This window comes from Methylomonas sp. MgM2 (assembly GCF_054172045.1).
The window spans coordinates 1-57,671 of the sequence record NZ_JBSYXO010000001.1 but is presented as its reverse complement, the minus strand read 5'-3'; the positions used below and the strand labels follow the sequence as shown (position 1 = coordinate 57,671).

At 50.6% G+C, this 57,671-nt stretch carries 51 protein-coding genes and 1 pseudogene (1 of these 52 running past the window's edge); 33 read left to right on the top strand and 19 right to left on the bottom strand.

What is annotated here, in order from left to right; all coding sequences use genetic code 11:
* The 3 genes in view from ACW73I_RS00260 to mobH are tightly spaced (at most 11 nt apart) and all read right to left on the bottom strand, a layout consistent with a single transcriptional unit that may run on beyond the window.
* On the bottom strand, positions 1 to 98 hold the 5' portion of the coding sequence (locus ACW73I_RS00260; protein ID WP_458027189.1) for a DUF4400 domain-containing protein. 535 nt of this gene lie to the left of the window's left edge; only the first 98 of its 633 coding nucleotides appear in the window; the start codon lies at positions 96 to 98; its stop codon lies beyond the left edge, outside the window.
* Between the two features lie 11 nt (positions 99 to 109).
* Positions 110 to 1,939, bottom strand: a complete 1,830-nt coding sequence (gene traD, locus ACW73I_RS00255) for a conjugative transfer system coupling protein TraD (protein WP_458027188.1) — start codon at positions 1,937 to 1,939, stop codon at positions 110 to 112.
* Entirely contained in the window at positions 1,936 to 4,293 is a 2,358-nt protein-coding gene (mobH, locus tag ACW73I_RS00250; RefSeq protein ID WP_458027187.1) for a MobH family relaxase, read from the bottom strand. Before mobH ends, traD begins: the two co-directional genes overlap by 4 nt.
* Before the next feature lie 110 nt (positions 4,294 to 4,403).
* On the opposite strand from mobH, the gene ACW73I_RS00245 reads away from it, so the two are divergent.
* Together ACW73I_RS00245 and trfA are read left to right on the top strand one after the other, a co-directional pair.
* Positions 4,404 to 4,889 (top strand): hypothetical protein, encoded by a 486-nt coding sequence (locus ACW73I_RS00245; RefSeq protein ID WP_458027186.1) that lies wholly within the window; start codon positions 4,404 to 4,406, stop codon positions 4,887 to 4,889.
* Between the two features lie 7 nt (positions 4,890 to 4,896).
* A complete protein-coding gene (trfA, locus tag ACW73I_RS00240) occupies positions 4,897 to 5,763 on the top strand; it encodes a plasmid replication initiator TrfA (RefSeq protein ID WP_458027185.1) in 867 nt (288 codons plus the stop codon).
* A 384-nt stretch (positions 5,764 to 6,147) separates the two neighbouring features.
* On the opposite strand, the gene mobI is transcribed toward trfA, so the two are convergent.
* Positions 6,148 to 6,618, bottom strand: a complete 471-nt coding sequence (mobI, locus tag ACW73I_RS00235; protein WP_458027184.1) for a conjugative transfer protein MobI(A/C) — start codon at positions 6,616 to 6,618, stop codon at positions 6,148 to 6,150.
* A gap of 488 nt (positions 6,619 to 7,106) precedes the next feature.
* Between mobI and traF the strand changes: the two genes are divergently transcribed.
* The 3 genes from traF to ACW73I_RS00220 all read left to right on the top strand — a co-directional run bounded on the left by traF (position 7,107) and on the right by ACW73I_RS00220 (position 12,830).
* A complete protein-coding gene (traF, locus tag ACW73I_RS00230; protein WP_458027183.1) occupies positions 7,107 to 8,123 on the top strand; it encodes a conjugal transfer protein TraF in 1,017 nt (338 codons plus the stop codon).
* Positions 8,120 to 9,571 (top strand): conjugal transfer protein TraH, encoded by a 1,452-nt coding sequence (locus ACW73I_RS00225; protein ID WP_458027182.1) that lies wholly within the window; start codon positions 8,120 to 8,122, stop codon positions 9,569 to 9,571. Before traF ends, ACW73I_RS00225 begins: the two co-directional genes overlap by 4 nt.
* Before the next feature lie 61 nt (positions 9,572 to 9,632).
* The gene (locus tag ACW73I_RS00220) at positions 9,633 to 12,830 is read left to right on the top strand and encodes a conjugal transfer protein TraG N-terminal domain-containing protein (RefSeq protein ID WP_458027181.1); all 3,198 of its coding nucleotides are present in this window, start codon (positions 9,633 to 9,635) and stop codon (positions 12,828 to 12,830) included.
* On the opposite strand, the gene ACW73I_RS00215 is transcribed toward ACW73I_RS00220, so the two are convergent.
* The 6 genes from ACW73I_RS00215 to ACW73I_RS00190 all read right to left on the bottom strand — a co-directional run bounded on the left by ACW73I_RS00215 (position 12,827) and on the right by ACW73I_RS00190 (position 15,980).
* On the bottom strand, positions 12,827 to 13,429 hold the full coding sequence (locus ACW73I_RS00215) for a hypothetical protein (protein ID WP_458027180.1): 603 nt from the start codon (positions 13,427 to 13,429) through the stop codon (positions 12,827 to 12,829). The two genes, ACW73I_RS00220 and ACW73I_RS00215, sit on opposite strands and share 4 nt — an antisense overlap.
* Before the next feature lie 305 nt (positions 13,430 to 13,734).
* Positions 13,735 to 14,124, bottom strand: a complete 390-nt coding sequence (locus ACW73I_RS00210) for a PIN domain-containing protein (protein ID WP_458027179.1) — start codon at positions 14,122 to 14,124, stop codon at positions 13,735 to 13,737.
* A gap of 11 nt (positions 14,125 to 14,135) precedes the next feature.
* The gene (locus tag ACW73I_RS00205) at positions 14,136 to 14,408 is read right to left on the bottom strand and encodes an antitoxin (RefSeq protein ID WP_458027178.1); all 273 of its coding nucleotides are present in this window, start codon (positions 14,406 to 14,408) and stop codon (positions 14,136 to 14,138) included.
* A gap of 210 nt (positions 14,409 to 14,618) precedes the next feature.
* Positions 14,619 to 15,131 carry a FlhC family transcriptional regulator gene (locus ACW73I_RS00200; protein ID WP_458027462.1) on the bottom strand — a complete coding sequence of 171 codons (513 nt, stop codon included), beginning with the start codon at positions 15,129 to 15,131 and terminating at the stop codon, positions 14,619 to 14,621.
* A gap of 20 nt (positions 15,132 to 15,151) precedes the next feature.
* A complete protein-coding gene (locus ACW73I_RS00195; protein ID WP_458027177.1) occupies positions 15,152 to 15,457 on the bottom strand; it encodes a flagellar transcriptional regulator FlhD in 306 nt (101 codons plus the stop codon).
* A gap of 13 nt (positions 15,458 to 15,470) precedes the next feature.
* Entirely contained in the window at positions 15,471 to 15,980 is a 510-nt protein-coding gene (locus ACW73I_RS00190; RefSeq protein ID WP_458027176.1) for a transglycosylase SLT domain-containing protein, read from the bottom strand.
* Between the two features lie 356 nt (positions 15,981 to 16,336).
* On the opposite strand from ACW73I_RS00190, the gene ACW73I_RS00185 reads away from it, so the two are divergent.
* Entirely contained in the window at positions 16,337 to 16,960 is a 624-nt protein-coding gene (locus ACW73I_RS00185) for a tyrosine-type recombinase/integrase (RefSeq protein WP_458027175.1), read from the top strand.
* Positions 16,961 to 17,381: 421 nt separating this feature from the next.
* On the opposite strand, the gene ACW73I_RS00180 is transcribed toward ACW73I_RS00185, so the two are convergent.
* The gene (locus ACW73I_RS00180; protein ID WP_255187122.1) at positions 17,382 to 18,095 is read right to left on the bottom strand and encodes an NUDIX hydrolase; all 714 of its coding nucleotides are present in this window, start codon (positions 18,093 to 18,095) and stop codon (positions 17,382 to 17,384) included.
* Positions 18,096 to 18,254: 159 nt separating this feature from the next.
* Between ACW73I_RS00180 and ACW73I_RS00175 the strand changes: the two genes are divergently transcribed.
* A complete protein-coding gene (locus tag ACW73I_RS00175; protein ID WP_255187123.1) occupies positions 18,255 to 19,277 on the top strand; it encodes an SPFH domain-containing protein in 1,023 nt (340 codons plus the stop codon).
* A complete protein-coding gene (locus tag ACW73I_RS00170) occupies positions 19,274 to 20,197 on the top strand; it encodes a diacylglycerol kinase catalytic domain-containing protein (RefSeq protein ID WP_255187124.1) in 924 nt (307 codons plus the stop codon). The genes ACW73I_RS00175 and ACW73I_RS00170 overlap by 4 nt, the downstream gene beginning before the upstream one ends.
* Before the next feature lie 203 nt (positions 20,198 to 20,400).
* Here the strand turns inward: ACW73I_RS00170 and ACW73I_RS00165 are convergent, their stop codons facing one another.
* The gene (locus ACW73I_RS00165; protein WP_458027174.1) at positions 20,401 to 21,789 is read right to left on the bottom strand and encodes an integron integrase; all 1,389 of its coding nucleotides are present in this window, start codon (positions 21,787 to 21,789) and stop codon (positions 20,401 to 20,403) included.
* Positions 21,790 to 21,929: 140 nt separating this feature from the next.
* Between ACW73I_RS00165 and ACW73I_RS00160 the strand changes: the two genes are divergently transcribed.
* The 5 genes and pseudogenes from ACW73I_RS00160 (at position 21,930) to ACW73I_RS00140 (ending at position 24,579) form a co-directional block, all read left to right on the top strand.
* Positions 21,930 to 22,376: a DUF7832 domain-containing protein gene (locus ACW73I_RS00160; protein WP_458027173.1), complete on the top strand. Its 447-nt coding sequence runs from the start codon at positions 21,930 to 21,932 to the stop codon at positions 22,374 to 22,376.
* A 113-nt stretch (positions 22,377 to 22,489) separates the two neighbouring features.
* A pseudogene (locus tag ACW73I_RS00155) lies at positions 22,490 to 22,813 on the top strand (hypothetical protein); the annotation flags it as partial.
* Positions 22,814 to 23,045: 232 nt separating this feature from the next.
* Entirely contained in the window at positions 23,046 to 23,324 is a 279-nt protein-coding gene (locus tag ACW73I_RS00150) for a type II toxin-antitoxin system RelE/ParE family toxin (RefSeq protein WP_458027172.1), read from the top strand.
* Between the two features lie 10 nt (positions 23,325 to 23,334).
* Positions 23,335 to 23,649 (top strand): HigA family addiction module antitoxin, encoded by a 315-nt coding sequence (locus tag ACW73I_RS00145; protein WP_458027171.1) that lies wholly within the window; start codon positions 23,335 to 23,337, stop codon positions 23,647 to 23,649.
* A 600-nt stretch (positions 23,650 to 24,249) separates the two neighbouring features.
* Positions 24,250 to 24,579 carry a hypothetical protein gene (locus tag ACW73I_RS00140; protein WP_445369491.1) on the top strand — a complete coding sequence of 110 codons (330 nt, stop codon included), beginning with the start codon at positions 24,250 to 24,252 and terminating at the stop codon, positions 24,577 to 24,579.
* 73 nt (positions 24,580 to 24,652) lie between these two features.
* On the opposite strand, the gene ACW73I_RS00135 is transcribed toward ACW73I_RS00140, so the two are convergent.
* On the bottom strand, positions 24,653 to 24,853 hold the full coding sequence (locus tag ACW73I_RS00135; protein ID WP_458027170.1) for a hypothetical protein: 201 nt from the start codon (positions 24,851 to 24,853) through the stop codon (positions 24,653 to 24,655).
* A gap of 112 nt (positions 24,854 to 24,965) precedes the next feature.
* On the opposite strand from ACW73I_RS00135, the gene ACW73I_RS00130 reads away from it, so the two are divergent.
* Positions 24,966 to 25,370, top strand: coding sequence for a hypothetical protein (locus tag ACW73I_RS00130; protein WP_458027169.1), 405 nt, complete (start codon positions 24,966 to 24,968; stop codon positions 25,368 to 25,370).
* 433 nt (positions 25,371 to 25,803) lie between these two features.
* On the opposite strand, the gene ACW73I_RS00125 is transcribed toward ACW73I_RS00130, so the two are convergent.
* The 5 genes from ACW73I_RS00125 to ACW73I_RS00105 are packed head-to-tail and all read right to left on the bottom strand — an operon-like array spanning position 25,804 to position 32,438.
* On the bottom strand, positions 25,804 to 26,979 hold the full coding sequence (locus ACW73I_RS00125) for an N-6 DNA methylase (RefSeq protein ID WP_458027168.1): 1,176 nt from the start codon (positions 26,977 to 26,979) through the stop codon (positions 25,804 to 25,806).
* On the bottom strand, positions 26,972 to 27,922 hold the full coding sequence (locus ACW73I_RS00120; RefSeq protein ID WP_458027167.1) for a hypothetical protein: 951 nt from the start codon (positions 27,920 to 27,922) through the stop codon (positions 26,972 to 26,974). The genes ACW73I_RS00125 and ACW73I_RS00120 overlap by 8 nt, the downstream gene beginning before the upstream one ends.
* On the bottom strand, positions 27,900 to 30,764 hold the full coding sequence (locus tag ACW73I_RS00115) for a tyrosine-protein kinase family protein (protein WP_458027166.1): 2,865 nt from the start codon (positions 30,762 to 30,764) through the stop codon (positions 27,900 to 27,902). The genes ACW73I_RS00120 and ACW73I_RS00115 overlap by 23 nt, the downstream gene beginning before the upstream one ends.
* Position 30,765: 1 nt before the next feature.
* Positions 30,766 to 31,623, bottom strand: coding sequence for a hypothetical protein (locus ACW73I_RS00110; RefSeq protein WP_458027165.1), 858 nt, complete (start codon positions 31,621 to 31,623; stop codon positions 30,766 to 30,768).
* A complete protein-coding gene (locus ACW73I_RS00105; protein WP_458027164.1) occupies positions 31,620 to 32,438 on the bottom strand; it encodes a hypothetical protein in 819 nt (272 codons plus the stop codon). Before ACW73I_RS00105 ends, ACW73I_RS00110 begins: the two co-directional genes overlap by 4 nt.
* Positions 32,439 to 33,123: 685 nt before the next feature.
* Here ACW73I_RS00105 and ACW73I_RS00100 point away from each other — a divergent pair.
* The 9 genes from ACW73I_RS00100 (at position 33,124) to ACW73I_RS00060 (ending at position 46,765) form a co-directional block, all read left to right on the top strand.
* Positions 33,124 to 35,292, top strand: coding sequence for a type I restriction-modification system subunit M (locus tag ACW73I_RS00100; RefSeq protein ID WP_458027163.1), 2,169 nt, complete (start codon positions 33,124 to 33,126; stop codon positions 35,290 to 35,292).
* The gene (locus ACW73I_RS00095; RefSeq protein ID WP_458027162.1) at positions 35,289 to 36,380 is read left to right on the top strand and encodes a PDDEXK nuclease domain-containing protein; all 1,092 of its coding nucleotides are present in this window, start codon (positions 35,289 to 35,291) and stop codon (positions 36,378 to 36,380) included. The genes ACW73I_RS00100 and ACW73I_RS00095 overlap by 4 nt, the downstream gene beginning before the upstream one ends.
* Before the next feature lie 259 nt (positions 36,381 to 36,639).
* Positions 36,640 to 38,106 carry a restriction endonuclease subunit S gene (locus ACW73I_RS00090; RefSeq protein WP_458027161.1) on the top strand — a complete coding sequence of 489 codons (1,467 nt, stop codon included), beginning with the start codon at positions 36,640 to 36,642 and terminating at the stop codon, positions 38,104 to 38,106.
* Positions 38,106 to 38,501 (top strand): type VII toxin-antitoxin system MntA family adenylyltransferase antitoxin, encoded by a 396-nt coding sequence (mntA, locus tag ACW73I_RS00085; protein WP_458027160.1) that lies wholly within the window; start codon positions 38,106 to 38,108, stop codon positions 38,499 to 38,501. Before ACW73I_RS00090 ends, mntA begins: the two co-directional genes overlap by 1 nt.
* Positions 38,491 to 38,919, top strand: a complete 429-nt coding sequence (gene hepT / locus ACW73I_RS00080) for a type VII toxin-antitoxin system HepT family RNase toxin (protein ID WP_458027159.1) — start codon at positions 38,491 to 38,493, stop codon at positions 38,917 to 38,919. The genes mntA and hepT overlap by 11 nt, the downstream gene beginning before the upstream one ends.
* Positions 38,920 to 38,921: 2 nt before the next feature.
* Positions 38,922 to 40,805 carry an RNA-binding domain-containing protein gene (locus tag ACW73I_RS00075; protein WP_458027158.1) on the top strand — a complete coding sequence of 628 codons (1,884 nt, stop codon included), beginning with the start codon at positions 38,922 to 38,924 and terminating at the stop codon, positions 40,803 to 40,805.
* Positions 40,806 to 43,916 carry a type I restriction endonuclease subunit R gene (locus ACW73I_RS00070; protein ID WP_458027157.1) on the top strand — a complete coding sequence of 1,037 codons (3,111 nt, stop codon included), beginning with the start codon at positions 40,806 to 40,808 and terminating at the stop codon, positions 43,914 to 43,916.
* Positions 43,917 to 44,079: 163 nt separating this feature from the next.
* The gene (locus ACW73I_RS00065) at positions 44,080 to 45,717 is read left to right on the top strand and encodes an FAD-binding oxidoreductase (protein ID WP_458027156.1); all 1,638 of its coding nucleotides are present in this window, start codon (positions 44,080 to 44,082) and stop codon (positions 45,715 to 45,717) included.
* 22 nt (positions 45,718 to 45,739) lie between these two features.
* Positions 45,740 to 46,765 carry a globin domain-containing protein gene (locus tag ACW73I_RS00060; protein ID WP_458027155.1) on the top strand — a complete coding sequence of 342 codons (1,026 nt, stop codon included), beginning with the start codon at positions 45,740 to 45,742 and terminating at the stop codon, positions 46,763 to 46,765.
* 304 nt (positions 46,766 to 47,069) lie between these two features.
* Here ACW73I_RS00060 and ACW73I_RS00055 read toward each other — a convergent pair whose 3' ends face one another.
* Positions 47,070 to 47,594, bottom strand: coding sequence for a helix-turn-helix transcriptional regulator (locus tag ACW73I_RS00055; RefSeq protein WP_458027154.1), 525 nt, complete (start codon positions 47,592 to 47,594; stop codon positions 47,070 to 47,072).
* Between the two features lie 102 nt (positions 47,595 to 47,696).
* On the opposite strand from ACW73I_RS00055, the gene ACW73I_RS00050 reads away from it, so the two are divergent.
* From ACW73I_RS00050 to ACW73I_RS00005, 10 genes are all read left to right on the top strand, one after another.
* Complete coding sequence (locus ACW73I_RS00050) at positions 47,697 to 48,383, top strand: cytochrome b/b6 domain-containing protein (protein WP_458027153.1); 687 nt, start codon at positions 47,697 to 47,699, stop codon at positions 48,381 to 48,383.
* Positions 48,384 to 48,956: 573 nt separating this feature from the next.
* Positions 48,957 to 50,045, top strand: a complete 1,089-nt coding sequence (gene hisC, locus ACW73I_RS00045; protein ID WP_458027152.1) for a histidinol-phosphate transaminase — start codon at positions 48,957 to 48,959, stop codon at positions 50,043 to 50,045.
* Between the two features lie 134 nt (positions 50,046 to 50,179).
* On the top strand, positions 50,180 to 50,776 hold the full coding sequence (gene petA, locus ACW73I_RS00040) for a ubiquinol-cytochrome c reductase iron-sulfur subunit (RefSeq protein ID WP_458027151.1): 597 nt from the start codon (positions 50,180 to 50,182) through the stop codon (positions 50,774 to 50,776).
* Positions 50,773 to 52,170 carry a cytochrome b gene (locus ACW73I_RS00035; protein WP_458027150.1) on the top strand — a complete coding sequence of 466 codons (1,398 nt, stop codon included), beginning with the start codon at positions 50,773 to 50,775 and terminating at the stop codon, positions 52,168 to 52,170. Before petA ends, ACW73I_RS00035 begins: the two co-directional genes overlap by 4 nt.
* Before the next feature lie 3 nt (positions 52,171 to 52,173).
* Positions 52,174 to 52,896 carry a cytochrome c1 gene (locus ACW73I_RS00030; protein ID WP_458027149.1) on the top strand — a complete coding sequence of 241 codons (723 nt, stop codon included), beginning with the start codon at positions 52,174 to 52,176 and terminating at the stop codon, positions 52,894 to 52,896.
* A gap of 175 nt (positions 52,897 to 53,071) precedes the next feature.
* Positions 53,072 to 53,677, top strand: coding sequence for a glutathione S-transferase N-terminal domain-containing protein (locus ACW73I_RS00025; protein WP_458027461.1), 606 nt, complete (start codon positions 53,072 to 53,074; stop codon positions 53,675 to 53,677).
* Positions 53,674 to 54,054 (top strand): ClpXP protease specificity-enhancing factor, encoded by a 381-nt coding sequence (locus tag ACW73I_RS00020; RefSeq protein WP_458027148.1) that lies wholly within the window; start codon positions 53,674 to 53,676, stop codon positions 54,052 to 54,054. The genes ACW73I_RS00025 and ACW73I_RS00020 overlap by 4 nt, the downstream gene beginning before the upstream one ends.
* A 100-nt stretch (positions 54,055 to 54,154) precedes the next feature.
* Positions 54,155 to 54,532 (top strand): 4a-hydroxytetrahydrobiopterin dehydratase, encoded by a 378-nt coding sequence (locus ACW73I_RS00015; RefSeq protein WP_458027147.1) that lies wholly within the window; start codon positions 54,155 to 54,157, stop codon positions 54,530 to 54,532.
* Between the two features lie 9 nt (positions 54,533 to 54,541).
* The gene (locus ACW73I_RS00010; protein ID WP_458027146.1) at positions 54,542 to 55,801 is read left to right on the top strand and encodes a formylmethanofuran dehydrogenase subunit B; all 1,260 of its coding nucleotides are present in this window, start codon (positions 54,542 to 54,544) and stop codon (positions 55,799 to 55,801) included.
* Between the two features lie 9 nt (positions 55,802 to 55,810).
* Complete coding sequence (locus tag ACW73I_RS00005) at positions 55,811 to 57,475, top strand: formylmethanofuran dehydrogenase subunit A (protein WP_458027145.1); 1,665 nt, start codon at positions 55,811 to 55,813, stop codon at positions 57,473 to 57,475.
* Positions 57,476 to 57,671 lie beyond the last annotated feature (196 nt).

Genomic DNA, 57,671 nt, shown 5'->3' with positions numbered 1-57,671 from the left:
CGCTGAAGTTCCCGCGTCCAGCGATCAGACACGAAACTGGCCACCAGGATCACTTCCAGTAGCCAAAGCATCAGACTGAACAACAGATTACGCGTCATGAGCTGGCACCTTAGCGATCCCTTTGTCGATCCAGTTCCGACCGTAGAATTGGCAAGCGACCTTTGACAATGCGGCCGCCGGATAACTTGGCGATGTAATGCAAGTCCGGCAGTTGTCCGAGTAACTGCGGGGCAAACAAATCGCCTTCTTCTTCCATCAGCCGTTCACCGACATTGCCGGAAAACACCGTGGGATTGGTCGCGCTAGTCGCTACGCCTTGGGTGCGCATGATGTATTTCAATCGCGTCTTTGGCAGATTGTCGGTGATGTACTGCTGGGTTTCGCTGTCCATGATTCGTAGCGCGATCAGGTTATTGACGTTACCTAATACCTGACGGGCTTTGTCTTGGGAACCCGTGCGAGCCGCAAAATCTGCAAAGGTCTGGGTGGCGATGAACAAGCGAATCTTGGCGCCGCGGCCTTTGTTCAACACCTGAATGAAAGGATCGTTAATGACTTCCGCCGCCTCGTCGACGAACACATTCACCGGTCTATCCGAGACACCGTAGTTGTAGCGATCGCCGGCGACGGCCGCCAAATCGGCTAACAGAATCGAGCCAATCGCACTACCCACCATGCCGTCCGATAGCGAGTCCAGGCCAATGTAAGCCACCTGGGCTTTTTCGATGATGTGGCCGGTATTGGTAATCGGCCGCAGATCATCCACGTCATGGGGATTCGGTGACAGCAAAGGTCCCAAGGAACCGGAGGTCAGCATATTCATGATCGGAATCAAGGAGGCCACCATCTTGCTGAAATGCGCCCGGTCGTGTTCGAACAAGGACAACAGGCCTTCCAAATCCAAATTGGGTAACTGGTACTGCACGACCTCCCGGTAAAATCGCACCAATCCTGTTGCCTTGGAATCGATGTCCTTGGCATTCTTCAGGTAAGGCCGCGCCTCTTGCCGCCAATGCCCCAGGTTATTGTCGAAATAGCGTTCCAGGGCTTGAATTACCAATGTCGAAGGACCGCCTTCCAAATAACGGCGCAGCTTGACCAAGGTTGGCCGTTCCTCGATCACCATCAAACCCTGAATCACGTTATCCAGTGATTTTTGGCCAAAGGCTTTAAACGGATCGTTACTGCTTTCGCTGGGCGAAATGGCACTGATACGGCTGGCGATTTCAGAAGGCCGATTGAAATTGTGCAAGGGGTCGAGTCGCACGCTGTCTTCCGGAAACGCCGGGTGGAAATACACGAAGCGATCCGGACGCTTGGCCAAGGCGCAGGCGCGTTTGGCGCAGGCCATCAAATCTTTATCGCCTTTGGGGTCGATGATGATCACCGCTTCGCCGCGTAACACGGCTTGTGTGACCAATACGTCAAAGGCACGCGTTTTACCTGCGCCGGTGGTACCAACCAGCAGTGTATGGCCGGCGGTATGCTGCAAAGGCTGACGAATGTCGCTTTCGGACACTTCCAGGCCGTGTATCCAGGCTGAGCCCATGCGCTGATGATCGCTCGGAATCAGCGTCGAGACATCCCGTTTCAGAATTTCATACGCCAATTGTGCGTGCTTTTGCACCCAATCGAATCCCCAGCCAAACCACAAGGCCTCAGGGTTCCGCTTCACCATGGCTACTAGTTTCTCGGCATCCAGGTATTGGAACCGAAACTGCCGCAATCGGCGTTTGCGGTACCAAAGACTCAAGGCCGGCGACAATCGCCAACACGCCATCACCCCGCACGCGGTCATCAACCAGTCGAAGGGTTCACGCGGCAAGCCTGACCAGCGACTGGTGAAATGCGCCAAACCGGCACCGCTTAGCCAACCCGAGATGGCATACACCTCGAAGATAGGCCGCCAGGGAAATTGGTAGTCGTAATCGGATTTCATGGCTTAACCCGTACTTTGATGCCTTGCCCACGCCCCATCACTTGGCAATCAGGATGCTGACTGATTTCGCGTAGGAATTCGTAGCGTTTCAAGTCGGGATGTGCGTCGAGGTAGACTCCGAGTTCGTCATCAGAAACAGTGATCCAGTCGTCTTGCTGATCGGGATGGGTGCGCAGTGTCGAGATCCACACGCCCACTGCCGGAAAATCTTGCCCAGGTTGCACACTCGGAATGCCGTCGTCAGCGCTCGGTTTGACTGAAACCGTGACCGTAGCCGACGTTACGTCGGGGTCTGCTTGTTGCTTGTGACTGCGTGGTTTGGTTTTGGCGTTTCGCTGCTGGGTGGACTTTTGAAGGGTCGATGGATTGAAGGGATCGATACGATTGTCTGGTTTGACTTCGACATTTTCAGCAGGCAATGCATTTGGTGTGGCATTCGATGATTGAATCGGTAAAGCGCCTATCATGCGCAATAGCCTCTGCGCAGGTTCCTCAGCCAGTTGTACGACGCGTTGCTGCCCTAGGGTTTGCACTTTCCGCATCGGAGACAACACATCGGTCACTAACCAGTTTTGATTGACCAATCCTTGAATGAACACATCGCTTTCGATTTGAAGCTTTTGCGGAACGTCTGGAAACAGGCAGAACCATTTACCGTGTCTTTCGAAGAGCTCGCCGTTCCATGACCACTGACCCTGAGCGATTAGGGTTACGATCTCGAGAAGCCACGCGCCGGCCTGTCCATGATTGCGGAGCCATAAGACTTCTGGGTCTTGGATGGATTGGGATTGGGATTGGGTTTGCTCAGTCACGATGTCCGCTTCAGTGTCGGCTGAAGACTTGGTATCGCCATCCACGCTCGGCGCGCATGCGTCCTCGACAAGTGTGGTGGGTTTGTCGGTATCACCGGTATCCGATTCAACCTGCATGGCTGGGGATAACGAGAGCTGCTCTTGGCTATTGCCACCGGGAATGACAGCCAAGGTTGGCATCTCGTGGTCGGTTGATGGTGTCTGCGAAACCGGCTTGGGTTTGGTCGGTTTGCGAGGTTTGATCTCTACGGTCTTTTCGGGCAATGCCTGGTCGTGGGTTTCTGGTTGGGTTGGTGTATTAGATTCCTCGTCCTCAACTTCAAATCCTTCGATCGCGGCCGGCGGCTCATTGCTGAATATCGACTCCAACGATGCCAAACGCAGCATGTAAAACACGGCGTCCAAGTTATCGGGTCGCATACGCCAATAGCGGTATTGGCGCCCCTCTGCATCGCGTTTGGGAATAGCCAAGCCGCGTTCGATCAAAATATCCGCCAAGGTATCTTCATCGCGCGGAATACCGGGCACTTTGTCTTTGGCCAGCAAACCGACGATGTCTTGCGCGCCAGTTCGCCAAACAATATGCACACCGGATTGAAATCGCCATACTCTGGCGCCTTTGTCGTTGACCAGCCACTGGCCGGATTTAATCAAGCGCCGCATGGCATCGAACAGATACCGCTCGACCGGCATCCCCAACGCCGCATCGACCGAATACGTGTGGGTTTTCAAATCGCGTTCCACGCTTTTGCAGTCAGCGGTAACCACTAACTCGTAGAGCTTGCTGCCGCGATCCAGACCATGCAACGTTTCCAGTAACGCTTGCATGATTTCTGGCCCCGGTTCCAGCAGGTAAGCACGTGACTCACGCGTCAGCACCCGCTCGATAACCAGTGCCGAAAACTGTTGGTGGCGTTTATGACGGTTCTCTCGCCAGCGCAAAAAATAACGATCGATACGGTGTTGTGCCGCCCAATCGGTCAGGTTTTCATCACAAGGATTCCAGGTATGTTCACACAGTCTATCCGTCACGGCGATGTCGGATACAGGTTTACCAATATCGTGCAATAAGCCGGCAAAACACACGGCCAATCGCCAGCGCGGCTCCAAGGTTTTACGGGATTTGGGTGTAGCATCGGTTGCAAACAGAGATCCGTGCGCGGCCAATGTTGCCCAATGTGCGACTTCAAGGCCGTGCCGAAACAAACCACCGGCACCGCGATGGTGATGTGATTCGGAGGCCGGCAACAAATGACTGAATGCGGCATAGCGCGTAATGACCGGCAGTGCAATTGCCTGATATAACGCATCAGGTAGTGCCAATGCCTGCTCAATCGATTGAATCAGCTCACTTTGGGTGGCCAGAATACGCTCTACCGATGCCGCGGGCAGCCCCTTCATGAACGGCGGATAGCGTGGAATCTCCTCGCCAGACGATGCCGGCGGTGCACTGGTCAAAGCCGGTTTGTCGCCCCAAAGACGCTGACTGATACGTTGAATGAAAGATGACGGAGCGTTTTCCATGACGCCGCATCGTGACATAAAATTTTCCGACCCTTCCTGCAATAAAGGTCAAATTCGACCTTTATTGCAGAACGATAAGAAAAAATTGTTATTAATGTACTGCGCTTTCTAATTCGTCTGGAGGCCGCATGAACATTGACAGCATTTTCCCCTATCGTCGCTCTTTTATCCCCGTATTTGCTGCCCTGGTGCTGTGCACGGCTTGCGCAACACCAGCCGCACGGGATGAGCGTGTCGACGAAATCGTGATCGGATCGATGATGCTCGATTCCAAAGGCCCCTGGCGCTTGGACAGTGCTTGGCAGGCCGGCGGAATTGGCGGTTCGGCGTTACGGACGGCGTCGATAGAGCATGTCGTCAGTCAAGTGGATTTGCCCAGGCTGCACACGGATACCGATTCCGCAGTGACTGCAAAAGGCAAAGAAACGAGTCCGAACCAGAGTGCTCCCAGCGTGCCGTTCGGCGACGACCAGTCTCGATTAGAACGCGCTTGGCGCAAGTATTGTCATCATCAACTCGATTTGACCGAAGCGGAACACGACCTGATCGAGAGAAACCCGCCTCCAGTAACTTCGACATTCCGGCACTGCGATCCACGCAGCTTGAAAAAGTGAGGATGGTATGACCCAAAATACCGGAACATCACTGATCAATCTGACCGAACGCTTCCAGTCATTGACTGAGCGAAAAAAAGCCCAACCCCGACGCGTTGAGCCGTTAGCTACGCTTCCCAGCTGGCCAGCCGCTATGCGCGGTACGCCGAATGCCTGTTTGCGCAGTGCCTTGTTTGCTGGCGTGCAGGGTAATGAACGGATTGCGTACAAAAAGCGTACCTTACTGGCAGCGGTCGATGGGATCGAAGTCCGTTATCTGGGCGTTCAGCTCAATCAGTCGGATCTGGACGTCTGGATGCAGATCGTCCATTTGTCCAGAACGCAATTGCCAGGCTTTAGCGTAACCTTCAGTGCGCACGCGCTGCTGACGGCACTGGGCCGTTCGACCGGCAAGAGTCAGCATGAATGGCTGAAGGAGTCCATGGCGCGCTTGGGAGGTGCCTTCGTCGAAATTACCTATAACGGTCGGCAGACCTTTGGTGAAAAAGGTTTCTTGCGCTACCACCGCGACGAAGTCACTCAACGCTATGTGGTGGAACTGACCGAATCGATGCTGCGACTGTTCGAAGAGGGATACACCCATATCGAATTCGAACAGCGGCAGCAATTGCGTAAACATCCACTGGCGCTATGGCTGCATGGCTTCCTGTCGTCGCATGCCGCACCGTATCCGTTGAAACTGCAAACGCTTTACCAACTTAGCGGCAGTAGCACCCAAAACCCCCGCGACTTCAAACTACGGATGCGAAAAGCCTTGCAAGCTTTGGTCATGATCGGTGCTTTGGAGAATTTTGAAATCGATGAGGATGTCGTCAAGGTCAAAAAACAACCGACGCCGACGCAAAAACGGCATCTTGAGCTCAATCAACACTGAACAAAAAGGCACGGCATTCGACTGACGCTATTTTAGCCCGGTCGATGCCACCCCGACACGGCATTCGGCTGACGGGCACACGGCATTCGACTGACAGAGGCACGGCATTCGGCTAACAAGGTAACGGCATTCGACTGACACCCCACGGCATTCGGCTAACGCAAAGCACGGCATTCGGCTGACAAAACACACGGCATTCGACTAACGCTCGGTCAATTTTTTGAAATCGCTGCAAGTCACGATTGACGTGGCCTGCAGCGATTTTCAACGATTCGAAAAAACGGGTGCTAATCTATTTATAATCTTTTTTTAATCTAAATATAGGACCACTGCCCTGTGGATAACTTTGGGCCTTGGCCTTCCAATCAGCAGCGTCATCGACACTCAGCGCAAACCTGTTTCCATGGCTTTTTGAAACTGCAAATAGGCATCGCGCAGTTTGCCTAGCATGGCCATTTGCTTACGGATATCGGCGAATTCGTTTTCCAAGGTTTCTACCAGTTGCTGTTCCCAGTCGGGTTCACCCTTCAGTATCCGCTGCAGGGGATAGCGATAGCCAGGACCTTTTTTCAGGTATTGGCAGATCGGTTTATTTTGAGCATTTTGGCGCAGGGTGGTCATTCGGTACCACTCGATGCTAAACGACAGCCGACTTTCACGACGCCGAATCCTAAGTCCAATACGGCCGCGCTCTTTGGTAGTCACGTGTTGATGTCGCTGATTCAATTGTCGCCAGTAATCATCCACCAACATGCGGGCATGGGCATGCAATTGCTCGGCTTTGTTCTCCAGCCACGACAAGACGGCAGCATCAGTCGGCAATAAGGGTTCTTTCTCGATATCGTCGCTTTTCATGAATTTTCCTAATACTTAACTTCAGGGATTTAGAGTGATCGTCCCTGAGGGATTTTTGGGGGGATTTTCTGGTATGACACAGGGCTAGAGCTAAAAACCTGTACAGACACACCGCCCTTGCGTCCCTGAATGATCAGGGATTCAGGCAGTGAAAAATTGCCAGGTTGGCATCGATGTTCCCTGATAACGGGGTTATCGGCCTATCCCTGTTCAGACACGGCGCCTAGCGAATGGCTGAAAAAGTTTGCCGCATGTCCCTGATAGATCAGGGACATGCCGAACGGAAATCCTGCACAGGTTTATGAACTGAGTCTGATCAAAACCTGTAGCGGATTCTAAGCGTGGGAAAAGCCTGTGGCCTGACAACAAAGGCCAAAATTGCCCTTTATTGCAACCAAGGTAAAAAAATTTGTTTTATCCTGCATCTTAGGTCGAATTTGACCTTTATTGCAGACGAGTAGCCTGTTGACCGGTGTGACAATAGGGCTATGAACCCATATCCCGCCGTATTGCTGATGGTACTGACGTTGTTGCTGCAAGCATTGCCCGCATGGGCTGATGAGGCCGTCGACAGGCAGGCTATGTCGTATTTCGAAGACAAACAACGCGGCTGGTTTTGGTATGAGGTGTTGCCGGTGCCGGTTAAAAAATCCCAACCCGAAACCCATGCCAACGAGGAAAACTCCAAGGCAGACATAAAACCGCCCAGCGACGTTCAGGCTGAAATTGAATCCAAAACTCAAGCCCAGTCTTCTGCAGAACCCCAACCGATTTCCTCCGCATGGCTGAAGCAAAACCTGGAGCATTACCTGAACCAGGCCATCGACGATCCCAGTCCCGAGAATGTGGCCGCGTTTTATTACCTGCAGCGGGTGATGATGGATAAAGCCGAGCGCTTTACCAACGCCGCACGTTACGTGGTGATGTCCGATCCGCAACTCGATGAAACGGTGCGCCGTCCGGTGGCCACCTATGCGGCCAATGAAGCCAATCATCAAGCCAGTGTGGTCGCCGAACAGGCTTTGAAAGCGATTGCCGCCCAAGCTGGCATTTTGTTTTTCTTTCGTTCCGATTGTCCTTATTGCCATGTGCAGGCGCCAATTCTGGCCATGCTGGAAAACGCCTACGGTTTCAAGATTTATCCCGTGTCGCTCGATGGCTTGCCCATGCCGAACGGCTTTTTTAGCCAGTTCAAACGGGATAACGGTCAGGCGGCGATGTTGGGCGTCGGACAAACCCCGGCGCTGTTCCTGATGAAACCGCCCAAGCAAATTGTGCCGTTGGCGCAAGGCGCGTTGTCGTTGGAAGAAGTCACCGGACGGATTCTGCTGGCCGCCAAGGAAGCGGGTTGGATCGATGCTTCGCAATATCAAACCACTCAGGGTATTCGCAATACGCCGATGCTGTTACCAACGGCTGGCAGTATCAGCCCGGCGGTGGCACAAGATCCTTTGTCATTGATCCAGGCATTGCAACGCAGTGCGCAAAGGGGGAGCACGCCATGACTTCGTTTTCGCTTCAGCTACGCTTCCGCCAGGTGCTGGTGTTGATTTTGTTGGTTGAGAGTTCAGTTCCAGCCTATGCCGACTTGCAACAGGAAATGGACAGCATGTTCGGTACCATGACCAACTTCACGGCCCCGACCGCCCATTTGGGGCAGCGTCGAGGTGTGATTACTGGCGGCAGCCTGGTGGCGCGCAATGGCATTACCAACACCAATCTGGTCTCGTTCGTGCCGCCCTCGTTCAGTGCCGGTTGCGGTGGTATCGATTTGTTCGCCGGCAGCTTCAGTTTCATCAACTTCAACCAGTTTGTGCAATTGCTGCGTAACGTAGCCGGCAATGCTGCCGGTTATGCGTTTCAGTTGGCCGTCGGTGCCATGTGTCCCTGGTGTGCGTCGGTGATGACCGACCTGCAAAAGAAAATCCAGGAGATGAACCAGATGTTCAGCAACTCCTGCCGTTTGGCGCAAGGCCTCGTCAACGATACGGTCAAAGCCTTCGACCTGCAAAGCAAAACCAATCTGTCCAATGCCTCGTTTACCCAAGGCATTTCGGATGTGTTTTCCAGCTGGACCAATACCAGTACCCTGGGTGATCCGGTACAGCAAATCAAGCAGAATGATCCGACGGATATGACCAAGATCATCCAAGGTAATCTGGTCTGGCGGGCCTTGGTCAACCAAAACGCCGGTGGTTGGTTTCGGTTTGGCGGCAATAGTTTGCTGGAAGCGGCCATGAGTATTTCCGGTACGGTGATCGTCGATGCGCCACAAGCCGCGCCCGATGGCAAAGGCGAAAACAATGCCATCAGCGCGCCGCCACCGATTTTACGGATCAAGGACTTGATGTACGGCAACGACGCCGGCAACAGCTACCAAACCGTCAGGATATATACCTGTACAGACGGTCACGATGCCGATCAGTGTCTCAAACCCATCGTCCAGAACGTCAATCTGGTGGGCTTGAAGCAGCGGGTGATGGACATCCTGTTGGGTTCGGCCAATACCGGCAACGGCCTTATCTACAAGTTCTCGACCAACAGCGGTCAAATCACCGACAGCGAAAAAGCCTTCATGCAAACCGTGCCGGATGCCATCGGCGGCATGATCCATAACCTGGCACGGGAAGACGCCGGCATTGCCAAACTGTGGGCCGAAGAAGCGGCACCGGTGATTGCCTTGGAATTGGCGCAGCTGATCGTCAACGATTTGCTCAACGCTGTGCAGACTGCGGCACATATGAATGACCACGCCTATGCCAAGTTGTTGATGGACGCCTTGAAGGATGCAAGGGAGCAAATCCAGGACGAATACGTCACCATCGCCGGCCGTTACGGTAATCCACAAACGCTGATGGCGTTTTACCAGCAGTTGATGACCACCGTGAAGCCCAAACACTACGGCACCGTGGCGCAATTGCCAGCTACCGGGACGGCTTGGCCCAGTCCTTAAACGCTCATTCCCTGTTCCCCAAGATGGTTTTCTCCCTCGTTGATTAAAAGGCAGGTTGCCCATGTTTGAAATCTTCTCCGTGGGCGATTCCGCCTATTTGCAAGCTGTCCTCAATGCCATCGCGATGATTTCCGGGACCGGTGATTACCGCACCGCGGCGGCCGTCGGCGGCTTGATCGGCGTCATCATCGTCATGCTCCGAGCTTTGTTGCAATGGGATGGTCGCGGCATTCGTTATCAAGATTTACTGCTGGCCTATGTGTTGTGGTTGATGCTGTATGCACCGTCGGTGCGAGTCTCGATCGAAGATTCCTATACCGGTAGCGTGGTGGTGGTCGACAACGTACCGTTGGGGCCGGCGGTGGTCGGCAGTGTGATGTCGAACATGGGTTATCGCACCACGCGATTGTTCGAACAAGGCTTTGGCACCCCGTCGATGACCGGCAATGGCTTTGCCGACAGCTTGCAGACCTTGACGGCGGTAAGGAAGAATCTATTGTCGCGGGTGAATTTAGGCGCGGCCAATGTGCCGAATGCTGGCAGCGATATGGAGACCTCATTTGCCAATTACGTGCGGGAATGCACGTTGACCGGTGTCGATCTAAACCAGAAATCGGTAGATGCCATCTTGCGCGATGCCGATCCCCTGAATGCCATTCGCTTCGATTCCGACATCTATATGACGCAAATCTATGTCGGTGGCCAACCTCAAACCAAAACCTGTACCGATGCCTGGGCCGATTTGAGCGTAGTGGCCAATGGCAATTTTGCGACGGCGCTGGAAGGCTTGTTGCAACCGAGCTTGGGCGTACCGGCGGCAGGCGATACGGTGCCGAAAATCCAAGACGCCTTCGATGCGCTGGCCGGTCCCGGTGTGGTCGATGCCGCCGATTACATGCTGATGTCGGCCATCATGCCGATGTTCGAGAAAGGTGTCATCGGTCGGCATGAAGACGGCTTGCATTGGAACAAAGCGGCGATGGTCGAACAAGCCATTCAGCAACGCAATACCCAATGGGCGGCCGAGCAAACGTTGTTTGCCAAGATCGTCCGGCCTATGATGGCGTTTATCGAAGGCTTGAGTTATGCCATCGCACCGATCATGGCCTTTGTGGTGATGCTGGGCAATGTCGGCATCCGGATGAATATCGGCTACTTCTCGATGTTGCTGTGGATCCAATTGTGGATGCCTATTCTCGCGGTAATCAATCTGTTTATCCAGATGTCGGCCGCAGGCAAAATGGCGGCGCTGACCACGGCCACCTACAATCTACCGTCGATGATGGGCATTTACCAGCTGGATATGGAGTTGCAGCAATGGTTGTCGATCGGCGGCATGCTGGCGGCATCGACGCCGGCGATCACCTTGATGCTAATCTACCGTGGCGCAGTCACCGCCACCCATTTTCTGGGACGCATGGACGGTGGCGATTACGTGAACGAGAAAATCGCCACGCCCGACGTTATCAGCCCGGCACCGGTATTGAATGCCCAAGCGCAGCATCAATACAGTCCATTGTCGGCGGTCACGCAAACAGGTGTCGACAAGGTGCTGCCGACCTTTACCGCCGGGAAGGACATGAGCGCGGCCGTTTCATCTGCCTATTCTGCGTCCGAGCAAGCCACCAATAGCTTTATGCATAGCGTGTCGTCCACGGCGTCGAAATCGGTTAGCATCAGCAGCGATGCGTTTGATAGCCGGTCGCTTGGCAATCAGATTGCCAGCAGTTCCAGTTATACAGACGCCTACAATCGCCAGTTTGGCGAAGCGTTTGCCAAGAAACATGCCGATACCGGCATATCCGCCGATCAATTCTCGGCCTTGGTGGCCGGCAGTGCCAATGCTGGAGCCAAGCTGGGTAGCGACCAACTCAGCGGCGCAATTTCCGGTCGATTGCAAAACGACTTCAAAGTCAGTCAGGACAAGTCCGACGCTATCGCCGCCGACATCAGTCAAACCGTCAACGACAGTCAAGGCTATCAAGCCGGCTTGGCGAAAAGCTTGGCCCTGGATGCACAAACCGGTACCCGAAATGTCGCATCGATGGGTCTGCAAAATCAATCGCTGTCCTCGTTGCAACACAGCGCAACCGACGCCGTATCCGCCAGCGAATCCTATCAACAAATTTTATCGTCTCAACAACGCTTTGGGACACAAGCCAGTTTCGGCGCGGCGGAAACGGGATACAAAATCGCGCATGATTCTGGCTTGATGGAACGTCTGGATCGTACACTGGACCAGTATGGCTTACGAGGCGATACACAGCGGTTGGCATCACAGTGGAAAGCGTCGGGGTGGATCAGCGATGCCGATCAGGCCTATGCCGCTGCCGGCATGTCGTTATTGACCGGTTTTTCGTCACCCAGTTACCGCACGCTGGATGATCAACAATCGCACCAGGCACAAATTTCGGGTTATCAACTGTTGGGCGATGCCTTTAATGCACCGCAGGCCGATCAAAGCTGGAATGCCAGTCGAAACGAATCGCTGAAAACCAATGCACCGGAAACTGGTAGGGTTCAAGCTATCGTCGAACAGGCCAGTCTCAAAGACCCTCGCGCTGAAACCGCATCGTTAAATCAGCGTGCTCAGGCACAGATTGGTTCAGCGACGGGGAAAATTGCCGGCGGCGAAGCCCGTGTCGAAGCACAACACGATCGTAACCTGGCAGAGCGTGAGCAAAATTCAAGAGATGGTTTTGGGCAATTGGCGAATGTCAAAGCAGAGCATTTTAGGCAATCGATAGCGGTAGCGGCTAATGACACGCCTTCGGCGGCGGAGGCTTCCTATAATTTTTTAGGAGGCAGCTTATACAATACCGCTAAGACATTAGAAGCAGTAGGATCGGTTGGTAACCAACATGTCAAGGAGTTTGCCGATTATGTTCAACAATCTCAAGCACAAGGAATGGATATTTGGGATTCAATAAAATATGCCTCAAAGCAATCCTATTCTGGATTTACGGAGGCATCTCAAGTGTGGGCCAATCAAAGAGTAAATGAAGTTGCAGATAAATTAACTCCAAGTCAGCAAGCTTATTATCGTGCCGCTATGTTTGAAGCGTTTGCTGGGATTGCTGTTGCCGGTGAGTATGGTGGCACCCTTGGTGTCGCTAGAAGCCAGTTAATAGAAGAGGAAGGTAGTGTCGAAGGTAATGATATCGCCAAGCTACTTAAAAGTGCGGCTGGTCAAGGTCGTATGGATCTTATTGATCAGATTGGGAATTACAATCGGGCGCGAGGCCGCATAAACTATTAACTTTCATGAGAGTAACTTCTGGCGACCGCAAGACCGGCCAGTATCCATCTAACTATCATAAGAATAGAAGCAATCACGACGTAACGGGTTAGATCATCTCTAACATACAGAATCAAAATTGCGATCAAAGCTGTAGCCAACCAATAATAACTACTGTTATGCGATAACTGTTTCGCAATGAATTCGATAGTTTGATAAAAAAGTTCAGCTAGGCCGAACGCGCTGAAAATGATGCTACCGAATATCCCAAAGGCCTCCATCTCGCCAGGCAATATTTCCATGGTTGCAAGAAGCCAAATCAAACCAAAGCCAGCGGCTACCAAAGCTATTCGTTTAAAAGCAGCGAAAGAAACAACTTTTTGGGAAAAGCGTTGAAAAAACAGCTGTAACCCACTCGGAAACTTCGCAAAGGTAGCTCCGCAAAATGGACAGACCGATCGAAGTGGTTGGCCATAATACGTCACCACTCTGGGCACCATGATTCGGTTACATTCGAGGCAATTGACCGTGGCATGATGATCGGCCAATACCGACTTCACGGACTTAATTGGGTGCTTGTTGGACGACAATCGAAAGCGATGTGATGATAACGAAGACATTAATGATCTCCTGTTTTTCGCAGTGGCTTAATTTTACTGCGGCCAACCTGAGTTGCCAAGCCCGAGCTCGTTTCAGCTTTGGTAATCAAGTTCCTCAGGTAAATGCTGGCAGCGCTATTCAAATAAGACAACTGCGCCTGTTCATTGGGCCTACCATGCAATAAGCTGCGAACTTCTAAATGGCATGTCAGCAATCCTATGCACGACCGTTCTGGGATGTCGGAATTTCTCAGAACTCGCCTGCAAGACTTAGGAGTGTTTTTGCCTGTCAAATAATCATTGGATTCGGCCAAACAGGAAGGGGGCTATCTTTCCAGCCAGTTCTCAACGTCGAGGCCGCGGATGCGGCTGAATTCGCGCGTGTTGTCCGTCACTAGCGTAAGGCCGAGCGCATAGGCGTGCGCGGCGATCAGCAGATCGTTCATGCCGATAGGCTGGCCAGCGGCTTCCAGTTCAGCGCGGATGCCACCATATTCGGCGTCAGCCGGAATATCCAGTGGCAGCACGGGGATTGTTTCGAGGATACCTTCTACTCTGGTGAGCAGCTTGGGCGAGCCCTTCTTTGCGCAGCCATAGCGTAGTTCGGCGGCGACGATGATGCTGGTGAAAATCTCTTTGGGTCCGACCTGCTCAATGCGACGTGCGGCAGGCCCATCCGGGCTGCGGATCACATCGCTGATGATGTTCGTGTCCAATAGATATCCTTTCAAAATATGTCCTCTGGCTGGGCGGGCATGTCCTCGACAGCAGGGAACTGATCTTCTGGCCCTAGCGGCGCCTCCTTCTTCCACTCAGCCAGCAGTTCGACGATGTTCGTTGGCCGGGTCACTGGCTCAATGATGAGTTTATTGCCTTCGCGATGGATCATCACGCGATCCCCCGGTAACTCGAACTCCACAGGAATCCGAACCGCCTGGCTGCGGTTGTTGCGAAACAGCTTGGCCTCCTTGGGCCTGGAAGGGATCGATAGGTTTGGCATGCGTTGTTCTCCCATGTATATGCCACACTGTATATGCCTGACATGCGCCGTGTCAATCGGTCCGGCTGCATCTGTCGGCCCGCACTTCACTGCACAACTATTAGCGGTACGCTTGTCCGTAAATATTCCGAGCGCATCTACCAGGAAGCCAAGGTCTTAAAAGCCGGTACGGAAACAACCATACGGTTAATCCCATCGCGCAAATGTTCGTCATGTACTTGATTTGCTTTTCATGGCGCACATTTGGCAGACGGGCTTAAAATTGCTGTCATAGATGATCAGGAAATCATGATGACACCGACTGCAGTAGCGCAATTTCACCATGCCAACTTGAAAAGCCTCAGCAATCACCCAAGCCTCGGTGAAATTGGCCGGCCTGATTTTACCGAAAGGTCGTCGTTCACGGATATGACCTGGAAAGGTTTTACAAAAATAATCCCAGGCAAACATCACAGCATTAATGTCTATGCCGGTTTTTACGTTACGCAGACTGGCACAACGATAAATGGACACAAATAATGCCATGTATAAGAAAGTTTCGCGGGCCTGCGTGATCATCTCGAGGCTAGGGATTTTCCCGGGCAGAGGCCTTTCTCGGTGTAACTTATAGAAAATATGCTGTAAATCCTTGTCGCGCAGACATGTAATGACTTTTTTGACGATCGATGTGCGCAATTTTCGCTTTAGCAATTCATATAACAACCAATGCTCATACCACTGCATTTGGTAAGGGTGCGACTGCCTCACGCTGGGCCATCCTGGGCAAGTATCATTAGTAACTCTTTGGCCCGGTGTTCTGGAGACTCTGAAGCAAATGCTTGTGTTTCCATAAATTCTCGCCAGTGACTGGGATTGAAGCGAGGGCAAAATTTTAGATAGTCGCTTCCAGCCAATGCTTTCATCTGCTTGGTTGTCATGTTGCGGAGTATTTCAATGGCTTCTGCCGGCAAACCAAGATAAAACTGGGCTTTATGTGCATCGCCAGTTGCGATCATCTCTTTGGCCACTAGCAAATAATCCAGGTTAAGGTTATACAGATTATCGTCCATTGAGATGACGTGCCTAAATGACCGATCTGATAAGCTCAGCTACGGTAATGACTTTTTTGCCATACTCGATAGCGGCAGGAATATTCTTCCAGTGGTAATAACGCCCGATACCCAAGGCGGGGTTATCCGGCGCCGATTGAATCGCTTTGGCAAGCAACCCTGCGCCTATCTCGAGGTTAGTAGTTGGATCAAGCAACTGTTCGGGTTTGTCCACTCGATGTCCATGCCAACGTAGATTGACTTGCATCATGCCGATGTCGACATTTCGATCTCCATCTTTCAGCAGCTTTTTAAGCTGGGTAATGGCGTCTTGTTTATTACTTGAAATGATGGCTTTGCCGGCATGATTGAGCGCCCAGGGCCAGGGTGTTACTTGGTTTTTTTGATGATCATTTCTCGATTCTATTAACGCTACTGCGTACAAGATGTAGGGATCCAGTTGATGCCGTGCAGCGACTTGCCCCCATACTGTGTTTATCAATGAAGGTTTGGCAGAAAAGACGCTGGCCGATCGTACATGCATCTGGTTTTCGGCCGCCCAAATTAACTCGGCGTAAACACTAGACATCAAGCCTAGTAATAAAGCGATATGACTGGGTATAAGTGGTAATGGTCTGCGCCGACTTTGTACGGGTAAGCATTTGAGTTGACTCAACATGGCACACTCTCAATTAAATTAACATCAATGAAAGTGTAAAACCTGCTGCTGAAGAAAACTGGTTTGAAAAATCACCCTTAGGGTCGATATTCGTGGAGTATGGACAAAATGTACTTTGGGCATCAGCCATAGATATAGCATTGGCACCCGTTGTCGATTTCCATCTGATCAAAGCAATAGCATGACAATAAATCTCCTTAAACAACCATTAGGAGTTCGTCATGAATCAAGAAAACCCAAGCCATCGGCATACGCCCTGGAACAAGGGCAAGTTGATTGGTCAGAAATCGCCTCTAAAATTGAAGGAAATTTGGGCCATACGTATTCGTTTACAGATGGACAAAAACACGCGCGAGCTTGCGTTGTTCAACCTGGCCATCGATAGCAAATTACGAGGTTGCGATTTGGTCAAGCTCAAGGTCTGCGATATTGCTCAGGCAGGTCGAGTATCATCTCGCTCAATCATAATGCAGCAGAAAACACATAGACCTGTTCAATTTGAGATAACCGAACAAACCAGAGACTCATTAGCAAACTGGATTAGCCAGGCTCAATTGAAATCCGATGAATATCTTTTCCCTAGTCGAATTCATGAATCACCACACATTTCAACCCGGCAATATGCTCGCATTGTTGAGCACTGGGTGACATCGATCGGTCTTGATCCAGCAGCATACGGAACCCATACGATGCGCCGGACAAAGGCAACCTTGATTTACCGTCGGACAAAAAACTTGCGGGCTGTCCAACTATTGTTGGGTCATTCGAAGCTTGAAAGTACTGTACGGTATCTTGGAATAGAGGTTGATGACGCACTAGAAATTTCAGAGCAGACTGAAATTTAGCGCTTTTTGATGAGGTAGCAGTCGTGTATTTTTGACTGCTACCAATTTTGGGTGACCTAATTCCGACCTATTTTGTCGGTCGCGTTGCATCAACACGTTTTATATCTAGCGGGCGGAGTAACTGTTTTTATACAAAGAGTTGGAAATCCAGTGAAGCAGCGAAATGGCAGCTTTTTGGCGAGCAATCTTGCATCGTCTTCGGCTCTACCCGGCCAATACCCGTCAGACGAAACAAAAGTCCCAATGGCAAATGTCCAGCCAAAAGCAGGCATAGGGTGTAGCCATTTTAATACGATTACGCGTTGCTAATCGCACGGATGTAAGGCTTTCGTTCCTCCGATTACGCTTCGCTAATCGGAGCTACGCGGGCTTGTTAGGCCTATAGCAATGAGCAATTTTTTCAGGAACGACATGCATGCATTCAATCCTCCAAATTGCGCACGAAGGTATAAGCACCTGAGCCCTGTTTCATCCGATACAGAACGGCCGGCCGGCCGCCCTCCGAGCGTTTTTCGCCGGTATCGATCAATAGTTCCGCCTGTTCGATACGGCGACGGAAAGATTTTTTCTGCAACGGTTTTCCTATCAAAATTTCGTGCAGGTGTTGGAGTTCCGGTAGTGTGAATGTTTCCGGTAATGCATAGGCCGGTACGATCGAATACAGTGCCTTTTGCCGCATACGTTCCCGTGCCAGTTTAATGATGGCCAGATGATCGAAGGCTAACTCCATATTGTTGACCACATCCAGAGAAAGCCATTGCGCATCGGCCACCGTGTCGATGTGGGCTTCGCAGTCCTGATACGCCATCAATGCAGTATAGACAGCCGTTACCGACCAGCCTCGCTTGTCCCGCCCGGCATTGCCAATGCTTTGCAACTGCTCCAGATAGGGCGGATCGATACCGGTCTTCTCCTTGAGTTTGCGTAACACCGTCTCTTCCAGGGTCTTGTCCCGCTCCAAGTCGACGAAACCGCCCGGCAAACCCCATTTGCCCCGGTCGGGGTGGTTCGAGCGCTGGACCAATAATACTTTCAGGTTTTCTTCATGATAGGTAAACAGCACAGCATCGACAGTCAGCAGTGGGCTTGCATATTGGCGTTTATCGTATTCAGCTAAAAACTGTTTTTCATCCATGGTAGCGGTAGGTCTCTCTGACCATTTGATGGCAAATTTTGAGGCAGTAAGCATTATCACAAAATTGGTGTCTTTTTGTCACTTTCGTGCTTGACAATTTAATGTCTTTTAGTCACTATTTTTATTAAGTGACTTTTCGACACAAACAGGAGAAATACCATGTTAGGCATTCAATATTTCAAAGCGGACTCATCAACGTTTGTTATCAAAACCGTTAACGGTAAAGCCCGAAAAAAAGGCAAAGGCTTGAGCTTTTTCTACAATGCTGCCACGGCCTCGATCGCCGCAGTACCGGTCAGTGCTCAGGAAGCTCCATTCATTTTTAAGCTTTTGACGGCAGACTTTCAGTCGGTGACCGTGCAAGGCCAGGTGACATATCGGGTGACTGAACCGGAAAGAATGGCCGAGATGCTGAATTACAGTCTGAAAAACGACGGTCTGACGTATGTCTCGGAAGATCCACTGAAATTGTCGGATAGGGTCATTCGTATCGTGCAATCGATTGTGCAGAACAAAGTACAAGTCACCGGACTACGAGATGCATTGAAACTGGGTCAGACGTTAGTTGCCTTGCTCCGAGAACAGCTTGCCGGGGATTCCCCGTTGGCGGCATTGGGCATCGATTTGCTGGATGTTTCGATCAGCGCCGTGCAGCCGACGCCAGAGACGGCTCGCGCCCTGGAGGCGGAGGCCAGGGAAGCGATTCTGAAGGAGGCGGATGACGCCATCTATGATCGCCGTAAATCCGCAGTCGAACAGGAACGCACGATCAAAGAGGCTGAACTGCAAACCGAGTTATCGGTGCAACAAAAAGAACAGGAAATTGCAGAATCACGGATCCTCAACGAGCGAACCATTCAACGTGGAAAAGTCGAAACTGAACGCGAGCGTTTGCAGGCCGAGATTGCCGCCGAAACACAACGCAAAGAATTGGTCGCTCTGAACAGCGAAAACAGCCGCCAGCAAGCGGATGCGGAAGCCTATGCCATTACGGAACGCATGAAGGCATTCAGGGAGCTGCCGGTGGAAAATCTCAGGGCGATGGCGCTCGCCAAAATGGAACCTGAGCAACTCATGGCCATGGCCTTTGAATCCCTAGCTCAGAATGCCGGCAAGATCGGTGAATTGACCATCACGCCGGATTTGTTCGGTCAAATCATGAAAAAATCGGCGCGGTCATGAGTGAGAATTATCAATACCGCTTTATTCTGGTGGTACGCAAGACGCGGCTGCAGGAGTTAATAGAGCGTTTCAACACCTGGCCGCAAGCTCGGTTTTACCTGGAACACAACCAGGTCGATGTCCAGGATTATCTGGATGAGCACGATCTCTATCAGCGGCGTTTGCAAGAGGCCGAACGGACGCTGAAAGCGCTGGGCCGATTTCAGCTGCTGGAGCGGCGGCTACTGCCCAATTACCAGTTTGGACCCGCCGATATCGTGGTCACCATCGGCCAGGATGGGCTGGTGGCCAATACCCTGAAATATCTCGAAGGTCAGCCGGTCATTGCGATCAACCCCGATCCTGGCCGCTGGGACGGCAAGCTGCTGCCTTTCGAAATCGGGGATTTGCTGTCAGTGGTGACACGTACCATAGCCGGCAAGTCGGCTTGCAAAACCATAGCCTTTGCCGAGGCAAAAACCAATGATGGTCAACGCATGCTGGCAGTCAATGATCTGTTTGTTGGACCGCAAAGCCATACATCCGCCCGGTATCTGCTGTCGTGGAATGGCCGCCAGGAAACTCAATCATCATCCGGTATTATCATTTCTACGGGTTTTGGCTCAACTGGCTGGTTTCAGTCGATCTTGGCTGGGGCATTAGGAGTTTCCGGCAGCGAGTCCCATCCGCTGAAAGATGGTTTTGCTTGGCATGAACAACGTCTGCAATTTACCGTTCGCGAACCGTTTCCGAGTCGGACTACCGGCACCAGCTTGGTTTTCGGCTCTATCACACCCGACACGCCGCTCAAGCTGGAATCACAGATGCCTGAAAACGGTGTGATCTTCTCGGACGGTATCGAAACCGACTACTTGGCATTCAATTCCGGTACGGTGGTGACGATCAATTTGGCGGCGACTCAAGGGCAATTGATTGTTTGAATTTGGAGTTAGACAAATATGTGGGTATTTCAACGAATCCCAGCCGATTCCGAATTGAAACCAGTCTGACGCTCCAAACAAAAACTGCCTTTGGCACCAATGGATTTTTTAGGAATCGAATGCTCGGAATCGGCCATGAGCGGCCACAGCACAATCATTGAGGAATGACTGCAAACTGGCACATTGCCGCCGACGGTTTGGCTTCAGAAATCCAGCGGGCTTTTCGCTTCCTTGATCGTCCGGCTAGGCACGGTATGCGTGTAAATCATGGTCGTTCGCAAATCACTGTGGCCTAATAGTTCTTGAATGGTACGAATATCGACATTGGCTTGCAAAAGGTGACTGGCAAAGCTATGGCGAAACGTATGCGCCGACGCACGCTTGGCAATCCGGCTTCTACGCACGGCCAATTTAATGGCCTGTTGCACATGGGACTCGTGCAAATGCCAACGCCGATATTCCTGACTGGCCGGAACCAACGTGAGCGATTTCGCCGGAAACAACCATTGCCAGGCAAATTCCTTAGCGGCGTTCTTATATTTTGTATCCAGCGATTTAGGCAAGAACACACCGCCAGTCTTCGCTGCCACATCTTGTTCATGCAAGGCGGCGACTCGCTCTACTTGAGCAGCCAATTCGATTGTTAAGACCTCCGGTATGGGTAGCGTTCGATCTTTCTGGCCTTTTCCGTCATGCACTGTCAATACCTGCAGGTCAAAATTTAAATCCTGCACTCGCAGTTTCAGGCACTCGAACAGGCGTAAGCCACAACCGTACAACAACTTGGCGACCAAGTCATAAGGCGGCTCCAACAAACCGATAATTTGATCGACTTCCGTGCGCGATAACACCACTGGAATATAAGGGCGACGCTTAGCCCGTACCACGCCTTCGACTTTTCCGAATTCTTTTAGCAATACGTGTTTGAACAAGAACAGTAACGCATTGAAAGCTTGATTTTGGCTGGAAGCGGCAACCTGCTTATTCATGGCGAGATGGCTCAAAAAACCTTTCACATCGTCCATGTCCAGCAAACGGGCATCTTTGCTTTTCGTGTAGGTTTGAAATTGCTGCAACCAGTAACGGTACGCTTGCCAAGTTTTGTTTGAATAATGACGAACCTTGATAGCGGCTTGCAGTTGTTCGTACACCGTCACCCAACTGGCACCGGTTAACGTTGGCGACTCGTCGACAGGCGAAGGCTTCGGGGTTTCTGGTGCTGATCGAGTTGAAATGGTCTGGTTGACAGGACTCTGATAGGGTTCAGCTAATCGCTTCGATGTTAATGACTGATCAGGTAATGAATCGCTGGAAGGCGTTGATGTTGATTTAATCGCGCCGACCATGCGGTAATAGATGGCTATGGCACGCCGGGCTTGTTGTCGTTGTGTTTCAGACTGACCTTTACTTTGCAACTTTTCGTCAAATGGAGCAAAGCTTGCGGTGAGCTTTGGGTTTGCTCCGTACTTGTTGCAAAAGTCCAGATAAAACCGAAACCACTTGTGAAAATCGCGCCGTTGCTGGTCGGGCACATTGCGCTGATTGAGTTGTGTTTCAAATGCCTGGCTAAGAGATGCGGGAACGGCTAACATGGCAACCTCCAAAGCTGATTTGGATACAGTGTGAATGATATACAGAAAGGAAAAATCCTTGCTAATCACAAATTTATTGGAGCAGCGCAGCTTTTATGGTAGATATACGGAACTATCTAATAACTTGTTAGGGTTTAAAAATGTCATATGATCGAGCTGATTGGCATACTGATACGTGCGCGGAAAAAGGTCTGCCAGAGGAAAACGCCGCTACCCATATTGCAGCCTATGTTCGTTGGTGTATTGAACGAGACCTGATCGCCGAAGAATTTTCAAAGGAAGATTCAGAGGTGCTGGACCAAGTTCGAAAGGGAGGGATATCTGCAGCGAAGTACTTCGATGAGTACATGGATTGGAAATTTGGAGAATGGAATTTAAATGATGTCGGCAACAAATTCACATCAGCGTACTACGAGAGTTACCTTGCAGATCTTGGCACCTTTTTCCCAAACGTCGTTTACGGTGAATGGGAAAGTATCGAATTCGACAGGCTCTCAAGCTTCCTGGATGCTAAGTTCAACGAATTCAAAAACGGAAACCTGAAGATGACTGCTCGGAAAGGGAAGTCTTGGTGGAAATTTTGGTAAACCCTAACCAGCGGGTAAACTTGACCGGCCGAAGCTACGCTCCTTTCGTCGCTACCCTTAAGCCGGCAAGTTACCCTTATCGTTAGGCCCTCCTCAAACAGCCATTCGAGCCAGAGGTAAAACGGTTTATGCACAGCAATATCATCGAGTACTTGAACTCACCGGCACCAAAAGTTTGTGAGCTTGAAGAGTCACCCTTCTTGTGCGAATTCTGGGGACCCGACGAACTGGATACATTTAATCGTGAGTACGAAGTACCGCAGTATGCGCCTGGCTATTTTGGGTTTGCAACCAGCGGAGGCGGCGAGATGTATGCAATCGATCCCGTCGGAAAAGTCGTGTGCTTGCCCTTTATAGGAATGGAGCCATCCGCAGCACTTGTGATCGCCAATGATTGGCCAACTTTCGTCGCAAAACTGCGTCCCATACAAATCTAAATATGGCAACTTTCAAGCACACCAACCGATGTGCCTTCGCTCCCCAGCCTAACTGTGGGTTCAACGCGGACGCCAACATAGGCCATGCCTTCGGCATTTTCATGGCCTATGTTGGTGCCCTCCAGCCTTCGGCTTCCGGCGCCGGTTAACCAGGGCGTTATGCCCTTCTCTCAAAACAGCTTGTCAGTTATTAACGCTTGACGTTATTATCGTGTTGCGTCATTATTAAACCATGATCATATCATTCAAGTGTAAGGATACCGAGAAGCTGGCAAGCGGTCATCGCGTCGGACGGTTCGTCAATTTTGAGCGCATTGCTTTAAGGAAAATCCGACAGCTTCAGGCCGCAAGTCGGCTAGATGATCTTAAGGTTCCGCCCGGAAATATGTTGGAGTCGTTGTCTGGCGATCGTCGAGGCCAGTACAGCATCCGAATCAACAAACAGTTCCGGGTGTGCTTCCGCTGGACCACAGCGGGTGCGGAAGACGTCGAAATTGTTGATTACCACTAGGAGTTAAGTCATGCGAAACATTGATGCCGTAACGCCAGGCGAGTTACTGAAGGAGGAGTTTCTTGAGGCGATGGGTATTTCTCAATATCGCCTTGCTAAAGAAATAGGGGTTCCCGCTCAGAGAATTAGCCAGATTATTGCCGGAAAGCGTTCGATAACCGCAGACACTGACCTGCGGCTCTGTCGGTTCTTTGGTTTGTCTAAGGGCTATTGGTTGCGGGCTCAGGCGGCTTATGACACTGAGATTGCGGAAGATGCCCTTGAGGACCAGTTAAAGAATATTCGCCCCTGGAATTCTGTTTCAGAGTTGGGGCATAGGGCATAACCAGGCGCTTCACCCGACCCAAAACCGCGATGCGGTTTTCGTCGGGTGAGCTTGTTGTTAGGCTTGGGATAGACTGCACACCCTTCACCCCTTCCGTTTCACCCTTTCTTGTCTCATGGATTGCAGTTATCAATAGCTGTGTTACTGGGCACCGCTGCCGGTGTCTGAGCCAGTGCATGTAATTACAGGGTACTGTGTTACTAAGCGACGTACCCCTTTGTCTTACCGATTTCCGTACTTAAGTGTCCTTTATATCTAGTCTAGGGACGGCGGCTCCGCCACCGTGCGCCGCTGAGCGCTCGCACCGGTGGCGGGATCGCCTCTCTTAAAACCCCTTTGGTCTACATGAAGGCCGTGCTTGATTGGAGGACGCAGGTGAGTGATTCGCTTCGCTCAGGGACAGCATGCTGACGCATGTCCCCGTGTCAGGACGGCTGACACGTCTTGGAAGCTTTGATGATACGAGGCCAGGCCGCTAGCCTAACCTTGACGTTCAAGGGGACGTAAGATGCATTGCAGCAGCTCGCAAGGCCGTTTACGATGTCGCTGTCGGGGCTAGCCGCCCCTTAACTCAGCGTTATGTGCTAGAAAGGAGTAATCGTGAAATCTGAATATCAGCTATTTGTTTGTGATATCTCTGGCGAACATGAGCCAGTTGCATCATTTGTTTCAGATACTCCTTTCCCTAATCTATTTGTTGGGCAAAGATTTGATGATCATGGTTGGAGAAGGTTGCGTGGTGTTGGTCAGTTGGCATCAGAAAACAACCCAATTCGCTATTTGGTGCATTCAATCAAGACAACCATATTTATGGAAAACGAAATCAATATTATTCAGTCATGGGTAAATCTGGAGCCTTATGATGGTGATAGATCCCCAGCATTTGGCAATACTGAACCTACAATGAGTTCTAAAGAGGCCCTTTCATAGTGGTCGCACATAACAATCAGCTCAAGCGGGACTGGTTTTCCGCTACGCTCCAAACCAGCCCCTTAGCTGGGCGTTATACGGCTAATTTCTTCGCCATGTTTAACCCATCAATCAATTCGTCGATTTTTCTGAGCGGTATCCTGACGTAGCTGTCTAATATATAGATTTCAATGGTTTTCGTACCTTTAAATGTCTGCGTTTCTGGATTTACTGGGTAAATTTCCATGTCGCTGTCCATAGATACCAATTTATCGTTTTCGCGGTCGTAATGCATTTTTCCATCCTGCCGCATAACACGGCACTCAAGGCGACGCCGGGAAGCGTCGCGGTTTTGTTTAAAATTTGTCTGCGGCGCGCCTTAGTTCAGCGTTATGTTTCTTGAGCATATGGAATCTGAAGAGTTGTCAGTCAATGGCGAATGGCCTGACTTAAAGACAAAGGTTATTGAAAAGCTCATAGCTCAGGAATATTGGTATCAAGGTAAACTCGAAGAAGCTGCTAACGTAATCTGGCTAAAAATATCGGGCAAATGGTATAGGCTCTATTTTGACTACGGAATAGTTTTTTGGAGGGAATCAAATGAAAGCCCTCATTACGTTAAGCCAGAAGCCGGTGAGGATTATGATTACCCTCTGAATGATCTAACTGAAAAATACAATTTGTCCGGAAAATCAATTGAATCCTGTGAAGGGTCAGTAATAATAGGCGGCTCACAAGTAGTGTTCAAATTTGAAAATAGCAAAATTATAAGATTCAAGAATATATATGACTCTACATCAATCGAAACATAACACATCGCTTCACCCGACCAAAAACCGCGATGCGGTTTTAGTCGGGTGAGCTGGGCGTTGAATGGCTGCTATTTGAAGCCCTCCCGACATTGAGCGCAATGCTGCGAATGTCAACAAGGGGTCGGTTGGGTACAGTGACGAACGGCAGCTTTCGGGTATCGGAATTCAATGACGGCTTCCGGGCGATGAATTTGATAAGGTGACAGTCGTCAGCCGACCCCTTGCGGACAATGAAAATTAATTTGGAATGGCAAGAAAAGGCAAATAAGCTGTCGTTCAATTAATTGAATGTCATCACGCATAGCTACTGGTTTGTAAAAAATGAGCTAGGTCGATTTGACGATTCTTGAACCTTTTTGATCATTGAAACAAGTCACTGAAAATCCGCCTAGACCTCGATTCTGCTCTCCAATCAAAATTAACGCTTAATATCCTAAATTTTAAATTTCAATAAATCAGTTTTGCTAATGACTTGTGCGCAAACTCCATGTGCATAAGCTTTTAACCAGTGTTGCCCTGATGAACCGCTGAGCGCTGCTAAAACTGGGATACGGTAAGGTTCTGCAACTCGAATCCGATACACACAATCGGTAATCGGCAAATGTCCGTGACTAACTAAACCCACATGTCCGATACAGCGCTTGCCAACCCTGGCCAGTAATAAGTCCCCTTGTGCAGCAATTAATCCAGTCGCTGAAAGAGGCGCGGAAGGCAAATCAATATAATGACCATGATGCCGGAAATGGCTAGTGTGAAAATATTCCACGCCAGCTCGTTCATAGTCATTTTTCGTCGATAGGCCCCGTTTAATTTCAGCGCCTAATTCAGCCAAGGTTAAACCGATTAAAGATGTTGAGGATTTTGTATCTTGTTGTTGCCAGTTCCAAAATTGAAAATCCATACGTTTAACCAAGTCAGCGGAATTGACTTGAATAGATTCAACGATAGTTCCGTCCCTATCGGCGCGATGAAGCGCCAGTGTACGAGTGGTCGTGCCGTGTTTGCGCACAACCAAGATATGGGTTCGTGCTTCAGTATGATGAAAAATATGTTCCGGCAATTGGATAATGCTGCACAGTTGATGTTGGCTTAGTAAATCCTCACGTAACAGCTGAAAACAATGATTCGTTAATAAGCCATCCGGCACGATAATGCCCAATTCACCCTGGTTTTTCAGTAAACGCAGGTTTTGCGCCAAAAAAACCAAGTCGGTTGAAAGTGTTGAGAACTGCAAGCAACTGGGTAAATTTGCTTCGGTAAATAAGGAATGAAATTTAGCCTGATTAGCAAACTGTAGATAAGGTGGATTACAAACCGCTACATCCATACTACTGGCTTCCAACCCCAACGTCTGCTCTAAATGCAAATCAAGCCCATCCAAACGCTGACTGTTGATACCCGGAAAACGCATCCGTAAAAAAGCATGTCCTTGGCCGTGGGGTTCAACCGCATGCAGTAATGCATTTGGCCAACGCCGGCGGGCAGCGATAAGCAAAGCTCCATGACCCGCTCCTAAATCCAGTATGTGTTCAGGTTGATGGGTCTGGAGTTGGGAAATCAGTAGATCGGATACCCGATTACGCGTGTAATAACAACCGGGCTCATGCATTTTGATTCAACAAACCATTACAGTTATACCAATAGCCGTGGGCAATACCTTCGGTGCATCCCTCACGAGGTGAAGGAAAGTCATACAGAATACGAATGCGCATTTGATCGGCCGGTTTCAACGATAAATAAAACAATAGAAAACCCAATAACATCGGCTTGGGGCCTTGCGGCACCACATCAAATACAGAATCAGTGTTAAAGCGATCTATAAAAAACTGCCGGATATTGTCGGGATAACGTGCATCTACACGATGAACATTCTTCTGCGGTATGTGTTTAATCCAAGGATTCGCACTTTCTGCTATTTCTACACCATTATTAAAATAAGGCGGATCACCGATGATAGCGTGAATATACTGCATATCCCAATCATATTTTTCTTTAAAAAAATATTCGGCGCGCCCCTTATCGAACCCTAATAGTAAATAGTGTGCCGTTGTGCTGTTACGAATGGAAAAACTAGGATGAAAAGTAACATAACCTCTAGGCTGGGCAATTTCAAGTAATTCGAGTCTATCTTCAGGTTTTTTGCCATAACTGGCCGGCACCAAATATAAACCAAACAGATTATCGACCCGTTTGTCTATTAAACACGGCACTATATTCAGAATAATGTCAAGATCCATACTGGTTAAGTCCAGAACTATGTTTAACGGCTTTTCAGGTAGTACTTGATCAAGTTGTTGTGTGAATTGCAAGGGGCCTTCACAATCGATTTCGCTGCCATTGCAGTGAAACTGATAATCATAGTGACGTTTACTTTTGCGATTGATGCCGATTTTTATACAATCGGGTAATTTTGAAAACTGTTCCAATACCTTTTTACAACGATCTTCCTTATTACTGACAGCTCCACCATAAATCAATACATTCCAAGACTGTTGATCTAATAAACTTTGCCAATCGGATGTGCTGTTATTAAATACCTGAGTGATCTTCATCGAGCAAACTGGTTTGATTAGTAGAAGTAATATTTTTTATGTGACAGTATTTCCGTTCAACTAGATTAACAATTTTTTTCCATGCCTCATCATCGCCAAAAACAATATCCTGAAGTTCATTAGCCGTTAATTTAAGCATTTTTTTTCGACGCCAGGAAATATCAAACTTTGGCGTATAGCGTGGATGCAACTGCCAAGCATCTTTTTGTTGGTCCGATTTACTTTTTTGTTTATTACCCGGCAACCAGCGCAAAATCGCCTCTATACGGCAATTTTTAATAAAATCATCTAATTCCTTAGATATATCACCATTAATTGAAAAATGATTAATTTCCGGCTCGCCTTGTCGCGGGCCTTTGTGAATGATTTCAAATAATCGGCCTAAACGCTCGACAAAACGATAAAAATCATGGTCATTGCGGCGGTCTCGTAAACCACGTAAATAAGTATCGGATTGTTTGTGTATCGCTGCCGATTGAATCTCAATACTAATAGGCAAATTTAATTGAAGGTCGCTGGCCTGCCATTCCTCAATAATGGCATAGCATAAATCTAACGCCACGCGGGTGTTATTACCCGCCACGCCAACGATTTGCTCAAATCCCGCATAAGTTTTCGACTTTTTATATATGCTGCATAACCAATATAACGCCCCACGATGATAATTGTGATACCAGTCTTTAGCGGTCTCATTATTGGCATTAAAAGCGCTAATAATCTGCTCAACCCGTTTACCTTGATTGAGTAATACCACCGCAACGGCTTGGCGTAGCAGATTATTTTCATCATCCATCCAGTCCAGTAAAGGTTGACTGACTTGCAGGCCATATTGTTTTTCCAGCCATTTCTTGAGAGGCGCATTGCCGCGCTTATCGGCGATTAAGATTGCTTCATCTTCTGCATTCAAGCGAGCAAATAAGTTTTCGGTATCCAAACAACCTCGAGATTTAAAATAGACAGAATCTTGCAAGTGTCTACAAATAATTTTTTCGACGTGCTCTTTGAAATCATGAAAATCTAATTTTTCATCCATTGAATAGGCGCGATAGTCATGGGTGTCTTCAATCGACTGACCGGTTGCACGCGTCTCATATGTCCGAAAACCATCATTGCGGGCCAGTAACTTATAAGTTACCCGATCCGATTCTTTAACCTGTTTTACTCGGGTATTGATAACGCGCTGCTGGTAAGCATGAAAGTTTTCGTACTCGTCAATAAACACAGTAAAATAACATCCCCTAAAGTTGTTATTTCTTTTTAGCTCCTCTGCCAGTAGCTTTATTAGTATGTTGTCTTGTAGTAAGAAAGGCTGGGGGGCCCTAGCTGGATTGTTAATATAACGCCGCATATCAGACAAAGAGCTTTCAATTAACTCCAGCATTTCAGCATAATTTTGAGCAGGTGTTTCAATTGCCATTTCACGAGATAAAACAGTAAATAGCTTTTTGACATCGCACCAAGATTCAACTCCGCCTAATGTCTCCAAGGCATCTAAGGCTTTTCTTAAAACCAGTAGATCAAAGAACTGCCCAAACAAATCGTTAAAAGTGTCAATCAAACCTTTATCTTTAGTATTGAAAGTATTCAACAAATCAACATCCAATCTAAACCATAAGCCAATTGGCTTGTTATTCAATTCGATTATGCTTGATATATTCTTTTGTTTTAATTGGTAGGCCAAGGTTTCAAACGAAAACCAACGAGCCAGCATGGTTTTACCCGTGCCGCGAGAGCCAAATAACACGGTTGGCATGAACTGTTGCATCGCATGGCTAATGTTGTTGCCCGGATCAACAAAATAATTGACCACAGACTTAGGCTCCCAATATTCAATACGAATTGCAGGAAATGGATTGATGGATGTTGGATTGATAGAGTTGGTGACCTCTACTTCTCTTTTTACAGAAGAATGATCCTCAGAATTTGATAGTTTATTATAAATCGCATTTAGCTCAGAAGTATAACTATCCATATATCGATCACTATTTAGATACTTTTTATTCTCCCGAACTAATATTTTCTCAGTCAAGGCAAGTTTATGGCGATAAGGGATGTATGCATCAATACCCTCTAATTCAGGCCATTCAAAAAAAATTTCATTGATGCGCAGTTCAATTTCGCTAGGGGCATCTGCGGGAACGGGCGAAAAAACTACATAGATATTTTTTTTGCCGTATTGTTCTATGAGTTGCTGATTTAGCAAAGTTTTCGCTGCCAACTTGCTGCCTTCAATATTCTGCCTGTTGAGGCTGCTGACCAGCACCACGCTATCAGCCAGCGAAAAAGTGCTGACAAAAAATACTTCACTCATGCCGGTGCGCGAGTCGATTAATACATAGTCGTAACCGGCCTCGCGGATTTCATCTTTTAAATATTGTAAAAAATCCTCGCCGTTATATTGGGTATAAAACTGCTCCCAGTTCCAGTCAGCTAACTGGCTTTGAAATTCGTTGTTGACGGCTTGTGAAACAGGCAATAAATCGATGCTGCCGTTGCCGCGAATAAAGGCTTGCTCGCCATCGGCATGAGCGGAAATATCTCGATCAAAAACCGAGCTGCGGCGAATATAACGTTCCAATTCAATAAAAAAAACACCATCCTTATCCAGTGCTTTTTTACGCTCACAAAGCATTTCCAGCAAACCGGGCTTATCTTCATCAATGGTCGATAATCCTTCATTAAATAATTCGGTTTTATGCTGACCTGGCGCCTCCATATCCATATCCATGATTAGCACTTTACGACCATTAAAAGCCATTAAATAGGCAATATTGGCTAAGGTTAAGCTACGCCCAGTACCGCCCTTGTAGGAATAAAAGCAAATAAAACGAGTCCGCTTCATATTATGCCGCCATTTTCAATTGCGACCAGGGAGGGGTTTTCTTCGGGTTGTTTTTTGAATTTTTATTATCCAACTCATCCACGGCGGCCTTTATTTTCCAACCTAGACCCTTCAGTGGAGTAAGAATTTTTTCAACATAACTCAACAAATTATTAGCGCGAGCAATGGCAAGGGCTGAATTAAGTTTTGCAATCAATTCATGTTGTCTTTCACTGACTTCATCACAAAAATAAAAGCTAGTCATGATGTAGTAATTCAGTTTTTCACAGAGTTGCTGGTCTTTAATAAAATAGGTAATTAACAGATTCCAGCTTTTTTGGTCTAAAAGTTCAATATAATTAACAATCAGCGTAATTACAGATATTAATGAATTATTTTGTGCAGCTAGCGGTATCAGTGTGTGCAACTGATTTTGCCAAAAAAATATTATCTCGGATTTTGGCAACCATTCCCATCGACTCATTAGCAATAACGCGTAGTAATTCATATCGAGCCTTTTCTGAGTGACGGGTGGGTGCCATGTAATTTCTTCCTTCGTAAAAAAAGGTTGCCATCTGAATGACTTCGCAGCAGAAAAGCCCAATCTGCAATAAAGCAATACTGTACTTTTGAATAAAATACTATTTTCAGATGCCCAAGCAGTTTTTGATAGCGAAATTAATGTATTCCAAAACCAAGTTTTCTGCTCATCATTCAGATAGTGATACAGTGTAAAAATTATATCTTCTTTATGTTCGTCGGCTTGGTAGTGAGCACAAACTGCATATTCCTGCTCTTCGGTTAGGCTAAGTCGCTGCAGGAGGTACGAATGAAGTATCTCTTCACTTTGTGCGTAGTGGAGCAGTTGGTCCTTGTTCATGAGCGTGCGTTCTCGATTTGTTCTGCGCTAAAGAGGATGAACTCTTGGGTGAACTCGCCAAGATTAATGTCGGTCTGCATTGTTAAAAGCTGTACATCGTCCAACTCCAGTAACGCATCAAAATAGCTGACCCATTCCTTATAACCCTGTTGGCCTGTTGCCAAGTCTCTAGTATATCCGTGGTGTAAATATCCAGGTGACGCATCAAAATAAAATGCCATACCGGCATCCAATAAGGTTGGTTTGTAGATGTCATTGGCGCGAACGGTTAGAGATAAAATCAACTCGCCTTGCTGAATCTGTCTCCAGTGGTAAAGACCAAGTTTTTGAGCAGTGCTATGTATTGGCTCGGCAGGGATATGTGGCTCGCTGAGCCAAAGTAACCGTCCAGCACATTTTTGTTGATACTCATCCCAAGCCGGTTTGAAGTAGGATGTTCTTATCGCTTGATTGGTTGATGCGAGCAGACGAGGGCTAATAGCAATGCCTGTTTTTCCAGCCAGCTGATCAAATTTCATTATGCATTTAAGCGTAGTTCCATTCGTTTTCGATTGCGAATGCGCTTGCTGCCGACACTCGTTAATCAGTGTTCGTCCTTCAGCATTTCCGTATAGAGGTGAAGAAGGGCTATCTTCATTTTCTTTTATCTCGTGACACAGCGAATAAGTTTGCAAACGATCACAGATAAAAGGATATATCGATTGCGTGTTATGTTTGTTTTGATATTGAAGCGCCATTTTCAATTGCTCTTCATCTTTCAGATCGCCTGATTGATGTGCTTGCTGAATTTGATTTATATAATCCCAAACCATCATCTATTCCATGCTAGGTTTTTGAAGCAACTGCTTGTTATTTTTGGTTTTTAGAGTAGCAGAGTCAGAGTCATTTTCATAGGTTTGTCTTTGGCATTACCGCTCTGAAAATTTTGCTAATACCCTTCGTGGAGAATAGATAAACCGAATGACTGGTATACGTTCAGCAGCTGTCCGCCAAATGTAAAGCTTGTTGTCTGCTTTTGGCCGTTTGGGGAGCCTTTCAACGACTGCTTTATAGCCCCCAATTCCCAAAGGCCCAGGGACTGGCTATTTGGGCGCTTTTGGAGAAACTCGATAGGTAAAATCAGTTGCATTAACGTTGAGACCTCAGTCCGATAATACAACCTGCAGGGCATGGCGCGCAGTTCTTTAAATCTGCTGCATTAGAGAATTGCTGGGTAAAATCTGGGTAAATCATATAAACCCGAATGTGCACAAATAGGCTTTGCAACGTGAGAGCTATTTGTTTAAGTTTATTAAAATCAATAAGTTAAAATATAATTATGGCACTCGTAACGCGAAGGTCGTAGGTTCGATTCCTATTGCCGGCACCATTTCATTTGCCAAACCCCATTCAGTAGTCTATTTTGCCTGCTTAGGCCGCTAGCGGCAACGCAGGGAATGACCAGTCGAGTTCGCTAACCCGAACATCGGCAAGCCTCGAAATACCAACGGAAAAACCATCATGAACGGCGAAACTCACGGCCAATTAGCCAATTTTATTTGGAGTATTTGCAACCTGCTGCGCGGCCCGTACAAACGCAACGAATACCGCAAAGTCATTCTGCCGCTGACCGTATTGCGCCGTTTCGACTGTCTGCTGGAACCCACCAAAGACAAGGCATTCGAAGAATTCCAAAGCCTTAAAACCAAACCGGAGCGTGTCGTACAAGCGCGGCTGCAAGCCATTACCGGCCACCGCTTCTACAATCTGTCGCGGATGCAGTTCGACAAAAACGCCGCTCATTCCCTGCTCAACGATCCGAACAATCTCGCGCCCAATCTCAATAGCTACATCAACGGCTTTTCTCCCAATGTCCGCGCCATCATGGAGAAGTTCAAATTCAGCGAACAGATTGTCCACATGGCGGAAAAGAACATTCTGTTCGAAGTGGTCAAAGCCTTTGCCGCCATCGACTTGTCGCCGCAACGGGTGGATAACGTGCAGATGGGCTACGTGTTTGAAGAACTGATCCGCATCGGCGCCGAGCAATCCAACGAGGAAGCCGGAGAGCATTTCACCCCGCGCGAAGTCATCAAATTGATGGTCAACCTGTTGCTGGGCCCGGAGCAGGATTTGGCGCAAAGTCATGTGGTCAAAACCATCTACGACCCGGCGTGCGGCACCGGCGGCATGTTATCGGTGGCCGAAGAATACATCCGCAAGCTCAACAAAGATGCCCAACCCAAGGTATTCGGCCAGGATTTTAACGACGAAGCCTGGGCGGTGTGTAAATCCGACATGCTGATCAAGGGCGAAGACGCCGACAATGTCATCCTGGGCGACTCCTTCACCCGCGACGGCTTCGACCGCGACAGCGACGGCAACAAATGGACTTTCGACTACATGCTGGCCAATCCGCCATTCGGCGTGGAATGGAAACAGCAACAGAAAGTCATCCAGCAGGAAGCCGATACCTTGGGCTATGCCGGCCGCTTCGGCGCCGGTACGCCGCGCATCAACGACGGCGCCTTGCTGTTCCTGCAGCACATGATCAGCAAGATGCGCAGCCCGGCAAACGGCGGCAGCCGCATCGGCATTGTGTTTAACGGTTCGCCCTTGTTTACCGGCGACGCCGGCAGCGGCGAAAGCGAAATTCGGCGCTGGATCATCGAAAACGACTGGCTGGAAGCGATCGTCGCGCTGCCGGAACAACTGTTTTACAACACCGGCATAGCCACTTATATCTGGATCATCAGCAACCGCAAGGAAATCCGGCGCAAAGGCAAAGTGCAATTGATCGACGCCCGCAACTTCTGGGTGGCTATGGAAAAATCCCTGGGCAACAAGCGCCGCCGCATCGGCGACCCTGGCGACAAAGCCAAAGACCCGGACCATATCGGCGAAATCACCCGCATCTACGCCAACTTTACCGATGGTGAAACCAGGGGCTTTACAGTTGACGGCAAAGACAAAGAACTGCTTGTCAGCAAGGTGTTCGACAACGAAGATTTCGGTTATCACAAGATCACCGTCGAGCGCCCGCTCAGGCTCAATTTCCAAGCCAGCGCCGAGCGCATCGCCCGTCTGGAAGAACAAAGCGCGTTTGTTAAGCTCGCCGCCAGCAGCAAAAAGAACGAAACCGCGCGTCAGCAGGACATCGAAGCCGGCCGCGCGCGCCAACAACAAATCCGTGATTTGCTGGCCGCATTTGCCGAGCGGCATGGCGACACTCTGTTTTTAGACCGCAAGCAATTCTTGACGGCACTGCGCGGCATCGAGCGCGGCCTCGACCTGCGCTTGTCGGCACCGGAACTCAAAGCCGTGCTGGCGGCGCTGGGCGAAAGGGATGACGCCGTACAGAAATGTGCCAGTGTCGCGGGAGACAGGATGCCGGGAGCGACAGCGCAAATCTGCACCGACAAACTAGGCAACCCGGAACCGGATACCGACTTGCGCGACACCGAAACCGTCCCGCTCAAAGAAACTATCGACGATTACTTTCAGCGCGAAGTGTTGCCGCACGTACCGGATGCCTGGATAGACCACAGCAAAACCAAAATCGGCTACGAAATCCCGCTGAACCGGCATTTCTACCGCTACGAGCCGCCGCGCGAGCTGGAAGTCATCGAAGCCGAGATCAAAGCGCTGGAAGGCCGGATTGTTGAGTTATTGCGGGAGGTGACGGCGTGAGCCATATAAGCACTTTCAAACAATTAGTCGAGAGCATTCAAACGCTGCATCAGGACTTGATCAATCAAATTGGTAAAGCCGTCAATATCGGCTTAACTATACGAAATTGGCTGATTGGCGGTTATATCAACGATTACGAATTACAAGGCGGGGATCGTGCAGAATACGGCGAGAGGCTGTTCGACGAGTTATCGCAAGCATTGCACGGCATTAGCAACTGTAATCGCCGCCAGCTTTATCGTTACCTTCGCTTTTATCGGTTTTACCCGGCAATTGTGGGGACACTGCCCCCACAATTGCCGCTCCTACCCGCATTGGAATCGATTCTGCAAAAAGTGGGGACAGCGTCCCCACAATCCGAGGGGACGCCGCAACTGATGACTCGCCTGTCATATAGCCACTTTGATTTGTTAGTCGATATAGACGACAACACCAAGCGCAGCTTCTACGAAATCGAATGCCTGCGCGGCAACTGGTCGGTGCGGGAATTGAAACGCCAGATCGGCAGCCTGTATTACGAACGCGCCGGTCTGTCGCACGACAAGCTCAAGCTGGCGGAACTCTCCCAACAGGGTGCCGAACCGCAGGCGCTATTCAACATCCGCGATCCTTACATCTTCGAATTTCTGGGTCTGAAAGCCGCCGAGGTGATGAGCGAATCGCAACTGGAAGACCAGCTGCTCGGCAAGTTGCAGGCATTTCTGCTCGAACTCGGCCACGGTTTTTGTTTCGAAGCCCGCCAAAAACGCATCCTGATCGGCGACGAACACTTTTTCGTCGATCTGGTGTTCTACCACCGCATCCTCAAATGCCATGTCTTGGTCGAACTGAAACTGGAAGCCTTCAGTCACCACAACATCGGCCAGTTGAACACTTATGTCAATTGGTACCGGCAACACATGATGAGCGACGGCGACAATCCGCCGGTGGGCATTTTGTTGTGTACCGAGAAAAACCACGCCTTGATCGAATATGCCCTGGCCGGCATGGACAACCAATTGTTCGTTTCCAAATACCTGCTGGAAATGCCGGACAAAACCACCATGCAGCAATTCATCGACCGACAATTGCGGGAGTTGCAGGCGTGAAGAGAGTATTCAGGCAATACCAAAGATCGGCCGCAACTCGCCGGAAATTCCGGATAGACGGGGGCAAACAACGCCCAAAGGCAACTATTCAAAAATGCTTAACGGTTTGCCAGAAAGGTAAATGGGTTGCCCGGCGCGTAGGCTGGGTAGAGCAACTGCGACTTGAAAAGCACGATAATGAAACCCGGCGGCAAGATTTGTCTTTGCCGGGTTTCATGGCATTCAACCCAGCCTACATTTGCTCGCAGGAGGCAAGCCGATGAAATACCCGGCTTATCCGCAATACAAGGACAGCGGCGTGGCGTGGTTGGGCGATGTGCCGGAGGGTTGGGATGTAAAAAAGATACGTTATTTGGCGCATATGAAAGGCGGTTCCACCCCTTCAACAACCGAAAATCAATTCTGGGACGATGGAGACATTCCTTGGGTTTCACCAAAGGATATGAAAGTTGGCCGAATTATGGATACCCAAGATCACTTAACCCCAGAAGGAGCCAAACAATGCGCTAGCGGCACTCTTGCGCCCGGCCATGTATTGATTGTGGTTCGTTCCGGAATTCTCCGTCATTCGTTACCGGTAGCCATAAACGACGTACCGGTTACTTTGAATCAGGATATGCGAGCCTTCAAATTGGGTGTGCGTCTTGATGCCGAATATCTACGTTGGTTTATCGAGGGCAACCAAAAACTATTGCTGGAGCAGTGGTGTAAATCCGGCACCACGGTAGAGTCCATCGAAATGAGTTATTTGGCAAACGGCTTGATGCCAGTCCCTCCAAAAACCGAACAAACCGCCATCGCCGATTTTCTGGATAGTGAAACCGGGCGGATCGATACGCTGGTGGCGAAAAAGCGCAAGCTGGTCGAGTTGCTCAAGGAAAAACGCAGCGCGCTGATTTCCCGCACCGTCACCCGCGGCCTGCCCGCCGACGCCGCGCGGGAATTCGGCCTGACCACCGGCAACGCCTCAGTCCATGAAGCGCCCGCCAACTACGGTAGGGGCGATTTCAATCGCCCGCAGGCCGAGGCGAATAAATTCGCCCCTACCAACGATCCCGCGCCATCCCAAGCATTCAAGGATTCCGGGGTTGAGTGGTTGGGGGAAATACCAACCCACTGGGATTTAAAAAAATTTGGACATATTTCAATAATTGTTCGCGGAGCATCTCCTCGTCCGGCTGGTGACCCTCGATATTTTGATGGAGACTTTATTCCTTGGATCACGGTAGGAGAAATAACAAAGGATGACCGGATGTTTCTAACATCGACTGAAGCAATGCTAACAGAAGAAGGAGCCGGTTATAGTCGAATTATCAATTCAGGAACATTAGTGCTGACCAATAGCGGCGCAACGCTTGGTGTACCCAAAATTCTAAATATCTCAGGGTGTGGCAATGACGGTATTGTTGCTTTCGAAAGTGTTTCAAACATTGCGAATATCAAGTTTCTATACTTTTATCTGAAATCGCTGACCAATACTCTTCGAGACCGAATTAAACAAGGCAGCGGGCAGCCCAATTTAAATACTGAAATCATTAGTTCATTGAGTGTTCCAATTCCACCCATTACCGAACAAACCGCCATCGCCGCCTACCTCGATCGCGAAACCGCCAAAATCGACCGGCTGGTGGAAAAAGTCGAAACCGCGATTACCCGCTTGCAGGAATACCGCAGCGCGCTGATCACCGCCGCCGTCACCGGTAAAATCGATGTGCGGGAGGCGTGATGAATAGCGATGCCGTCGTCGCCAAGCTGCGTGCCGGACTGGACAATGTGCTGGCGGTGTACGCCTTCGGCAGCCGCATACAAGGCACGGCAGGGCCGGACAGCGATCTGGATTTGGCGGTGCTGGTGGCAGGTTACGCCGATCCGCAAAGCTTATGGGCGTTGGCCGGCGAACTGGCCGATCTGGCCGGCTGCCCGGTGGACTTGCTCGATTTGCGCGCGGCATCGACCGTGATGCAATATCAAATCATTACTCAAGGTCAACGCTGGTGGGCGCGCGACGCCCAGGCGGCGCTGTACGAAGCGGCGATTTTGAGCGAAAAAACCGAACTGGATAGCGCCCGCGCCGGGCTGTTAGCCGATATTTCCCAACGAGGCAGCGTGTATGGCCGATGACGTACTGATCAACAAAGCCGCCAGCATCGAGCGTTGCGTGGCGCGGGCGCGCGAGGAATACGCCGCCAACCCGGACGGCTTTGCCATCGATTTCACTCGCCAGGACGCGGCGATTCTAAACATTCAACGCGCCTGCGAGGCGGCGCTGGACATGGGACAGCATCTGATTCGCCGCGAAAAACTGGGCGTACCGCAAAGCGCCCGCGACGTTTTCGAGTTGCTGGCGCGCGGCGGCTGGATAACTGCCGAACTGGCCGCGTCATTGAAGCGCATGGTGGGGTTTCGCAACATCGCCGTGCACGATTACCAGCAGTTGCATCTGCCGATTACCGTCAGCATTATCACCCGGCATCTGGACGAGTTTCTGGATTACAGCCGTGCGTTGCTATTGCGCGATACCGACCCGAGGCAAGGCTAGCCATGAATTCGACAATGCTGAATCCGTTCGACATTCTGCTGCGGCTGAATTGGGACGAAGGCGACGATCTGGAATTCAAATCGGCCAAGGGCGGCTTGCCGCTCAGCCTTTGGGAAACCTACAGTGCGATGGCCAACAGCCGGGGCGGCGTAATTTTGTTGGGCGTGGAGGATGACGGCCGGGTCAGCGGGGTTGGCGATGTTAAAAAGTTGAAAAAATCGTTTTGGGATACCGTCAACAATCGCGGCAAGGTCAGCCTGAACCTGTTAAACGACAGCGATTTGGCCGAAGTAAAGCATGAGGCGGGTTTGATTGTGGCGATCCGGGTGCCGCAAGCCGGGCGTTATCAAAAACCGGTGTTTCTGGGTCAAAATCCGCTGACCGGTACTTACCGGCGCAATTACGAAGGCGATTACCGCTGTACCGAGCAGGAAGTGGGGCGCATGTTGTCGGATCGTTCCGAACAGCCCGCCGATAGCCGCATTCTCGAGCATTTCGGCATGGCCGATCTGGATTTACCCAGTTTGCAGCAATACCGGCAACGCTTTGCCTCGCATAAGCCAACCCATCCCTGGTTGAGCGAGGACGATCAGGGTTTGTTGAGCAAACTCGGCGGTTGGCGGCGCGACCGCGCCAGCGGCCAGAAAGGCTTGACCGTGGCGGGTTTATTGATGTTCGGCCGGGACGAAGCCATCCGAGATGCATTACCCGGCTACCATGTCGATTACCGGGAAAAACTGTCCGACGATCCTGCCGTTCGCTGGACCGACCGCTTGACCGCCGACGGCACCTGGTGCGCCAATCTGTTCCAGTTTTATTTGAAAACCATTCAACGCCTGAATGCCGATTTGAAATTGCCGTTTCAATTGGACGGCGATTTGTTCCGCAAGGGTGAAGCCGAGGTACACGAAGCCATCCGCGAAGCCTTGGTCAACACCTTGATCCATGCCGATTACCAGGGCCAAGGCGGCATCGTGGTGGAAAAACTTAGCGATGCCTTTCAGTTTGCCAATCCCGGCACGCTGCTGGTTTCCGTTGATCAGCTGCTGCGCGGCAATGTCAGCGAGTGCCGCAATAAAGCCTTGCAAACCATGTTTATGATGATGGGCGCGGCGGAGAAAGCCGGTTCGGGCATCGATAAAATGCGCAAAGGTTGGGCCAGCCAGCATTGGCGCTCGCCGATGGTGCGCGAACAGGTGCAGCCGGACCGCGTGGAATGGCGCTTGCCTACCGTGAGTTTGATTCCCGACGATTCGTTGACTCGTTTGCAAGAGCGGTTCGGCGACACGTGGCGGAAATTCAGTAAAGAAGAGGTTCAGGCACTGGTGACCGCCGATATTGAAGGCGATGTGGACAACGCCCGGCTGCGGCAGATTTGCCTGTTGCATGCGGCGGACGTGACGCGCCTGTTGCAAGGCCTGGTGGCCAAGGGCGCGCTGGAACAGGTGGGTCAAGGGCGTTGGAGCCGTTACCGTGCACCTGTATCCGACCACTTCCTACATAAGGACGCTGACTCCCTACATAAGGGCGCTGACTCCCTACATAAGGACGCCGACTCCCTACATAAGGGCGCCGACTCCGAACATAACGTCGATTTGTTGGCCGTGGCTGCTCCGGCGAGAAGCCAGCAGCGCTTAATGCCTAAAGAAATGGAACGGATTATTCTGACGCTGTGCCTGAATCGCTGGTTGACCCGGAATGAAATTGCCAATTTGCTTAATCGCAATTCGGAGAGCATACGCCAACGCTTCCTCAATCCCATGGTAGAACATGGTTTGCTGTCCTTGCGTTATCCGGACAAGCCCAACCGCGTTGACCAAGCCTATAGCACGACTGAACAATCACTGTGGGACGACATGCAATCAACCATCAACAGGGATGATTAGATGAAGCAAACCACCGAAAAAGCCTTCGAAACCTATGTCGAGCAAATGTTGCTGGCCAAAGGCTGGCAAGCCGGTTCGGTGAAAGAGTGGGACAAGGAGCTGGCTTTATTCCCTTCGCGCATCACCGATTTTATCGCGGCCACCCAAAGGCTGCTTTGGGACGGCATGCGCGAGCTTCATGGCGCCAATCTGGAGACCTTAATCGTCAACGAGCTGGTCAAGCAACTGGCGATCAAAGGCTCGTTGCATGTGTTGCGCCACGGCTTCAAGTTTTACGGCAAGACCTTTCGGCTGGCCTATTTCAAACCGGCGCACGGCTTGAATGCCGAGGTGCTGGCGCATTATCGACAAAACCGGCTGACGGTGACGCGGCAGGTGCCGTGTCATCCGGGTGACCACAGCACGCTGGACATGCTGTTTGCGGTTAATGGCTTGCCGGTGGCAAGCTGCGAGCTGAAAAACCCGTGGACCGGGCAAAACTGGCGGCATGCGGTTCAGCAATACCGCAACGACCGCAATCCGCGGGCGCCATTGTTCGAGTTCAAGCAGCGGGCGCTGGTGCATTTTGCCGCCGACCCGGACGAAGTCCACATGACTACCCGGCTGGCCGGCAAAAACACCTTTTTCCTGCCGTTCAATCGCGGCAGCCATCCGGGGGAAGTGGTCTGCGGGGTAGGTAACCCGCAGCATCCGTCCGGCTACCGGAGCGGTTATTTCTGGGAAGAGGTGCTGGCGCGCGAGCAGTTTTTGGACATCCTCGGCAATTTTATGTTTATCGAGAAAAAGGAAGAAAAAGTCGACGACGGCAAGGGCGGCAGCCGCTTGATCCGGAAAGAAGCGGTGATTTTTCCGCGCTTTCATCAACTCGACGCGACCCGGCGACTGGTGTCTGCCGCACAACTGGAAGGACCCGGCCGGAATTATCTGATCCAGCATTCGGCCGGCAGCGGCAAGACCAATTCGATTTCCTGGCTGGCGCATCGCTTGGCCAGTTTGCATAATGCCGATGAACAAAAGGTATTCGATTGCGTGATTGTGATTACCGACCGGCAGGTATTGGACAGGCAATTACAGGATGCGATTTATCAAATCGAACATGCGCAAGGCGTGGTCAAGGCCATCGATCAGGATGCCAAGCAGTTGGCGGCGGCGCTGATCGACGGCACCAAAATCGTGATTACCACATTGCAGAAGTTTCCGTTTGTATTGCGCGGCTTGTTGCATGCCGCCGGTGCCGACAATATCGACGCCGCGGACGAGCCGGCAAAAACCCAAGCCAAAACCTGGGAAGCGGAGATAGCCAAGCGGCGTTATGCGGTGATCGTCGACGAAGCGCACTCGTCGCAAACGGGTGAAACGGCCCGAGAACTCAAGTCGATTTTGGGCGGTTCATCTCCCCTCGCCTCTGCGGGGAGAGGGGACGGGGGTGAGGGGGAAGAACCGGACTGGGAAGACCGCTTGAATCAAGTGATGGCCTCGCGCGGCCGCCAGCCCAATATCAGCTTTTTCGCCTATACCGCTACTCCGAAGGGCAAGACCCTGGAGCTGTTCGGCCGCGTTGGCCATACCGGCAAGCCCGAGCCGTTTCATCTATACAGCATGCGCCAGGCCATCGAGGAAGGTTTTATTCTGGACGTGTTGCAAAACTACACGACCTACAAGACCTATTTCAAACTGGTCAAAGCGATGGAGGACGACCCGAACCTGCCCAAGAAAAAGGCCGCGCGGGCCTTGGCCAAATTCTTGGTGCTGCACCCGACCAATATTTCCCAAAAAATCGAAATCATCGTCGAGCATTTTCGCCACCACGTTAAGCGCCATTTGGGCGGTCAAGCCAAGGCCATGGTGGTGACCAGTACCCGCTTGCTGGCGGTTAAGTACATGCAGGCCTTTCAGGCTTATATCGAGCAACACGGTTACCGCGATGTGCAACCCTTGGTGGCGTTTAGCGGCACGGTGCTCGATCCCGAAACCGGGCAGGAATACACCGAACCGGGCATGAACGTCGACAGCGTGACCGGTCAAGCTATCGGCGAAAAACAATTGCCGGAGCGCTTCAATTCACCCGATTATCAAGTGCTGCTGGTCGCCAACAAGTACCAAACCGGTTTCGATCAGCCGAAGTTGATGGCGATGTATGTCGACAAACGCCTGGATGGCGTGCAGGCGGTGCAAACCCTGTCGCGCCTGAATCGCATGCTGCCGGGTAAGGATGCGCCGTTTGTGCTGGATTTTGTCAATGAAGCTGAAGGCATTTACCAGGCATTCAAACCCTATTACGACGCCACCAGTTTGCAGGAAAGCTCCGACCCGGCTTTGCTGGAACAAATCAAGCATGATTCGGACGGCATGCAGATTTATTACTGGAACGAAGTGGAAGCGTTTGCTCGTATTTTCTACCGTTCGCCCAATAAGCAGAATCCGGCTGATCACGCTCATCTGCAGCGCCATTTACAACCGGCAGTGGACCGGTTCAAGGCGATTAGCGACGAGGAACAGCGTTCTATGTTTCGGGGCAAGCTAAGCGGTTATGTCAATGTGTATGCTTTTTTGAGCCAGATCATGCCTTATGCCGATCCCGATCTGGAAATGCTGTATAGCTTTGGCCGTTTTTTATTGCCGCACTTGCCGCCGGACAGGGATAACACCCTCGTCAAGCTGGGCGACGAAGTCGATTTGCAATATTACCGCTTGCAGCGGGTATTTTCCGGCGCGATTGATCTGGCGGATGAGCAAGGCGAGTACGCGGTAAAAAGTCCCACCGATGTCGGCAGCGGCAAAGCCAAGGACGAAAAAGCCCCGCTGTCGGAAATCATAGAGCTATTGAATAACCGTTTCGGCACGGATTTTACCGAAGAAGACCGCTTGTTCTTCGAACAAATCAAGGAAAAAGCCACCAACACGCCGGAGGTAATTCAATTACGGCAAGCCAATCCGTTTGACAAGTTTCAGCTGGGGCTGCGGCAAATGCTGGAAGACCTTATGATTCAACGCATGCACGAAAACGACAAGATCGTTAGCCGTTACATGGACGACAGAGCGTTCGAGGATGCGGCATTTGCGGTGCTGTCCAGGGTGATTTTTGAGAGCATTCCTCAATCCGGGGGATAGACAGGGTCTGCAATGTTCGAAGCTTACCCGTTTATGATGGCCATCGTGGTCAACTGGTTTTTAGTGTTTGACATTGCGCCGAATTGGGATTAGAAGTCAGTTCCCGCACAAAAAACAACGGCGAATCTTTCAAGCATAAGAATAATAACTACGGAGGTTGCCAATGGATTCAAATGAATCATCATCCAGCCATTTCTTTCGGCGTTTATTTTCCGAGAAAAAGCTTTTCAATATCGGCGCCACTGAGCAAAAGATAAATTATCTGCAGCTGAAAAAACAGCAGATATCAAGTGTCGAAATCGATCAGTCGAACATATTCGGCTCGCATCGACCGCAATACTTCAAGCCAAAGCTGATCATGGCTTCCCCCAAAAAGCCGGCTCGGCACATACCCCTCTATCCCAACTCGGAAATTATGATCGGAAGTCATATTTTGAGCGATATAACGATCACCGGCTTTCGGATAGCCGATTTTCACGCCAAAATCACCGTTTCCGGCCACAAGATTTATGTCCAAGACTTGCATAGTCATTTAGGTACTTTCGTTGATGGCCAACGCTTGACGCCAGGCATATCTCATGAACTGGCCGATGGTTCGACGGTTACCATCAAAGATCACCGGTTTCATTTCGATATCCCGGCAAGCGCGCAATCCCCGCTATCTCAACTAAACAAAGAACAAGCCCGGATAAAGGCGGACAGTGATTGCACTTGCAGCCGTCTGATCGATGAATATCAACGACTCGATATCTGGAAATCGTCACTCATCCCGTTGAAAGTCACCGCGATAATCAATGAAACCATTGACACTAAAACCATACGCCTTGCCAGTGACAGCCCGATGCTATTCCATTATCAACCCGGTCAGTTCGTTACCCTGCATTTAAACATCGACGGGCAGGAGCAAAGACGTAGCTTTAGCATCGCCTCTAGTCCTTCAAGGCCTTATGGCATCGAAATTACCGTTAAAAAAAAACCGGGCGGTCTGGTTTCCAATTGGCTGCACAATCACCTTAGGGAGGGTGACCGCTTGATGGTTAAAGGCCCCATGGGCCGATTCAGTTGCTTTAATCATTCGGCGCCCAAGCTACTGTTAATAAGCGCCGGTAGCGGTGTTGTGCCGATTATGTCGATGTTGCGCTGGTTATCCGACGTCAGTGCGGAGGTAGATGTACTGGCAATGCTTTCGTTTCGTTATCCCTCCGACATTATCTATCGCCGGGAATTAAATCTATTAAAAAAACGCCATAAAAATATTCTCATTTATATAACCTTGACCGGCAAACATATCGGCAAAAAAACCTGGCCTGGACCATTGGGCCGTATCGATCTATCGCTGCTGAAAGAACGAGTGCCGGATTTGACCGAACGTGAAGTGTTCATGTGCGGCCTCGATGCATTTATGGTCGAGGTTGGCAAACACTTGCAGGCGTTGAAACTTCCCGCCCCGCAATTACATAAGGAAAGTTTTAGTTTGGCTACGCCAATTGATAGCGCCTTACCTAGGGCTGAGCTTAGTCAATTGAAAAACAGAACGGGAATGTATCGAATAAATTTTGCAAAATCCGGCGTTCAGGCTGTCACCAATGGGGATGAAAGTTTACTGATGCTGGCTCATCTTTACGGGATAAAAATCGACAACGAATGCCTGACAGGTAGCTGTGGCGAGTGCATGGTCAAATGCTTGCAAGGCGACGTCACTATGGGCGACCAAGTGCAAATCGGCGAGCGGGAAAAACAAGCTGGCTGGATTTATAGCTGCAGTGCTTTCCCGAAATCCGATTTGATTCTGGATATCTAATTCATCTTCTTCGAGGTGTCACATGTTTTCTTTTTTTAAATCCGGAAAAAAAACCAAGTCCATGCCTGCGGTCACCTTGTTGCCGGGCTCTCAAGGCGAGCACTTTTTACAACGACAGTTTGATACCCGGCAACGTGCGTTGAAGTTTTACGACAAGCAAGTACTGAATTTTTTGTCACCCGTGATGATGGCGTTCTTGCCCAAGCAGGAGTCATTATTCATTGCCACTGCCGACAGACACGGCGAATGCGATTGCTCCGCGCGTTTTGGGCAAGCCGGTTTTATTCGAGTATTGGATAACAAACACCTGACTTATCCGGAATACCGCGGCAATGGCGTCATGGCAAGTTTGGGCAATATTACGGAAAATCCGCATATTGGCATGATTTTCATCGATTTTTATGAAACCACGGTCGGTCTGCACGTGAACGGCGAGGCAAAAATCTTTGAAAACGAAGAACTGATCAAACATCATAAAAATCTGCCGAATGACGTCATCGCCGAGATTCAGCGCGAGGGTAACCGTCGTCCGGAACGCTGGGTAATGGTGGAAGTGGAAGAAGCTTATATTCAATGCTCCAAGCATATTCCGCTTTTGAGAAAGCAGGAAAAGACCATCCATTGGGGTACCGATAACGACATCATCAAGCGCAGCGACTTTTTTGATTTATCCGATTTGTCGCTATATGAGCGCATTGGCGGCGACGCGGCAATCGAAATGGTGCTGGATCGGTTTTATCGGAAAATTTTGCTGGACGACGGCATCAAACATTTTTTCGACGATATCCCTATCGGCGAACAGCTCAAGAAACAACAAAACTTCCTAAAAATGGCCTTTGGCGGCTTTGGCCCGGACAATCCTTATTCGGATGATTATTTGCGCAGCGGTTACCGGCGCTTGTTCGCAAAAGGGCTGAACGACAAGGACTTCGACCGTGTCGTCAAACACCTGCAGGATACCTTGCAAGAGTTGGATGTACCAGCCCAGGAAATTGCCCGGATCATGGAAACTCTGAAGCCGACGCGCGACACGATTCCGAACCGTTAGTTTTGATTGGCAAACCATGCGATAAGAAAATAATCCGGATTATCCATGACAAAGCGAAAGGGCGGATGACGCTGCGCTCATCCGCCCTTCGGTCCTTAAACGACAATCGCTCCGGTATTATTAATGTCCGTCATTTGATATTCAGCCGATGCCGGGTTTGCAGAACCAGGCTGGGGCGAATGAGAACGAAACCCGGCTTAGACGCTGAAAAGCTTTCTAAGCCAACGAGCCGTTTAAATGAAAAGAAACTCGATTATTTCAGAGCATTTTCCGGCGTTCGCGTGGCTCTACCCAGTCTACGGTCCTAGCGAGGCAGCAGCAAATCTTCCAGAAAGAAAGCGGATAGCTCGGTGCGTCCGGTCACCCCGGCTTTCCGGTAAACCGCGCGGGCTTGGTCGCGTATGGTACGCTCGCTGGCATTGCGCACTTGGGCAATTTCGCCATGACTGAGGCCTTTCAACATTAACATGCCGACTTCAGCCTCTGCCGGGGTGAGTTGCCAGGTTTCAAACTGCTTTTGAATTTGAATGGCCAGACCGGCGATAAGTTCTCGATTTGCCTCGCGCCACTGCTGCGCTTGTTGATGGGCCAAAGCCAAATCTTGCGTCAGCAAATTGATTTTGGATTGTGCAAATTGATAATAAAGCCGACCAAAATAAACCAGCCCTACCAGAGAAAGCAGCAGAATGATCGCTTCTATAAGCAAATGCGGCCAAGGCACGCCGTCTCGATAGTCGCCCAGAAAATCCAAAGTGATCAGCACAAAAACAAACGAGCATATGGCAATGGCCCATTGGCTAAATCGCTTGTCATCGTTAATAAACGCCATAAAGATGCCCTATACGTCGGATGACGGATGTCAAAGAAGCCAGTTTATCGCAACATTAGGCCCGACTTGATTTGAATCCGACAATTGATTGGGAGCGATAACATGACAAATGAGAAAAAAACCTTAACGGTATGGGATCCGGCGATTCGCATTGGACATTGGACTTTAGTGCTTGCATTTTTTACGGCTTATTTTAGCGAAGATGACTTCATGGCCCTGCACGTGTGGGCCGGGTATGTCGTGGGAGTCTATTTGCTCGCTCGAATAGCGTGGGGCTTTGTCGGCGGAAAGTACGCGCGATTCAGCAGCTTTATCTATTCCCCGGGCAAGATTATCGAATATATTAAAAATCTGATAACCCGCAAGCCGCAGCATTATATCGGTCACAACCCTGCTGGCGGCGCCATGGTGATCGCATTGTTACTCAGCTTGTCGGCCACTACCTTTACCGGTCTGAAATTGTATGCCGTAGAGGATAATAAAGGGCCATTCGCCTTATCAGCATTGCAAGTCCAGGCACAAATTCAGTCCGTTAGCGTGATTTCTCAGGCCAATGCGGAAGAGAGCGGGGCTGAAAGTGAAGACTCCGAAGATGCCGATAGCGAACACCAGATTGATAAACAAGCTGAAGAGTTTTGGGAAGAATTGCATGAGGGTTTCACTAACCTGACCCTGTTATTAGTGTTTTTACACATTATGGGTGTTGTCGTATCAAGCTACATCGATAAAGAGAAATTGGTCAAAGCCATGTTTACCGGAAAAAAAGACATCGATGACACTTACCGGTGATGCCCATGTCATATGTAGTGATCAACATAAACCGGAAAGGAAGAAGTCCGATCGGACCGTAGACTGGTGCATTGGTTTGAACTGACTCGATATGTGCTGCTTCACTCTTGTCGCCCTGAATTAGCACCATCCCCGCAAACAATTTTCCATCAACGATTCCGGCACCCGTTCAAATTCCCTTAGTTTCTTGCTGAGCAATACCCATGCGCGGCTGCGCGCATGGGCGGCAATATCAACATCGTTAACGCCTATAGGCGACCGGTTCATTCCAAAGCGACGCGTCTACGGCCGTAATGCATCGCCAGAACCGGTCCCGGCTAATTCGAATGTTGGACGCGAGAAAACACAAATACCAAAGGCTTTTTGCCAGCTTTGTTTCCTAATGCTAAAATCTCGCCCCCGACGCTCGCTTCGCCGCGAGTGGTTCGCGTCAACGTGGACGCAAGATGGCTGGTTTGCAAGGTTACGCTTTCGTCCTCCGCTTTGTTAAAATCCGCCGCATTATCCGGCGCCCGCCCGTTACAGTTGGGATATATAAGGCCGCCGATTTCCTATTCCGCTGATTTTGACCATATGCCTAACCCGAACCTCAGTTCTTTATTCCGCCCTGAAATTCTCGCGATGTCGGCTTATCATGTCGCCGACGCCAACAACTTCATCAAACTCGACGCGATGGAAAATCCCTATGGCTGGCCGGAGCGGATTCAAGAAACCTGGCTGGAACATTTAAAAAATTGTCCGATGAACCGTTACCCCGACCCGGAGGCCAAAGCCTTGGCGGCCGCCTTACGGAAAAGCAACGGCATACCCGAGCAATCCGGTCTGATATTGGGCAATGGCTCCGACGAGATTATTCAAATCTTGCAAATGGCATTGGCGGCGAATGCTGCGGTGTTAGCGCCGGAGCCGGGCTTTGTGATGTATAAACAAATCGCGCACAGCTTGGGGCTGCATTACCACGGCGTTCCGTTGTTGGCCGATAGTTTCGACCTGGATATGCCGGCCATGCTGGGCGCTATCGAAACGCATCGGCCGGTGCTGATTTTCCTGGCTTATCCGAACAACCCGACCGGTAACCTGTTCGACGCCCGGGCTATCGAAGACATTCTGGCTGTCGCACCTGGTTTGGTTGTGGTCGACGAGGCCTACGCGCCGTTTGCGGATGCCAGCTTTATGGACCGCTTACCTGCATATCCGAATCTGCTGGTGATGCGCACCCTGTCGAAACTGGGTTTGGCCGGATTGCGTCTAGGCTTTCTGGCCGGAGACAATGCCGTGCTCGATCAACTGAACAAGGTGCGCCTGCCCTACAACATCAACTGTTTGACCCAGGAAACGGCGCGTTTCGCGTTGGAACGCCAAGCCTTTCTAAACGAGCAGACGGAAGCGATTTGCCGGCAACGAGCCGAAGTTTTACACGCTTTGCAGAGCCATCACGGCGTCAAAGCCTATCCAAGCGCCGCTAATTTTATTTTATTTAAAACCTTGAATAAGCCGGCGGACGCGGTATTTGCTTCCTTAAAAAAACAAGGCGTTTTGATCAAAAACCTGTCGCCGCAGGGCGGCATGTTGAGTGACTGTTTGCGGGTGACTATAGGCAAGCCGGACGAAAATCAGGCATTCCTTAAAGCACTTGTACAAGCTCTTGCCGAATCCCTTTGACAAAACCTGCATTTATTCGCCGTGTGCCGTTCGTATAAAGACTTCCACTAAACGGCGGCAGTAAGGTATATTTGCCGAAAACTATAATAATTGCTGCATATTCTATGCATCATCACGCAACAGGAGTGTTACCTATGAATGAAGGCGTCGATACATCTAAGCGCCAGTTTCTGACCTCGGCTTTGTCGGTGGTTGGAGCCGTCGGAGCCGGATACCTGGCTGTCCCGTTTCTTTCCCAAATGCAACCCAGTGCCAAGGCTATGGCGGCCGGCGCTCCTGTTGAAGTCGATCTCAGCAAGATGGAGCCCGGCCAGTTGATCCGCGTGGCTTGGCGCGGAAAGCCGGTTTGGATACTGAACCGGACGCCGGAAGTGCTCGAAACCCTTCCGACCTTGGACAGCAAACTGGCCGACCCGAATTCCAACGAATCGAATCAACCCGAATACACTAAAAACCCAGTGCGCTCGATCAAGCCCGAAATCTTCGTGGCGATCGGACTCTGCACGCATCTCGGCTGCTCACCAACCTTCCGTCCGGAAATCGCGCCCAGCGATTTGGGCAACGATTGGAAAGGTGGTTTTTTCTGCCCTTGTCACGGCTCTTGGTTTGATCTCGCCGGCCGCGTGTTTCGCGGTGTTCCGGCCCCGACCAACCTGGAAATCCCACCTTACCACTACGTCAACGACAACCTGATCATCGTCGGCGAAGACAGCGAGGCAACCGCAGCATGAGAGACAAAATAAATCAATGCGGCCAATGGCTGCTGGAGCGTTTCCCTATTTCGGATTTGTGGAACGATCACATGGCGCGCTATTACGCGCCGAAAAACTTTAACGTCTGGTATTTCTTCGGCTCATTAGCCTTGTTCGTACTGGTCAACCAGTTCGTCACCGGCATTTTGCTGACGATGAACTATAAGCCCGACGCAAAACTGGCTTTCGATTCGGTCGAATACATCATGCGCGACGTCAACTGGGGCTGGCTGGTGCGTTACATGCACTCCACCGGGGCTTCGGCCTTCTTCATCGTCGTCTATCTACACATGTTCCGCGGGCTGATTTACGGTTCGTTCAAACAACCGCGCGAACTGATCTGGATCTTCGGCATGCTGATTTTCGTCTGCCTGATGGCGGAAGCCTTCATGGGTTATCTACTGCCCTGGGGCCAAATGTCCTACTGGGGCGCTCAGGTGATCATTTCGCTGTTCAGCGCGATTCCGGTGATCGGCGACGAACTATCGCTGTGGATACGCGGCGACTATGTCGTTTCCGACGCCACCTTAAACCGGTTCTTCGCATTCCATGTCATCGCGGTACCTTTGGTGCTGTTGATTTTGGTGTTCCTGCACATCGTCGCCTTGCACGAGGTTGGCTCCAACAATCCGGACGGGATCGAAATCAAGAAAAACAAAGGTAAAGACGGCCACCCGGTCGACGGGATTCCGTTTCATCCTTATTACACCGTCAAAGATCTGGTTGGCGTCGGCGTATTCATGTTCTTCTTTGCGGTTGTGATCTTTTACATGCCTGAAATGGGCGGCTACTTTTTGGAACATGCCAACTTCATCCCGGCCGATCCATTGAAAACTCCGGAACATATCGCACCGGTTTGGTATTTCACGCCGTTTTATGCGATTTTGCGCGCGGTGCCGGATAAATTTGCCGGCGTGATTGCGATGGGCGGTGCCATCGTCGTCCTATTCATGTTGCCTTGGCTTGATCGCAGTCCGGTCAAGTCGATCCGCTACCGCGGCGGCATATTCAAAAAAGCCCTGTTACTGTTCGTCATCGCATTCATAGGCCTGGGTTATCTGGGCACTCAACCCGCGACGCCGGTGGCGACCACGATCGCCAGAGTATTCACTGCGATTTACTTCGGCTTCTTCTTGTTGATGCCCATCTATACGCGTTGGGAGAAAACCAAACCGGTTCCGGACCGATTAACCGAGCAGCCCACCTTGGAGGACAGGATTCCATGCGTTAAGGCGGTCTTCAATGAAGTCGTCAGCATCGAGGAGGTCATCGACGAATCGAACAAAACCGCCAAGAAAATAAGGCCGAATTATCAAGGCATTAAAGCCGTACTAATTTGTTTCGCAAAATTTCTGAAAAAGAGCCTGGATTAAGTCATGAAAAAAGTTCTCTCTACTCTTTTGCTTTTGCTGCCTTTAAGCGTATCGGCCAGTGGTGGTGGAGTTAAATTGCAAAGCCCCGACATCGATCTGTCGGATAGTGCTTCGCTGGAGCGCGGCGCTAAACATTACGTCACTTATTGCCTGGGCTGCCACTCGGCCAAGCATATCCGTTACAAACGCATCGCGATCGATCTTGAATTAGACGAAGCTGAAATCTTGAAAAACGTCGCACCGCTGGGCGCGGGCATCTACGACCAAATGCATTCGGCCATGAACGGCCACGATGCCGCAATCTGGTTCGGCACCAATCCGCCCGATTTGTCGTTGATCGCCCGTTCTCGCGGGGCCGATTGGTTGTATAGCTACTTAAAGGGTTTTTATAGCGATCCGGGCAAACCGAATGGTGTCAACAACGTCGTCTTTAAGGACGTTGGAATGCCTAATGTGTTCTGGCAGCAACAAGGCATGCAAGAAGCCGTCGTCAAAAACGTTAACGGCCAGGAAGTCGTTACCGATTTGAAGCTGGTTGAACCGGGCCAACTATCGCCTAAAGAATTCGACCAATTGGTCAACGACTTGGTCAATTTCTTGGTCTATGTCGGCGAACCGGTACAATTGGAAAGACAGCAGATGGGAAAATACGTACTGTTCTTCATCCTGATGTTCATCGTGTTAGCGTATCTGTTGAAAAAAGAGTACTGGAAAGACGTACACTAATCGCATTAAACGGGTCGCCAATACGGCGTCCCGTCTTAAAAACACATCGTTTCGGCGGCCTCGCGGCCTCCCACAAAACCATGATCAACCATGGTACAATTCGCCCCGTTTTTGAACCCTGCTCATCCTTTAGAGGTTATTCTTCGTGGCAAACATCACCAGCCGTAAATCTGCAATGATTCTGTTTAGCTCCCGGAACTGCATTATGAGTCACTGTGCCCGCCTCGTCGTTCAGGAAAAAGGCGTGCCGGCCGAAATCGAATACTTCGATCCGACCGACCCGCCGGAAGACTTGTTGGAGCTCAACCCGAACGGCAATGCCCCCACCTTTATAGAACGAGACTTAGTGTTATACGATGCACGAATCATCATGGAATATCTGGATGAGCGTTTTCCTCATCCGGCCCTGCATCAAATGGACCCTGTCGCCCGAGCCAACGCGCGCATGCTGATAAAACGCATCGATCAGGAGTGGTATCCGTTACTGGAGGACGTATTAATCAACGGCGATAAAAAAGCCGCGAGATCGAAAAAACAACTGAAAGAAAGCCTAATGGCTGCAGCGCCGGTTTTCGAAGCAACGCCGTACTTCATGAGCGAAGAATATTCATTGATAGACTGCGCGATGGCTCCTCTGTTATGGCGGCTTTACAGCATAGGCATAGACATCACGACCCTAGGTAAAGGAATTACCGCGTACGCCAACCGCCTGTTCTCGCGTAGAGCGTTTCAAGACAGCCTGACCAAAGAAGAAAAGGCATTAATGCCTTCAAATAAATGACTCCTTTAAAACCCTATTTGATCCGGTCCATTTATGAATGGATCACCGATAACGAACTAACACCACACTTACTGGTGAACGCCGAATATCCGGGCGTTAATCTGCCTACGGAATTTGTCGAGGATGGCCGGATTGTCTTGAACATCCGTCCGCAGGCCGTGCAAGGCCTGGTACTCGGTAACGACGAAATCCAATTCAATGCCCGTTTTTCGGGCAAGCCGATGCGCATCAACGCGCCGATTCAAGCCATCTTAGCGATTTATGCCAAGGAAAATGGTAGAGGCATGGTATTCGATCCGGAAGACCCCGACGATGATACGCCGCCGCCAGAGCCGGAAGATAAACCGAAAAAGCCGCAACTACGGGTCGTCAAATAAAATGTATCCGGTCTTTTAAACTGAGCGTCGGCCAATAAACCTCTAAAGACGGCGCAATTGCGATAAAATGCGGCAATCACTGTTTGTGGGGGGAATAACCATGACTCACGAGACTGAAGCCGCGATGTCCGAAGCCGACATCATCGACCGGTTAAGCAAAGAACTGCCGCATTGGTATTATGAAAACGGTTGGATACGCCGCAAGATCAAGACCAGCGGCTGGAAAGCCACATTGATGGTGGTCAACACCGTCGGCCACCTGGCCGAAAAAGCCTGGCATCATCCCGACTTAACCGTGTCCTATGCCTTCGTCATCGTCAAGCTGGTCACTCATTCGGCCAAAGGCGTGACGGACAAAGATTTTGCGCTGGCCAAAAAAATCGAAGAAGTGGTCCTGTGGGATGCCGCCGCCGAATCCAACGGCGTTTTCGAAGGCACGCCCGACGACCCGCGTTTCAAATATATCAAGAAAGACTGAGGACGATCCATGACTGAAATCACCGAGGTACCCAGCCCGTTCTGCGGTATCGGCACCGACGACCTGCTCATACAGGTGGACGGAACCAAGCTGAAAGTCGCCTCCAACGGTTGCGCGGTCAACACGCCGGCTTTCGAACAAGCCGTCGGCGATACCAGCCCTCGCATCGCCGGCCGGGCCGTTGATTTCCCGGCGGCAGTTTCCAAGGCTGCCGAATTGATGCGCGACACCCGGCAGCCCGTGATCGGCGGCTGTGCGACCGACGTCAACGGTATGCGCGCCCTGCTGGCATTGGCGGATAAAACAGGCGCGGTGGTAGACAGCTCCGCTTTCAACAACGCTCGCCGCAATTTGTTGGCTCTGCAGGATGCCGGCTGGATGAATACCACGCTGGCCGAATTGAAGAATCGTTGCGATTTGCTGGTTATCGTCGGCACCGATTTGGAAGCCTTCGCTCCGCGCTTTTTCGAGCGCTACCTGTGGAACGAAGAAGCCATGTTCCTGGAAAACACCGCTCAGCGCGAAGTGATTTATCTCGGCAAGGCGCCGTCCGGCGAGGCGTCGACTTCGCCGTCGGGCCAAAAAGCCGCCGTTCTAAGCTGCACCGATGCCGATTTACCCGATGTGCTTGCCGTGCTTTCTGCCTTGGTCAAAAATCAAGCGCTGCAGGCCGACAGTGTCGGCGGCATTGCCACGAGCGAACTAAAAGCGGTTGCCGACAAATTGCGCTCAGCCAAATACAGCGTCATCGTCTGGGGCGCCGCGGCTTTGGCCTACGACCACGCCGAACTGACCGTACAAGCGATCTGCAACATCGTCAAAGACCTCAACATGCAAGACACCCGCTGTTCCGGCTTTCCGCTCGGCGGCAAGGAAGGCGACCAAACCGCCAACCAGGTTTGCGGCTGGACGACAGGCTATCCGGCGCGGGTCAATTTCGCCAACGGCTATCCGGTCTACGATCCCTTTCTATTCGATAGCCAAGCCATGATAGGCAACGGCGAAACGGATGCCTTGCTCTGGGTAAACGCCTTCAACAGCGGCGGGGTGCCGCCGCAAAGCGATGTCCCGACCATCGTAGTCGGCCGTAGCGGCATGACCTTCGAAAAGGAACCCGACGTGTTCATCCCGGTCGGTACCCCCGGTATCGACCATCCCGGCCACGCTTACCGATTGGACAACGTCGTGGCGATACGCCTGAAAAAACTCAGAGATTCCGGCCTGCCCAGCACAGCAGAGGTGCTGCACGCCATCGAACAAGCCCTTTAGGATACCGACATGCTGATAAAACTCACAGGCGGCACCGTTTACGACCCGGCCAGCGGCATAGACGGACAACAATTCGACATCTTCATCAAGGACGGTCGCATCGTCGATGCGCCAAGCGACGGCCGCCCGGTCGATCAGGAATACGACTTGCGCGGCAAAGTAGTGATGTCCGGCGCGATCGACATGCATACCCATATCGGCGGCGGCAAAGGCAACATCGCCCGCACCCTGCTGCCGGAAGATCACCGCATGGATCCGGTCGCGCGCACCCCCGTCACCCGCTCCGGCAACGGCCACGCGATGCCGTCCAGCTTCGTCGCCGGCTACCGTTATGCGGAAATGGGCTATACCGCCTGTTTCGAGCCGGCGGTACTGCCGGTCAACGCCCGCCAGGCCCACATGGAAATGGGCGACACGCCCATCGTCGACAAAGGCGGCTACGTGATGCTGGGCAGCGACGATTTCCTGCTGCGCATGCTGACCGCCAAGAAAGACCAAAAGGCCATCAACGATTACGTGGCCTGGACGCTGAACGCGGCCAAGGGCATCGGCATCAAGGTCGTCAATGCCGGCGGTATTAGCGCTTTCAAATTCAACCAGCGCAAATTGGACTTGGACGAAAAGAATGCCTATTACGATGTCACCCCGCGCCGGATTTTGCAAACCCTGGCCCGCGCGGTCCAAGAGTTGGGCATTACCCATCCCCTGCACGTACACGGCTGCAACCTGGGCGTACCCGGCAACGTCGATACCACCTTGAACACGATACAAGGTGTCGACGGCTTGCCGATGCATTTGACCCATATCCAGTTCCACAGCTACGGCACCGAAGGCGACTTCAAATTCTCGTCGGGCGCCGCGCAAATCGCCGAAGCCATCAACAGCAACAAGAACATCACCGCCGACGTCGGCCAAATCTTGTTCGGCCAGACCGTCACCGCCTCCGGCGACAACATGCGCCAGCACGCCAACCATAAATTCGCCAATCCGAACAAATGGGTGTGCATGGACATCGAATGCGATGCCGGCTGCGGCATAGTGCCATTCAAATACCGCGACCAGAACTTCGTCAACGCCTTGCAATGGGCCATCGGCCTGGAAATTTTCCTGCTGGTCCAAGATCCGTGGCGTATTTTCCTGACCACCGACCATCCGAACGGCGCGCCGTTCACCAGCTATCCGCACTTGATCCGCCTGTTGATGGATAGAAGCTTCCGCAACGACATGCTGGCAACCATCCATCCGGAAGCACAGAAGATGACCACGCTGGCCTCGATCGAACGCGAATACAGCTTAAACGAAATCGCCATCATGACCCGCGCCGGCGCGGCCCGCATCATAGGCTTGAAAGACCGCGGCGCATTGAGTGCCGGCAACTGGGCGGATATTACCGTTTACACCGAAAACGCCGACCGGCAGGCGATGTTCACCAAACCTGACTACGTGTTCAAGGACGGCGAATTGGTGGTTAAAGACGGCGAGGTGGTCAAAGTCACTTGGGGCACGACCCACATCGTCAAACCCGACTACGACCTGGCTATCGAAAACGACCTGAAACCCTATTTCGACAAATACCTGACCATGAAACTGGGCAACTTTAAAATCAGCGACGACGAAATCAGCGAAGACGGACGCGGCAGTTTGACGGCGCATCCGTTGCGGGGTGTGGCTTAGAAATTTGGGCGAAAATGTAGGTACGATTTACCCTACTGGGCATGAAAGCGAAGCGTAATTGTACGATATGGCATGCAACATTCCTCCGATTACGCTATCGCTAATCGGAGCTACGTGAACTGAAACCCTATTTCGACAAATACCTGACCATGAAACTGGGCAACTTTAAAATCAGCGACGACGAAATCAGCGAAGA

Bases quoted from the DNA above. Each gene is read 5' to 3' on its own strand.
- traD (WP_458027188.1), bottom strand. From the start codon at position 1,939: ATGAAATCCGATTACGACTACCAATTTCCCTGGCGGCCTATCTTCGAG.
- mobH (WP_458027187.1), bottom strand. From the start codon at position 4,293: ATGTCACGATGCGGCGTCATGGAAAACGCTCCGTCATCTTTCATTCAA.
- ACW73I_RS00245 (WP_458027186.1), top strand. From the start codon at position 4,404: ATGAACATTGACAGCATTTTCCCCTATCGTCGCTCTTTTATCCCCGTA.
- trfA (WP_458027185.1), top strand. From the start codon at position 4,897: ATGACCCAAAATACCGGAACATCACTGATCAATCTGACCGAACGCTTC.
- mobI (WP_458027184.1), bottom strand. From the start codon at position 6,618: ATGAAAAGCGACGATATCGAGAAAGAACCCTTATTGCCGACTGATGCT.
- traF (WP_458027183.1), top strand. From the start codon at position 7,107: ATGAACCCATATCCCGCCGTATTGCTGATGGTACTGACGTTGTTGCTG.
- ACW73I_RS00225 (WP_458027182.1), top strand. From the start codon at position 8,120: ATGACTTCGTTTTCGCTTCAGCTACGCTTCCGCCAGGTGCTGGTGTTG.
- ACW73I_RS00220 (WP_458027181.1), top strand. From the start codon at position 9,633: ATGTTTGAAATCTTCTCCGTGGGCGATTCCGCCTATTTGCAAGCTGTC.
- ACW73I_RS00215 (WP_458027180.1), bottom strand. From the start codon at position 13,429: ATGTCTTCGTTATCATCACATCGCTTTCGATTGTCGTCCAACAAGCAC.
- ACW73I_RS00205 (WP_458027178.1), bottom strand. From the start codon at position 14,408: ATGCCAAACCTATCGATCCCTTCCAGGCCCAAGGAGGCCAAGCTGTTT.
- ACW73I_RS00200 (WP_458027462.1), bottom strand. From the start codon at position 15,131: ATGCAGTGGTATGAGCATTGGTTGTTATATGAATTGCTAAAGCGAAAA.
- ACW73I_RS00195 (WP_458027177.1), bottom strand. From the start codon at position 15,457: ATGGACGATAATCTGTATAACCTTAACCTGGATTATTTGCTAGTGGCC.
- ACW73I_RS00190 (WP_458027176.1), bottom strand. From the start codon at position 15,980: ATGCATGTACGATCGGCCAGCGTCTTTTCTGCCAAACCTTCATTGATA.
- ACW73I_RS00185 (WP_458027175.1), top strand. From the start codon at position 16,337: ATGAATCAAGAAAACCCAAGCCATCGGCATACGCCCTGGAACAAGGGC.
- ACW73I_RS00180 (WP_255187122.1), bottom strand. From the start codon at position 18,095: ATGGATGAAAAACAGTTTTTAGCTGAATACGATAAACGCCAATATGCA.
- ACW73I_RS00175 (WP_255187123.1), top strand. From the start codon at position 18,255: ATGTTAGGCATTCAATATTTCAAAGCGGACTCATCAACGTTTGTTATC.
- ACW73I_RS00170 (WP_255187124.1), top strand. From the start codon at position 19,274: ATGAGTGAGAATTATCAATACCGCTTTATTCTGGTGGTACGCAAGACG.
- ACW73I_RS00165 (WP_458027174.1), bottom strand. From the start codon at position 21,789: ATGTTAGCCGTTCCCGCATCTCTTAGCCAGGCATTTGAAACACAACTC.
- ACW73I_RS00160 (WP_458027173.1), top strand. From the start codon at position 21,930: ATGTCATATGATCGAGCTGATTGGCATACTGATACGTGCGCGGAAAAA.
- ACW73I_RS00150 (WP_458027172.1), top strand. From the start codon at position 23,046: ATGATCATATCATTCAAGTGTAAGGATACCGAGAAGCTGGCAAGCGGT.
- ACW73I_RS00145 (WP_458027171.1), top strand. From the start codon at position 23,335: ATGCGAAACATTGATGCCGTAACGCCAGGCGAGTTACTGAAGGAGGAG.
- ACW73I_RS00135 (WP_458027170.1), bottom strand. From the start codon at position 24,853: ATGCATTACGACCGCGAAAACGATAAATTGGTATCTATGGACAGCGAC.
- ACW73I_RS00130 (WP_458027169.1), top strand. From the start codon at position 24,966: ATGGAATCTGAAGAGTTGTCAGTCAATGGCGAATGGCCTGACTTAAAG.
- ACW73I_RS00125 (WP_458027168.1), bottom strand. From the start codon at position 26,979: ATGCATGAGCCCGGTTGTTATTACACGCGTAATCGGGTATCCGATCTA.
- ACW73I_RS00120 (WP_458027167.1), bottom strand. From the start codon at position 27,922: ATGAAGATCACTCAGGTATTTAATAACAGCACATCCGATTGGCAAAGT.
- ACW73I_RS00115 (WP_458027166.1), bottom strand. From the start codon at position 30,764: ATGAAGCGGACTCGTTTTATTTGCTTTTATTCCTACAAGGGCGGTACT.
- ACW73I_RS00110 (WP_458027165.1), bottom strand. From the start codon at position 31,623: ATGAACAAGGACCAACTGCTCCACTACGCACAAAGTGAAGAGATACTT.
- ACW73I_RS00105 (WP_458027164.1), bottom strand. From the start codon at position 32,438: ATGATGGTTTGGGATTATATAAATCAAATTCAGCAAGCACATCAATCA.
- ACW73I_RS00100 (WP_458027163.1), top strand. From the start codon at position 33,124: ATGAACGGCGAAACTCACGGCCAATTAGCCAATTTTATTTGGAGTATT.
- ACW73I_RS00090 (WP_458027161.1), top strand. From the start codon at position 36,640: ATGAAATACCCGGCTTATCCGCAATACAAGGACAGCGGCGTGGCGTGG.
- mntA (WP_458027160.1), top strand. From the start codon at position 38,106: ATGAATAGCGATGCCGTCGTCGCCAAGCTGCGTGCCGGACTGGACAAT.
- hepT (WP_458027159.1), top strand. From the start codon at position 38,491: ATGGCCGATGACGTACTGATCAACAAAGCCGCCAGCATCGAGCGTTGC.
- ACW73I_RS00075 (WP_458027158.1), top strand. From the start codon at position 38,922: ATGAATTCGACAATGCTGAATCCGTTCGACATTCTGCTGCGGCTGAAT.
- ACW73I_RS00070 (WP_458027157.1), top strand. From the start codon at position 40,806: ATGAAGCAAACCACCGAAAAAGCCTTCGAAACCTATGTCGAGCAAATG.
- ACW73I_RS00065 (WP_458027156.1), top strand. From the start codon at position 44,080: ATGGATTCAAATGAATCATCATCCAGCCATTTCTTTCGGCGTTTATTT.
- ACW73I_RS00060 (WP_458027155.1), top strand. From the start codon at position 45,740: ATGTTTTCTTTTTTTAAATCCGGAAAAAAAACCAAGTCCATGCCTGCG.
- ACW73I_RS00055 (WP_458027154.1), bottom strand. From the start codon at position 47,594: ATGGCGTTTATTAACGATGACAAGCGATTTAGCCAATGGGCCATTGCC.
- ACW73I_RS00050 (WP_458027153.1), top strand. From the start codon at position 47,697: ATGACAAATGAGAAAAAAACCTTAACGGTATGGGATCCGGCGATTCGC.
- hisC (WP_458027152.1), top strand. From the start codon at position 48,957: ATGCCTAACCCGAACCTCAGTTCTTTATTCCGCCCTGAAATTCTCGCG.
- petA (WP_458027151.1), top strand. From the start codon at position 50,180: ATGAATGAAGGCGTCGATACATCTAAGCGCCAGTTTCTGACCTCGGCT.
- ACW73I_RS00035 (WP_458027150.1), top strand. From the start codon at position 50,773: ATGAGAGACAAAATAAATCAATGCGGCCAATGGCTGCTGGAGCGTTTC.
- ACW73I_RS00030 (WP_458027149.1), top strand. From the start codon at position 52,174: ATGAAAAAAGTTCTCTCTACTCTTTTGCTTTTGCTGCCTTTAAGCGTA.
- ACW73I_RS00025 (WP_458027461.1), top strand. From the start codon at position 53,072: ATGATTCTGTTTAGCTCCCGGAACTGCATTATGAGTCACTGTGCCCGC.
- ACW73I_RS00020 (WP_458027148.1), top strand. From the start codon at position 53,674: ATGACTCCTTTAAAACCCTATTTGATCCGGTCCATTTATGAATGGATC.
- ACW73I_RS00015 (WP_458027147.1), top strand. From the start codon at position 54,155: ATGACTCACGAGACTGAAGCCGCGATGTCCGAAGCCGACATCATCGAC.
- ACW73I_RS00010 (WP_458027146.1), top strand. From the start codon at position 54,542: ATGACTGAAATCACCGAGGTACCCAGCCCGTTCTGCGGTATCGGCACC.
- ACW73I_RS00005 (WP_458027145.1), top strand. From the start codon at position 55,811: ATGCTGATAAAACTCACAGGCGGCACCGTTTACGACCCGGCCAGCGGC.